Source organism: Micromonospora antibiotica, from assembly GCF_017599305.1.
Lineage (GTDB): Bacteria > Actinomycetota > Actinomycetes > Mycobacteriales > Micromonosporaceae > Micromonospora > Micromonospora antibiotica.
Window position 1 is genome coordinate 57,672 of the sequence record NZ_JAGFWR010000014.1, and the last position, 57,671, is coordinate 115,342.

A 57,671-nucleotide genomic window follows, 5' to 3' on the forward strand; every position below is an offset into this window, starting at 1 on the left:
TCGTCGACCGCCCTCGTACTCAAGCTGCTGCGCGCCCCGGTCGCCTTCACCGACGGCATCCGGCGCACCATGTCCTCGGCGGAGCGGGCCCGGGTGGCCACCAAGGCGGGCTGGTTCGTCGACGCCCGGCACGAGGCCGGTGTGGTCTTCGACACCACCGGGGCGGCCGTGCTGACCTACGTCCTCTTCGCCGACGGCCAGGCCGACCGGGACAACTTCGGCGCCACCCACCCGGTGGTGCAGGCCCGGGCCCGGCTCGGCCGGTTCCTCCTGGACGCCACCGCGCAGCTGAGGGGCACCGCGGACGCGCCCCGGCACCGGGTGGCCCGGCAACGACCCAGCAACGGCGGCTGACCGGCCCTGCCGTCCGTCCCACCACCCGGACCTCCCACGGCCCGGCGTCCGGGCCGCCCCCGGCCCCGACCCCCACCGGCCGGCCCGGGGAAGCGGGGGCGGTCCGAGGGTCGGCGTGGGCGGGAGCCGCCGGTGGTGACTACCGTGTAGTGCGGGACACCGGCGAGGGGGACGACACATGGGGCAACCAGCGCAACGCGCGGTCGAGCGGAGGCTCGGCGGTCGGCTGTGGCAGGTGGCGGGGCTGGCGGCGGTCGCCGGCCTGGCCTGGACGGCGCGGGACGTGCCGGCGGCGCTGGGCGGCCGGCTGACCGGCGCACGCGCGCAACGGGCCGCCCGGTCGGCGCAGTTCCGCGACGGGACCTTCCACAACCGGGTGGCCACCCGCACCATGCCCGGCGGTGACCCCGGTCGCAACCTGCTGCGGGAGCTGCTCTTCGGCCAGCAGCGTCGCCGCCCCACCGCCCCGGTCCCGCTGGTGCGGCCCGCCCCGGCCCCGACCACCGACGTCGACCGTGAGCTGGGCATCGTCTGGTACGGCCACGCCTCGACCCTGGTCGAGATCGAGGGGCACCGGGTGCTGATCGACCCGGTGTGGAGCGACCGGTGCTCGCCGTCGGCCGCGGTGGGGCCGAAGCGGCTGCACGAGCCCCCGGTACGCCTCGACGAGGTGCCCACCGTCGACGCGATCCTCATCTCCCACGACCATTACGACCACCTCGACATGGCCACCGTCCGGGAGCTGGTGCGCCGGCAGTCGGCGCCGTTCCTGGTGCCGCTGGGCGTCGGCGCGCACCTCGACCGGTGGGGGGTGCCGGAGGACCGGATCGTCGAGCTGGACTGGTCGCAGGGGCACCGGGTCGGCGGCCTGGAGATCACCGCGACCGCCGCCCAGCACTTCTCCGGCCGGGGGCTGCGGCGGGACGGCACGCTGTGGAGTTCGTGGGTGGTCGCCGGGGCGCACCGGAAGGTCTTCTACACCGGCGACTCGGGCTACTTCGACGGGTACGCCGAGATCGGCGCGGAGCACGGGCCGTTCGACGTGACGCTGATGCAGATCGGCGCGTACGACCGGGCCTGGCCGGGCATCCACATGTTCCCCGAGGAGGCCGTCACCGCCCACCTCGACCTGCGCGGCGACCTGCTCGTCCCGGTGCACTGGGCCACCTTCAACCTGGCCCTGCACGACTGGTCCGAGCCGGTGGACCGGCTCTGGGCCGAGGCCAAGGCGCACGGCGTGCGGCTGGCGGTGCCCCGACCCGGCGAGCGGGTGGTGGTGGCCGACCCGCCGCCGGTCGACGGCTGGTGGCAGACCATCGCCTGACCGCGCGCCCACCGCCCGCCGCTCAGAGCACGAAGGCGTCGGTCCACAGCGCCCCGGAGCGACCCGACAGGACGTCCAGCATCGCTACGGCCTGACCGTCGGTGAGTTGGGCGACGAAGTCGACGATGGCCCGGCCGCGGGCCCGGCCGATCCGGTCGGGGGTACGCGGGTGCAGCTCCGCCTCGGCCAGCTCGACCAGGTCGGGCAGCCGGCGGGGCAGCCGGGACTCCTCCTCGGGGTCGAGCAGCCACTGCCAGAGCGCGTCGACCAGGGTGTCCAGCAGGCGGGCCTGGCCCCGCTGGTGCAGGGCCAGGTCGGGGCGGGCCAGCACGAAGCGGTGGTGGACGAACTTGAGCACCTGCACCTCGTGCCACTGCGCCGGGGCCAGCTGCACGTGGCCGGAGCGCACGTCCGGGGTGGCGGTCACCGTGATCGCGTCGACCAGCCGGGTGGTCCACCGGGCGGAGAACCTGGCCACGTACTGTTCCGCCTCGATCGACCCGTCGAAGGGCAACGCCAGCAGCCCGTCCACCAGTTCCTCGCGGACGTGCTCGACGGCGGCGGCGAATGCGTCGTCGTCAGCGATCCAGCCGTCCTTGCGGTGCAGTTGCCGGCGGAGCGCCTCGATCGCCGCGCCGGGCCGGCGGGCGGCACCGGTCAGCACCGGGTCGGTGACCGCGCGCAGGTGCCCGCCCTCGCGCTGCCAGGCCATCAGCTCGGCGGCGACGGTGCCCTGCTGGAGCACCCCCACCCGGTAGAAGTCCTCCACGTCGTGGATGGCGTACGCGATGTCGTCGGCGGTGTCCATCACCGACGCCTCGACGGTCTGCTGCCACTGCGCGATCCGCCCGGTGAACGGGGCGCGGGCCTGTCGCAGGTCGGCCAGTTCCGTGCCGTACGCGCCGAACTTCGCCGAGCCGCTGTCCGGGTCGTCCGGTGGGGCGGCGGCGCCCCGGGGGGCGGGACGCAGGTGCCGGGGGTGCGGGTCGGGGTGGTCCAGCCGGGTCCACGGGTACTTCAGCATCGCCGCCCGCACGGCGGCGGTCAGGTCGAGACCGGTGGTGGCGGCCCCCCGGATCTCGGTGCTGGTGACGATCCGGTACGACTGCGCGTTGCCCTCGAATCCGTCGGCCAGCCCGAGCCGCTGCCGGGCCAACCGGTCCAGCACCCGCTCCCCCAGGTGCCCGAACGGCGGGTGACCGAGGTCGTGGGCGAGGGCGGCGGCCTCCACCACGTCCGGGTCGCAGCCGCCCAGTTTCTCCAGCAGGCCCCGCTGGGTCGGGTCGGCGGTCAACCGCTCGGCGATCGCCCGGGCCACCTGTGCCACCTTGAGACTGTGGGTGAGCCGGTTGTGCACCAGCAGTCCGGAGCCGACCGGGCTGATCACCTGGGTCACCCCACCGAGGCGGGCGAAGAAGGGCGAGGCCACGATCCGGTCCCGGTCGGCCCGGAACGGGCTCGCGGCGAGGTCACCGAGGGCTCGGGCACTGCCGCCGAAGAGGCGGCGGGCACGCGGATCCGCAGGTTGCTCCATGATCGCCACGCTAGCGCAGCCGACCGCCCGGCCGCGCCGGCTCGCACCGGGCCGCCGACGGGCGGGACCCGGCGGCGCACGCCGGCCGGCAGACGGCGCCCGGCGGCCGGGCAGGTCGCGGCCGGGCAGGCGGCTGCCGGATAGGTCGCGGCCGGGCAGGCGGCGACCGACGGCACCGTCCCGGCGGGGGTGGCGCACGGCGTCGGGGGTGGGCGGCAGAATGCAGCAGGGAACCCGAAACGAAGGCGGATCAACATCGTGACCCAGTCAGTCCATCAGCGGATCGCCGACGAGCTCGGCGTCGCCGAGCGCCAGGTGCGGGCGGCCGTGGAGCTGCTCGACGGCGGCGCGACCGTGCCGTTCATCGCCCGCTACCGCAAGGAGGCCACCGGCCTGCTCGACGACGCCCAGCTGCGCACCCTGGAGGAGCGGCTGCGCTACCTGCGGGAGCTGGACGAGCGGCGGGCCGCGGTCCTGGAGTCGATCCGCAGCCAGGGCAAGCTGGACGAGGCGCTGGAAGCGCAGATCATGGCGGCCGACTCCAAGTCCCGCCTGGAGGACATCTACCTGCCCTACAAGCCGAAACGGCGGACCCGGGCGCAGATCGCCCGGGAGGCCGGGCTGGAGCCGCTGGCCGACACGCTGCTCGGCGACCCCACCCGGGACCCGAAGGAGACGGCCGCCGGGTTCGTCGACGCCGGGCGTGGGGTGGCCGACGTCGCCGCCGCGTTGGACGGGGCGCGGGCCATCCTCATCGAGCGGTTCGCCGAGGACGCCGACCTGATCGGCACCCTGCGTGAGCAGATGTGGTCGCGGGGCCGGCTGGTCTCCCGGGTACGCGACGGGCAGCAGGCCGTCGGCGCGAAGTTCGCCGACTACTTCGACTTCGCCGAGCCGTACCCGAAGCTGCCCTCGCACCGCATCCTGGCGATGTTCCGGGGGGAGAAGGAGGGCGTGCTCGACCTCACCATGGCCCCCGACGCCGAGGAGGACCCGGACGCCCCGCCGACCGGCCCGACCCGCTACGAGGCGGCCATCGCCGGCCGGTTCGGTGTCACCGACGCTGGTCGGCCCGCCGACCGGTGGCTGGCCGACACGGTGCGCTGGGCGTGGCGTACCCGGATCCTGATCCACCTCGGGGCCGACCTGCGCACCCGGCTGTGGCAGGCGGCCGAGGAGGAGGCCGTCCGGGTCTTCGCCACCAACCTGCGCGACCTGCTGCTCGCCGCCCCCGCCGGCAGCCGGGCCACCATGGGTCTCGACCCGGGCCTGCGCACCGGGGTGAAGGTGGCGGTGGTGGACGCCACCGGCAAGGTGGTCGCCACCGACACGATCTATCCGCACGAGCCGCGCCGGCAGTGGGACGCCTCGATCGAGACGCTGGCGAAGCTGGCCGGGGCGCACCAGGTGGAGCTGGTCGCGATCGGCAACGGCACCGCCAGCCGGGAGACCGACAAGCTCGCCGCCGACCTGATCACGCGGCATCCGCAGCTCGGCCTGACCAGGGTGATGGTCTCCGAGGCCGGCGCGTCGGTCTACTCGGCCTCCGCGTACGCCTCGCAGGAGCTGCCCACCCTGGACGTGTCGCTGCGTGGCGCGGTCTCCATCGCCCGGCGGCTCCAGGACCCGCTGGCCGAACTGGTCAAGATCGACCCGCGCTCGATCGGCGTCGGCCAGTACCAGCACGACCTGTCCGAGGTGAAGCTGTCCCGCTCGCTGGACGCGGTGGTGGAGGACTGCGTCAACGGGGTCGGGGTGGACGTCAACACCGCCTCCGCTCCCCTGCTGACCCGGGTCTCCGGCATCGGCGCGGGTCTGGCGGAGAACATCGTGCTGCACCGGGACGCCAACGGGCCGTTCCGCACCCGCGCCGAGCTGAAGAAGGTGGCCCGGCTCGGCCCGAAGGCCTTCGAGCAGTGCGCCGGCTTCCTGCGCATCCCCGGCGGCACCGACCCGCTCGACTCGTCCAGCGTGCACCCGGAGGCGTACCCGGTGGTGCGCCGCATCCTGGCCAGCACCGGGCAGGACCTGCGCTCGCTGATCGGGAAGTCGGCCATCCTGCGCGGGCTGCGGGCCACCGACTTCGTCGACGACACCTTCGGCCTGCCCACCGTCACCGACATCCTCGCCGAGCTGGAGAAGCCCGGCCGGGACCCGCGACCGGAGTTCCGCACCGCCACCTTCGTCGAGGGGGTGGAGAAGATCGGCGACCTGACCCCCGGGATGCTGCTGGAGGGTGTGGTCACCAACGTGGCCGCGTTCGGCGCGTTCGTCGACGTGGGCGTGCACCAGGACGGCCTGGTGCACGTCTCGGCGATGTCGCACACCTTCGTCAAGGACCCGCGCGACGTGGTGAAGTCCGGTGACGTGGTGCGGGTCAAGGTGCTCGACGTGGACGTGCCGCGCAAGCGGATCTCGTTGACGCTGCGGTTGGACGACGAGGTGCCGACCGGCGGTGACCGACCGGCGGCCGACGGGCAGCGTCGCGAACGCGGTGCCCCCCAGGGCGGGCGCGGTGACGCGCCGGGCGGCCGGCGGAGCGGCACGGGCGGGTCCGGCGGCGCGGGCAGGTCCGGCGGGTCCGGCGGGTCCGGCGGGGCAGGCGGCCAGCGGGAGCAACGGGGCGGGTCCCGGGGCGGGTCGCCGCAACGGCAGGGTCGGGGCGGCTCCGCACCGGCACCCGCCAACGACGCGATGGCCGAAGCGTTGCGCCGGGCGGGCCTGGCCTGAGCGGTCGAGGGGGTGGGCGTACCGTCGCGGCATGGGTGGTGACGGCGGTTCGGGGTGGCGGGAGCAGCAGCAGCGGGCGGCGCGGGCGCACGCGGCGGCCGACGCCCGCCAACGCGACGGTGAGCACGCGCAGGCCGAGGCACTGGTCGCCCGGTTCACGGCCGAGGCGACCCGGCGGGGGCTGCGGACCACCCGGCTGGTGGCTCAGGGCTACGACGGACGGGGCCGCTACCGGACCGGCCTGACCGGCTGGTACGTCGACCGGGCCGGCCTGCGCGCGGTCGCCGTCGACGGCCGGTTCTTCCTGCTCACCGTGCCGCCGGGCGTACGCGCCAGACTGTTCGGCGTGGACGTGCCACCGGCCCGGCCGCCCCTGGTCGTCGGCCGGGGCGGACGCGACGGTGAGTCGGTCCCGCTGGCCGACCTGCTCACCCGTCGGCTGGCCGCCGGCGACGACTGGCCCTGACCGGCCCGGCGGCCACCATCTCGTGCAGGGTCCGCTCGACCCGGTCGGCACCCGTCGCGACGGAGAACATCCGGTCGTAGTGCGCCCGGCCGGCCTGCCCGAGCAGGTCCAGTTTCTCCCGGCCCAGGTCGCAGACCTCCCGCAGGGCGTCGGCGATCGAGTCGGGGTCACCGGGGCGGGCGGTGATGCCCGCGCCGCTGTCCCGGGCCACCGCGGCGGCGTCGCCTTCCGCAGCGACCAGCAGCGCCCGCCCGGCGGCGAGGGTCGACTGCACCTTGCTCGGCATCGTGTACGCGGACATGCCACCGGGCCGCAGGCTCACGTAGTGGACGTCACCGGTGGCCATCAACGCGGGCATCCGGTCCCGGGGCAGCTGCCCGAGGAAGCGGACGTTCGCCGCCCCCACCGCCTCGGCCCGCCGACGCAGTCGCTCCTCGGTGGTGCCGGAACCGGCGATCAGGCAGACCAGGCGGGGGTCGCCGCTGCGGGCGCAGGCGTCGATCAGCGAGTCGAGCCCCTGCGCCTCGCCGAGCGCGCCCGCGTACACCAGCACCACCTGGTCGGGGTGGAGTCCGAGGTCGGCGCGCAGGTCGGTGGCGCGGACGCCCAGGGTCTCGTCCGCCCACATCGGGATGTGCACCAGCTTCTCCCGGGGCACCCCCCGGCCGGCGAGCAGCTCGGCGGCGCCCGGGGAGACGTGGGCGACCCGGGCGGCGCTGCGGTACATCGCACCGCACCAGGCGGCCATCCCCCGCTCGACGGTCCGTGACACCCGACCGGCGCCGAGGAAGCCGCTGGCCAGCACACTGTCGGGCCACAGGTCCAGCACGTGCAGCAGCACCGGCACCCGGTGCACGTAGCGGGTGAACCACATCGGCAGGGCGACGCTGATCGGCGAGTTGCCGACCCAGAGGGCATCCAGACCCCGCAGCACCGGGGTGCCGGAGACCAGCGCGGAGACGGCGAAGGACCCGTAGTTGGCCAACCGACGTGGCGCGGAACGGTCGTGGCTGGGATAGAGGGCGACCCGGCGGACCCGGGCCGGGCCGTCGGTCTCGTCGACCCGGCGGGCCAGCCGGTAGCCGGGGGCCAGCCGGCCGCTCGGATAGTTCGGGAAACCGGTCAGCACCTGGACCTCGTGCCCCCGGTCGGCGAGAGCGCGGGCGAGCATCCCGGGCAGGGCCGCCGGGCCCGGTTCCGGGTCGAACCACTGGGTGAGCAGGCCGATCCGCATCGTTGTCACCCCGCCGCCACGCCGGCCACCGGGCGGGTCTGCCGCACGCCGTCGGTCGCCGGGCCGGTCGGCCGCACGCCGTCAGCTGCCGGGCCGGTCGGCCGCACGCCGTCGGCCGCCCACAGGGCGCGCAGTGATTCGGTCAGGTCGTGGACCGGGGCCCAGCCGAGCACCCGGCGGGCGCGGTCCAGGTCGGCGCACATCCACGGCACCGCGGCCGAGCGGGTGGCGTCGGGCGGGAAGCCGCCCGGCCGGATCTCCCCGGGGAAACCGGCCACGTCGGCCAGCAGCCGCACGACGTCGCGCGTCGCGACCGCACGTCCGCTGCCCACGTTGACGACCCGCTGCGTGGGCGCGGCGCACCGCGTCGCGGCCAGCACCGCCGCCGCCACGTCCCGCACGTCGACGAGATCCCGGTAGGTGTCGTGCAGCCCCAGAGCGAGGTCGCCCGCCCCGTCGGCCGCCGCCGCGCGGACCATCGCGGTCACCCGGGCCAGCATGTTTCCCGCCGGCATCCCCGGCCCGACCGGGTTGAAGACCCGCAGCACGATCGTGTCGAGGCGGCCGGTGTCGCCTGCCAGCTCGGCCAGGCGGGTCGCGGCCAGGTGGCTGAGCCCGTACTCGCTCACGGGGGCGGCCGGGTGGTCCTCCGCGACGGCGAGGCCGTGCGGCACGACGCCGTACTCGGCGGCCGAGCCGATCCGGACCAGCCGGGCCCGGGGTGCGGCGACGGCCACCGCCTCGACCAGTTTCGCCGTGGTCACGACGTGCGCCCGCACGAAGTCGAGCCCGGAACCGACGATCCGGCCGGCCGCGCTCACCACCACGTCCGGTCGTTCCCGGGCGACCAGCGCGGTCAGCTCCGGCAGGTCCATCCGGACCAGGTCGCACTGCGCCCGGGTGGGCGACTGCAGGTCGGTGTGCCCGGCCAGTGCGGCACCGATGTGCCGGCCCAGGAAACCACCCGCGCCCAGCAGCAGCACCCGGCTCATCGGCGGTACGCGGCGTCCCGGTCGTCGACCGGCGACGACACGGGCCCCGGGCCGTCGACCGGCTGAACGTAGACCGGCGACGACGCGTCCGTCCGGGTGTCGGCCGGGGATGACGCGTCCGGCCGGGCGTAGGTCGGTGCCGACGCGTCCGTGCGGGCGTCGGCCGGTGCCGACGCGTTCGCCCGGTCATCGGTCGGTGCCGAGGCGGGCGCAGGGGCGTTGCCGGTGAACTCGTGCCAGGTGGCGGCGCCGGGAGCCGAGATACCTTCCCGGGTGAGCACCACCCGGACGGTGGTCAGCAGGATCTTCAGGTCCAGCAGGAAGGAGCGTCGGTCGACGTACTCGACGTCGTAGCCGAACTTCGCCTCCCAGCTCAGGGCGTTGCGCCCGCGCACCTGGGCGAGCCCGGTGATGCCGGGCCGCACCTCGTGCCGGCGGGCCTGCTCGGCGTTGTAGAGGTCGAGGTAGCGCACCAGGTGTGGACGGGGACCGACCACACTCATCTCGCCGCGCAGCACGTTCCAGAACTCGGGCAACTCGTCGAGGCTGCTCGCCCGCAGCCAACGACCCACCCGGGTGAGGCGTTGGGCGTCGGTCACCAGCCCCCGGTCCGGGTCGGGGTGGAGCATGGTGCGGAACTTCACCACGTCGAACAGTTCGCCGTGCAGGCCGGGCCGGGTGTGCCGGAACAGCACCGGCCGCCCGTGCGTCACGAGCACCACCAGGGCGACGAGGGCCAGCAGGGGTGCGCCGACGGTCAGCACGACGAGCGCGCCGAGCACGTCGAACAACCGCTTCCAGCGGTCGTACGGCCGCCGGTGTGTCGGGGTGGCTCCCCGCCCGTCGGCCCCGGCTCGCGGTGGTGCCGTATGGACAGCAACTTTGGGCATGAAACACACCTACCACCTTTACGAAGGACGATCCGCGCTTTCACATTCGCCACCCCGGACAGGTCGACAATGGAGTGCGCAGCATCCCCGGCAAAGATGAAACATGATTGTTCCTCCCTTTACCGGAAGCCCGCCCGGTCTCGTTATTGCAACAGTATGGTCACCTTTGACGAGATCGCGATTCCCGAGGATGGTCCGCCGGGAAACAGGCAGGAGGAGATATGCTTCCCTCGCTTTCGGACAGGCGTTTCCTGATCACCGGGGGCACGGGGTCGTTCGGCCAGACAATGGTCTCCCGACTGCTCGACGCCGGTGCCGCCGAGGTGCGGGTGCTCAGCCGGGACGAGTCGAAACAGGACGCGATGCGGCACCGCCTCGGCAACGACCGGGTGCGCTACTACGTCGGCGACGTCCGCGACTACGACAGCGTGCTCAAGGCCGCCCGGGGGATGGAGTTCGTCTTCCACGCCGCAGCTCTCAAGCAGGTGCCCTCCTGCGAGTTCTTCCCCCTCGAGGCGGTCCGCACCAACGTGCTCGGCAGCGCCAACGTGGTGGACGCCTGTGAGCGGGTCGGGGTGGAGACGCTGGTCCTGTTGAGCACCGACAAGGCCGTCTATCCGGTCAACGCGATGGGCATGACCAAGGCGCTGATGGAGAAGGTCGCCCAGGCCCACTCCCGCAACAACGCGGCGGCCCGGACCCGGGTCTGCTGCGTGCGGTACGGCAATGTCATGTACTCGCGCGGATCGGTGATTCCACTGTTCATCGACCAGATCCTGCGCGGCGGCCTGCCGACGGTCACCGACCCGACGATGACCCGTTTCCTGATGTCGTTGCCCGAATCGGTCGATCTGGTGGAGCACGCGTTCACCTTCGGCCAGCCGGGGGACGTCTTCATCCGCAAGGCCGACGCCTGCACCATCGGCGACCTCGCCACCGCCCTGTGCAACCTGTTCGGGGTGCCGGCGAAGTTCACCGTGCTCGGCATCCGGCACGGGGAGAAGCTCTACGAGACCCTGGCCAGCCGGGAGGAACTCGCGTTCGCCGAGGACCTCGGCGACTTCCTCCGGGTGCCGGTGGACAGCCGCGACCTCAACTACTCCCTCTATTTCGAGGAGGGTGACGTCGAGCACGGTGGCCTGGCCGACTTCCACTCGCACAACGCCCGCCGGCTGTCCGTACCGGAGATCGAGTCGTTGTTGATGACGTTGCCCGAGGTGCGCGCGCAGGTGCAGGCCCACGCAGCGGCCATGGTGACGACATGAGCGCGGCCGCCGACACCGGTCGGCCCGACCGGGTGCCCCGGCGGCGCAGCGACCACCAGGCCGACCGCCCGGCCCGCCGGGTCCTCGTCGTCGGCGTCACCGGCATGCTCGGCCACGCCGTGCTGCGCGAACTCGCCGACGACCCGGATCTCGACGTCCACGGCCTCGCCCGCACCATCGACGACAGGGCGGGGTGGTTCCCCGCGCACCTGCTCGCCCGCATCGTCGCGGCCGTGGACGTGACCCGGTTCGACGACGTCCGGCGGCTCGTGGACGAGCTGCGACCGGACGTCGTCGTCAATTGCGTCGGCGTCATCAAGCAGCGACCGGACGTGCAGGACGCGGTGCCCACGGTCACCCTCAACGCTCTCCTGCCCCACCTGCTGGCCGACGCCTGCGCACAGCTCGGCAGCCGGCTCGTGCACGTCAGCACCGACTGCGTCTTCTCCGGCCGCCGGGGCGGCTACCGTGAGGACGACCTGCCCGACCCGCCCGACCTCTACGGCCGGTCCAAACTGCTGGGCGAGGCGTCGGGAGCGTCGGCCCTCACCCTGCGTACCTCGATCGTCGGGCACGAGCTGGGCACGAACCGTTCCCTGGTCGACTGGTTCCTCTCCCGACGCAGCCAGGTACGGGGGTTCACCCGGGCCATCTACAGCGGGGTGACGACCGTGGAGTTCGCCCGGCTGCTGCGCACCGTGGTCCTGCCCCGGGCGGAGCTGACCGGCCTCTACCACGTCGCCGCCGCACCGATCGCCAAGTACGACCTGCTCCGCCTGGTCGCCGAGGTGTACGGATGGCCCGGCGAACTGGTGCCGGACGACGAGTTCGTCTGCGACCGGTCGATGTGCGCGGACGCCCTCGCCCAGGTCACCGGCTACCGTCCGCCGAGCTGGCCGGACATGATCGCGGCGATGCACGCCGCCCGGTCCCGCTGGGCGCTCGACCGGGCCCGGCCGGGCCTGGCGGGCGTCCCGCGCTGACGGACCAAACGACCACCGCCGGCACCGCCGGCCTGCCGGAGTCAGAGGACATCACGTGGGGAACCGAGTCGGTCAACTGTGCCTGATCGTCGGGGCGTTCGTCGTCGCGGTGGTCACCACCGTCGCCAGTGTCAACGTCCCGATGGTGGCGGTCGGGGCGGTGGCTCTGCTGCTGCTCGCGCTGTTCGCCCTCGCGCAGCAGATGGACGGCTGGCGGTGGCTGCTGGGTCTGACCATGGTGCTCCTGGTCTGCGCCTCGTCCAAGCTGCCGTCCCTGGTGGAGGCCAGCTTCTATCCCCGGTACGCGGCGGTCGCCGCGCTGACCTTCTGGGGTCTGCGCACCCCCGGCGCGGCGGCGACCCGGCTCGACCCGTGGACCCGCCTGCTCATCGGCGCGCTCTGGGCGATGGCGGGACTCGCCACGCTGAGCTTCACCTGGTCGGTGGTGCCGCTGGAGACTCTCCAACGCGGGGTGGCGCTGCTCCTGCTGGCCGCGCTGGTGCACGTCCTGATCCGCTGCCGGTGGGCGGACCGGGCGGTCATGCTGGCCGACCTGCGCGTGGTCTACCTGGTCCTCAGCGGTTCCGCCCTGCTCAGCCTCGGCCTCGGGCTCGCCGACGGCACCCTCGTCGCCGCGCTGTCGCAGACCGACCGCTTCGAGGGCCTCTACAACAACCCCAACATGCTCAGCATCGTCTGTGCCCTGACCACCCCGCTGGGCTGGGCGGTCTACCGGGCGTCCCGGCGACGGGCGGAACTGCTCGGCATGGTGCCGGCCGTCGCCTGTCTGCTGCTCTCCCAGTCCCGCACCGGGCTGATCGCCGTGCTCGTCGGCGCCCTCTGGGTCGTGCTGCGGCACGGGCTGGGCCGGATGGTCCGCATCGCCGCCGGGCTGGCCGCCGGGCTGTTGGTGGCGTACCTGTTCAACCTGCTGCCGATTCTGTTCGCCGGCCCCTGGATGCGGCAGCTCGTGCTCCGCTTCACCGACCCCACCGGCGGCGACCTGTCCAACGGCCGCACCGAGATGTGGCAGGCGACGCTCGACCTGTGGTGGCAGAACCGCCCCACCCTGGGCTTCGGGTACGCGTCCCGCAACCACCTGTTCGCCCTCGCCAGCCTCGACGAGTCCCTCGGGACCGGGGTGAGCGTGGTGCACAACAGCTACCTGCAACTGCTGCTGGAGCTGGGGCTCGCCGCCGTGGCGCCGCTGGCGCTGCTGCTGCTGGCCGTCGGGCGGGTCGCGCTGCGGGCACCGGTGCGCCGGGCCGACTCGGGTCTGGTCTGGCTCGTCGTCACCGGGGTGCTGATCCAGATCACCGAGTCGGCCATCTTCGGCACCGGGCAGACCTACCCGTACGTGTTCTGGCTGGTGGCCGCCGGTGTGCTGCGGCACCTGCCCGACCGCCGGGCCGATGCGGACGACGGCGTCGAGCCCTCCCCCGCGCCGGCACACCCGCACCAGGTCCACGCCCCGGTGGACGCCGTGCCACGCCGGCCGGTGCCGGTGCTGCGCTGACATCGACCCGACGGCGTTGCGCCGAGCTCACCTCACCCGACGGCGCTGCGCAGGGATCACCCGACCGTGCTGCGCTGAGCTCACCCGACGGCGCCGCACTGAGCTCACCCGACGGCGCCGCGCAACGATCACCCGACGGCGGAGAAACTGAGACCCGGCTTCGGTACCGGGCCTGGGATCGCACGACGGTGGGCGTCCGGTCGGGACGCCCACCGCCTCGTCGGAACGCCCGGGTCAGCTCCGGTCGTCGGCCGCCAGGAAGGCGCTGACCCGGTCCCGCCAGGCCCGGTGGTCGAACGACTCACGGGCCCTCGACCGGGCGGCCCGGCTCATCGCCGTCCAGTCGTCGTCGGTCAGCCGCAACGCACGCTCGACCGCCCACCGCACGTCGTCCGGCCCGTTGCCGTCGAGCACCAGCCCCTCGATACCGTCGTGCACGTAGGTGGCCAGGTCGCTGGTGTGGTTGAGCAGCACCGGGCAGCCGGCGGCGAGACTCTCCGGCACCTTGGACGGGAAGCCGTTGGCGGCGTATCCCCCGGTGGGGCGGACCAGCATCGAGAAGTGCGACTCCGCGAGCAGCGTCAGCACGGTGGCGCGGGGCACCCGACCCAGGAACCGCACCTCGGCGTGGAGCCCGTCGAGGACCGAGACGTCCAGGTCGGAGTGGGCGGCGGCAGCCTCCCGGGTGACCCCGGCGATGGTGAGGCTGACCCGTCGCTGCTGTTCCGGCGTGAGTCGGCCGATGCCGCGCAGGATCACGTCCAGCATGTCCTTGCGGGCGGGGGTGCCGGCGTAGAGCAGCCGCAGGCCGGTGGAGAGGGCGGGCGGCCGGCCGGTCGGGAAGTCGTCGCAGTCCACCTGCGGCGGCACCACCAGCACCGTCAGCCCGTGCGCCGCGAGGTAGCCGGCCAACGTGGTGGACACCGCCGTGGCCCGGCCGACGAGCCGGGTGGCCAGGAACGTCGACCAGCGGTGCCGGACGAAGTACGGGGTCAGCCAGCCGTGCCGGAACTGCCGCCGGTCGTGCCGCTCGCTGGCGTCGACCACGATCGGACAGCGCAGCACCAGACGCAGCACCGTCCAGTTGCCGAGGGTCATCAACGCCATCGGGAGCAGCACCACGTTCACGTCGCCACGGCGTACCCCCTGCCGGCGGGCGGCCCGCAGCACCCGGACCGGGCGGGCCAGCCGGGCCGGCAGCCGGGTGAGCCGGTGCCGGCCACGCACGCGCAGGGTGACCAGGTCGACGCCGGCCGCCTCGGGTGGTCGGGCCGGGAAGGCCAGCTCGCAGGGCCAGTCGTTGACGACGAGCGTGCGGCTGCCCTCGGGGGCGGCGGACCGGGCGAGTTGCAGCAGGCGGTTGGAGGTGGCGTCGCCGTGCGGGAAGGCGTAGGCGCCGACGAGCAGCGGGCGGGGCTGGTCGGCCCGTGCATTCGATCCGCCGGCCGGCCGTGGCTCCCGGCCGACGAGCATGCTCTGATCGGTCATCTCTCTCACCGTCCCGAGCCGACCGGGGGTCGGCTGCTCTCTCGTGGCACCCGGTCCCGCCCGGGGTGGGCCGAGGCCCGCCGTCGGTAGATCTCCAGGTGGATGCTGGCCGCCGTGTCGATGGCGAAGATGCTGTGCTCGAACCGGTCGGCGGCCACCGCCGGGGCGGTCGACGCGGTGTACGCCGCCGCCCGGCCCACCGCCCGCGCCCACACGTGCGGCGGGGCGTCGACACCGACGATGTTCACCCCGGGTAGCCGGTCGCCGATGAAGCGCACGCCCGGCAGGTCGGCGGCGACCGTGCCCACGCCCACCGCGACGGGTTCCAGCACTCCCCCGGGCAACCCCTCCAGGCAGGACGGGTGGACGACGACGTCGGCCTGCCGCAGCAGCCCGCCCACGTCGTCGCGGGGGCCCAGCAGGTGCACCCGGTCGCCGAGCCCGACGGCGTGTGCCGCCGCCCGGACCTGGTCGTCGTCGGCCGGGTCACCCGGCCCGACGAGCACCGCGTGCGCGGACACGCCCAGTTCCCGCAGCGCGGCCAGGATCGGCGGCAACAGCCAGCGGCGTTTCTCGGGCGAGGCCCGGCCCACGGTCACGCAGACCAGGTCGGCCGGCCCCGCGCCGATCAGGGCCCGCAGGTCGTCGGGGCTGGGGCGGCGGAGCCGGTCGAGGTCGAGCCCGTTGAGCACCACCCGGCAGCGGGGGTCGGCACGCCAACCCGGGTGGTAGCCGAACGTCAGCGAACTGGGTGAGACACCCAGGATGTCGGTGGCGCAGCTGCCCAGCAGCCGACCGCAGATCCACCGGTAGACCCGGCGGCGCAGGGTACGCGGCCGGTTGTCGTCCCCCCGGAAGTGCGCGACCCGTCCGGGTACGCCCCGCAGCGCGCCGAGCGCGAGCGGCACCCCGGAGAAGTTGGCGCAGTCGGCGTGCACCACGTCCGGGCGCAGCCTCCCGACCAGGCGCAGGAACCGGGCGGGGAAGCGCAGGTCGAGCGGGATCGCCGTGACGGTGCCGCCGTGCCGGGTGACCATGTCGGCCAGGGGTCCGGGCCCCACCGTGTCGCTGAGGGTCACCAGGTGCAGTTCGGTGCCGGCGGCGGCGAGTCGGGGCAGCAGTTCGGCCGTACGCATCTCGGTGCCGCCGAAGTTCAGCTCACCGACGACCCGCAGCACCCGGACCCGGCCGGTCACGACGGTCCGCACCGGGTGAGGGCCCGCCGGTATCCCACCAGCGCCGCCGGAACCATGGTGAGCAGGTACGCGGCGCAGGCTGCCGCGGGCAGCCCGGCCAGGCCGAACTGTCGCAGTCCCCAGACCTTGAGCCCGGTCGCCAGCACCAGGAACGACGCCCAGCCGACGAACTGCGGCCGGAGCAGCCCGATGCTGTTCTGCACCAGGATCAGCGGGGAGGTGACCGCGACCAGCAGGGACCAGCCGGCCAGCCCGACGAGGACGGGGAGCCGGATCGTCGACCGGTCGACCTGGCCGACCCAGAGTTCGATCAGCCGGTGGCCGTAGCCGACCAGCAGCAGTCCGACCGCCCCGACGATCACGCCGTAGAGCACCATCATGCGTCGGGTGTTGCGGCGTACCCAGGCCACCTCGCCGCGCGCCAGGGCGGCGCCGTTGACCGGCCAGACCGTCATGCCCACCAGCCCGACGAAGATCCACAGGACCCCGAACAGCTTTCCGACGACCGCGTAGTGCGCCGCCACCGTCAGCCCCAGGACGTTCGCGACCAGGGGGTTGTCCACGTTGAGCGCGATCGACGACATCGTGGTGAGCGCGAAGAACTGCAGACCCAGCCGGAGCAGGCCGACGACGGTGGCCCGGTGCACGAGCCGGGGTCCCGGCCGGCCGGCGGGGTCGGCGGACCAGAAGTAGGTGACCGTGTTGAGCAGGTTCGTCACCGGCACGGCCAGCACCGCGCCGCCGACGACCACCAGCGGTCCCCAGTCGGCGGCGATGGCGACCAGCACGACGGCCAGGGCGGCCAGGGCCCCGGCCGACTGCCAGGCGTTGCTCTGCACCATCTGGCCGCGGGCGTACTGGATCCGCTGGATCACCGACAGCGGGATGTTGACCGCGAACGCGCCGAAGCAGATCAGGACCATGGTGGTGGTCTGCGCGGCGACGGCCGGGTCGCGGACGGCGAACAGGTCCACCCAGGGGACCACCGGGGTGACCACCGCGAGTGCCGCCAGCAGCAGCACCGCGACCACACCGAGGGTGGCGAAGGCCCCGGAGATCTCCCGGGCCTGTTGCCGGGGGTCGTCGGCCAGCTGACCGAGCCGGGTGAGCAGCCCGTTGCCCAGCCCCAGATCGGCGAACCAGGCCATCCCGGTGAGCGCGGTGATCGCCATCCAGAGGCCGTACCGCTGGTCGCCGAGATACCGGAAGCAGGCGGGCGTGATGACCAGCGGAGCGGCCAGGCCGATCCCCTTGGCCACCATCGCGGTGGCGATGCCGACCGTGACGGCGCGGTCGCGACCGGGCCCCGACGGTGGGCCGGACGTCGCCACCGGGGTGACGACCGCCGTGCCGGTCCGCGCCGCAGCCGACGTCGGCGCGGGGGCCGGCGGCGGCGCGGAAGCCGGCGGTCCGGCTGCGACCGCCTCGGCGGCGGGCCGGCCCACGGCCCGGGTCACCGGAGGAGGGCGGGGGCGACCCCCAGCCGCGCGGCCAGCCACGCGCCGGTCGCCCGCAACCCCTGAGCCCGGGGGACCGGCGTGACGTCCGGGAACAGTTGCCGCAGGGTGCTGTCGTCCGCCAGCGAGTGGGGGACGTCGCCGGTACGCGGCGGCGCGTGCTCCCGGGCGATCGGCCGTCCGAGCAGCTCCTCCAACTCGTCGAGCACCTGGAGCAGGCTGGCCCGCGCCCCGAAGGCGAGGTTGACCGGATGCGGGTGGTGCACCCGGCGGCGCAGCGCGTCGAGGATGACGTCGCAGACCGTACCGACGTAGGTGAAGTCACGGGACTGGGTGCCGTCGCCGTGCACCACTACCGGTTCGCCGCGCAGGGCGGCGTGGGTGAACCGGGGAATGACGGCCGCGTACGCGTGGTCGTGCCGCTGCCCGGGGCCGTAGACGTTGAAGAACCGGAAGGCCAGGGTGGGCAGCCCGAACGACGCCTGGTGCGCCAGGGCGTACGCCTCGGTGGCGAGCTTGCTGGCCGCGTAGGGGCTCATCGGGCGGGTCCAGGTCTGCTCCGCCTTGGGCAACGCCGGGTTCATGCCGTACACCGACGAGGAGGAGGCGACGAGCACGTGTCCCACGTCGTGCCGGCGGGCCGCCTCCAGCACCATCAATGTGCCGGTGGCGTTCGCGTGGTGGGAGGCCAGCGGGTCGCGTAGCGAGCGGGGCACGCTGGGCAGGGCGGCCAGGTGGACCACCGCCTCCCTACCCGCCATCGCCGCGTCCAGGGCGGCCGGGTCCAGGATCGACCCCTCGACGAATTCGACGTCCAGCCCGTCGAGGTTGCCCCGGAGCCCGACCGAGAGATCATCGAGGACGCTGACCTCCTTGACGGCCGGCTCGTCGAGGGCGGCGCGGGCCAGGTTGGCACCGATGAAGCCGGCCCCACCGGTGATCAGAATGCGCATGGACAACCCCCCGGTACACACCTCACCTGTTCGTCGAAGCAGGCATGCAGCACATTACGGCACAGACGGAATCTTCATCACAATTAGGACAAATTTGTCGGTCGTCAGCCTGCAGCAGCCCGGCCGGGGTCAACCGAACGGCCGGTGGTGCTGTCCGGGAGCCGACCGACACCAACCGCCAGCTGGGCAAACGCGCACAGTGACAGCATCGTCGCAGTTCAACGGTGGAGGTGTGGAGGATGGCCGAGCTGATCGTCTACCGGTCCAACGCCCTGATGTCCGTCAGGTCGCGGATCGACGCCACCCGAGACGTGATCATGCCCGTCAACCTGGCGTACGCGGAGAGCATGGTCGGCATGTGGCACTCCGGCCTGCCCCAGGTGAGCCTGGTGCCCTCGACCGCCACCGACGCCCAGGTGTGGCCGGTCCTGTCCGCCGTCGGCACCCGCATCCACGACACCTCGGACGACAACTGCCCGATCAACACCGGCTGGTCGTACGTCGGCGGCAACCACGGCTACAACGTCGGCAACCAGATCGCGGTGGCCAACCACGGCAAGACGACCGCCGACGTGGGTTCGCAGTGGAGCGACGGCAGCCGCATCTTCACCCTGCTCGCCATCACCAGCGCCAGCAGCCTGCTGTTCGGCAACCCGTACACGATCGTGGACGGCATCGCCCAGGGTGCCCGGGTCAAGCCGACCGCGCCGCTCACCCACGTCTCCGGGGCGACCAACCGGGCCACCGTGCCGATCACCGGCCTCACCCCCGACGTGCAGATCCGCCCGGCCACCCACTCCCACACGGTGGCCGTCGAACTCGACGGCCGGCCGGTGCCCGACGGCCGGTCGACGGGCCAGGAACTGGTGATCCGGGAGTCGTACGTCATCCCCTCCTACCAGGGGATGATCGACACGGCGCGGGCGAACATCGGCACCCCGATCGCCACGATCATGCCGAGGATCCCGTCGCTGTGCCGGATCTCCAACGTCTACCGCTGGTCGCCCGGTGGTGACCTGCTCGTCGCGCAGCAGGTGACCGCCCTGACGCGGTTCACCCTGAACGCGGGGGTGACCCAGTGCGCGCCGTTGACCCCGGTGGCCGGCGGCAGCCGCCGGCAGTTCATGCCCAACGTCGGCGCGGCCGGCGGCCTGAACTGGTCCGCCTGGGCGAACATCGACACCCTCGCCGCGCTGACCGACTTCACCCCGGCGACCCTCACCGACCGGTCGATGCCGGCGAGCAGCATGACCCAGTGGGTGGTCAACGGCGGCGGCGTGCAGCAGTGGGGCATCGCCGTCGGGTTGCTGCCGGTCGCGGACGGGGTGCCCGGCATCCGGACCCGCTACACCACGGCCAAGGGCTGGTTCATCAGTTCCAGTCTCAAGAAGAACTACCCGCAGCTGGTCTGGGGCCGCACCCTGGCCGCCGGGGAGTCGGTGGCCGGCACCGCCTACCGCCGCTACCTGATGCCTCCCTCGACCGCCACCGAGATCGTGGTCTCCACCGGCAGCCAGGACTTCGTGCTGATCGAACGGGTCGGCGCGGCCGCCCAGGCCGAGCTGGACGCGCCGCAACTGTTCCACCGGCTGCTGGTCCCGGTGGGCCCGACGAACCTCACCGTGCCCGACCGGGTCACCGTCGCCGGGGTGCCGTACGCCGTGCCGGTCTCCCCCGGCTACGGGATGTGGCGTGCGGACCCCGACGAGGCCCTGCCGGAGCCGCCGCCGGGGGTGACCCGGGCCCGGGGAGGGTACTTCCTCGTCCGGTCCGGCCCGACGGTGGAGAGCACCTGCACCGGCGCCTACCAGCGGTTGCTGCTGCACCCGTTCTTCCTGGCCGAGCCGACCCCGGTCGACCGGGCCGGTGTGGAGGTCACCAAGGTCGGCACCGGCGTACTACGGCACGGCGTGTACGCCCACGACCCGACCACCGGCCGGCCGGCCCTGCTCGGCCCGCTCGCCGACTTCGGCACCGTCGCCGTCACCACGGTCGGGGTGAAGGAGTCCGTGCTGGGCGCCCCGGTGCCGCTACCCGCCGGCTGGCACTGGTACGGGCAGGTCTGGCAGGTCAGCGGCGTCACCCCGCCCACGGTGCGGGCCAGCAGCGTCGGCTGTGCCGTGCCGCTGCAACTCGGGTCCACCGCTGCGGCGATGACCGGTGACCGGTTCGGCTACGAGGTGACCGGGGTGACCGGGGCGTTGGGGGCGATCACGATCAGCGGGGTGCACCAGTTCCGTCCGCCGCAGGTCGCCTACCGGCGGGCCTGAGCCTGCGGCCGGCGGGCCTGAGCCTGCGGCCGGCGGGCCCCGTGGGCGTCAACCGGTGGGGACGCCGTAGATCCGCTTCATCGCCTCGTGTTTGGCCGGGACGGGCAGGTGTCCGATGCCCAGCGACTTGGCCCGCAGCCGTTCGAGGTACTCGTCGGTGGTGCGCACCGGCCGCGCCGGCACCCCCGCCGCCACGGTGTTGTCCGGGATGTCCCGGGTGACGATCGAACCCGCCCCGATGACGCACCGGTTGCCGATGGTGACCCCGGCCAGGATCATCGCCCGCATGCCGATGTAGACGTCGTCGCCGATCCTGATCGGCGCGGTCCAGTCGAGGTCGGGATAGTCCTTGCGCAGGATCAGGGTGCCACCGTCGTGGGTGACGAACTGCACCTCGGAGGTGACGTAGACGTTGTCCCCGATGGTGATCAGCCAGGGCTCCGAGCCGAACATCGCCCGGTTGACCCCGTAGAACCTGACCCGGCCGGTCAGGTTGACCCCCAGGGACCGGACGAACGCCTCGGGGTCGCGGGACGCGGCCAGATGGTCCCGCACCCGCCGGACCATCGTACGAACACGACTGGGCACTGACTGTCCTCGATCGCAGGGTACGGCTGGGAGAGCACCGGACCGGGGCAGGTGGTCCCGGTCACTGGGGTGAACGAGCCGGGCCCGGCCCTGGTGACGCCGGGCGCGGCTCGGACGGGCTCAGCGGCAGAACTGGCGGGCGTGCTCCAGCACGTTCGGTTCCCGGCGGTGCTGCCGCCAACGCCGGTACCGCTGGCCGGCCGTCGCCTTCGCCTCGGCCCGTTCCTCGGGTGACCGGTCGGCGAGCAGGTCGAGCACCCGGCTGAGGCCGTCCGCCGTCGCCGGCCGCACCACCGTCCCGCCGGTGTCGGCGATCAGCTCGCTGAACGGCGTGTTGTCCGAGCAGATGACCGGGCAGCCCGACGCCAGGCTCTCCAGGATCACATGGCCGAAGTTCTCACCGAGGGTGGGGAAGAGGAAGGCGTCGTACCGGCCGAACGTCGGCATGACGTCCGCCGCCGGGAGTTCGCCGAGGTAGCGCACCCGGGCGTGGCTCGGCATGGCCGCGATGACCCGCTGGCAGCGCGCCCAGTAGTGGGGGTCCTCCGCTGGACCGAAGATGTCGAACTCGACCGGCCGGGTGGTGCCGGCCACCGCCTCCAGGGCGGTGGCGAGGTTCTTCATCGGCGAGATCCGGCCGACGAAGACCAACCGCAGCGGCCCGTCGTGCGGTCGGGCCGGCGGGGCCGGGTGCGCCGGGATCGGGCTCTCGTTGCCGTTCACCATCACCTGCGCCCACGGCATGGTCGCCCGGATCTGTTGTTCCTCCAGCCAGCTGCACGCCTGCCAGCGCACCCCCAGCCGGCGCAGCAGCGGCGCCCACACCGCCAGGAAGAGCCGCTTCTTGGCGGACCGGATCGCGAGGGCGCCGGGCGACAGCTCACCGCGCGGGGCGACCAGGACCGCCCCCACGCGCACCAGGCGCAGCGCCGCCGCCAGGATCGCCACCACCGAGAACAGCGACCAGATGCTGTTGACATAGAGCAGGTCGACCGGGCGGGCGCGGACGTGGCGGATCAGCCGGGCCCAGTGTCGCGGCGCCCACGGGTCCAGGTAGAAAACGGCGGACCGCTCGTCGCGCCGCAGCAGCCGCCCGGACAGACCGGGGTACGGTGCAGACGAGCCGAGATCCCGGTCCCGGGTGACCAGGGTGACGTCGAGATGCCCCGGCAGGGTGTCCAGGATGAACCGCAGCGAGCGGATCGGGCCGCCACCCCGGAAGCCCGGCTCGAACACCCCTGCGGTCGCGACCACCCGGTAGCTGCCCACCGTGTCACCGGTCCGGCGCACGACGGCGGCGTCGTCCAGGGAGGGCAGCCTTGTCAACTTGTCCACCATCGGCCCACCTTCACCGTGCCGTCCGCAGATCGGCATCCCGCAGGGGTGTCTGGCTTGCACAGGCAACGACCGTGGCCGCCGGGGGGCGTAGCCCGTACCGGATGCCGCAGTCGTGGAGGGGGACGCGTCCGCGGGCCGGGAACTCGACCCTTGCCGGTGCCCGCGCCGGGCGGACCCCGGCGGTGCCGCCCGGGGGCGGATGGCGGAGCGCGACCGGTGCTCTGCGTGGCCGAGGGGGCAACGGTTGACCACCGACCTAGTGATCGTAGGTGTGGGCGGGATGGGCCGGGAGATATTCGGGGTAATTCGGCTGTTGAACGCCTACCCGGTCGACGACGCCCGGTGGCGGGTCCTCGGCTTCGTCGATGACTATCCGACCGCGCCGAACGTGGAGCGGGTGCGGCGGCTCGGGGTGCCCTTCCTCGGCCCCACCCGGTGGCTCGCCGGAGCACCGGCGGGCCTGCAGGTGGCGCTGGGCGTCGGGCACCCCCGGCTGCGCCGCGAGACCGACCGGGCCCTGGCCCGCTACGGGTTGCCCGCCGCCACGGTGGTGCACCCGGCCGCCGAGATCGGCCCGGACTGCGTCTTCCAGGAAGGGCTGTTCGCGGCCGGTGGCGCCCGGGTCACGACGAACGTGGTGCTGGGCCGTCAGGTGCACCTCAACCAGAACTGCACGGTGGGGCACGACAGCGTGCTCGGCGACCACGTCTCGGTCAATCCGCTCGCCGCGGTCTCCGGCTACTGCCGGCTCGACGACGGGGTCATGGTGGGCACCACCGCCGCCGTCCTGCCGGGGCTACGGGTCGGTCGGGACGCCGTGGTGGGTGCGGGCGCGTGTGTGACCCGGGACGTCCCGGCCGGCGCGGTGGTCACCGGGGTGCCCGCCCGGCCGGTGGACCGGTCAGCGGCGGATGCCCGCCCAGGCGTGGTGCCGGCGCACGGTCGACAGGATGAAGTCGACCACCCGGCGTGACGTGTCCGGCACCTGGTAGTCGAGCGGGCAGGCGACCGGACCGGCGGCCACCTGGGCCACCACGACCCGTACCGCCTCCACCACCCCGGCCGGGTCCAGCCCGGTCATCACGATCGCCCCGCAGTCCAGTGCCTCGGGGCGCTCGATGGACTCCCGCAGGGTCACCGCCGGGAACCCGAGGATCGCCGCCTCCTCGCTGACGGTGCCGCTGTCGGACAGCGTGCACCGGGCGTGCCGTTGCAGGGTCACGTAGTCGAAGAACCCGAACGGCTCGTGGAAGGTGATGCCGTCCAGCAGCGTGCCGTCGACGGCGAGGGACTCCAGGCGCTTGCGGGTACGCGGGTGGGTGGAGACCAGCAACGGCAGCCGCCACTCGTCGCGTACGGCGCAGAGGCAGTCCAGCAGCCGCCGGAGCCGGTCCGGGTGGTCGACGTTCTCCTCGCGGTGGGCGCTGACGACGAAGTAGCCGCCCGGTTCGAGGGCGAGCTGCGCCAGGATGGTGGACCGGTCGATCTGCGGCCGGTAGTGGTCGAGCACCTCCCGCATGGGTGAGCCGGTGTGCAGGATCCGGCGGGGGTGCAGGCCCTCGGCGAGCAGGTTGCGCCGGGCGTGTTCGGAATAGACGAGGTTGAAGTCGGCGACGTGGTCGACCAGCCTGCGGTTGGTCTCCTCCGGCACGTTGAGGTCGAAGCAGCGGTTGCCGGCCTCCATGTGGTAGACGGGGACCTTCATCCGCCGGGCCATCAACGCGGCGATGGCGCTGTTGGTGTCGCCGAGCACCAGCAGCGCGTCCGGGCGCAGCTCACCGATCGCCTGTTCGGTGCCGACCAGCACGGCCCCGAGCAGGCTACCCAGCGACCGGGTGTCGGCCCGCAGGAAGCGGTCCGGGGACCGGACACCCAGCTCGGTGAAGAAGATGTCCGACAGCGCGGGGTCCCAGTTCTGGCCCGTGTGCACCACCGTGTGCTCCACGGTCCGATCCAGCGTGTCGATCACGCGGGCCAGCCGGATGATCTCCGGTCTGGTCCCGACGACGGTCATCACCCGGGTCATGGACGTCTCCTCATGGTCGGTCGCGGTGTGGCGGGGACCGCCCGGCACCGGTGGGCGCGGTCCGCCCGGCGGTGCGGTGCGGGGTCCGGGTCGGCGGTACGCGGGTCGGCCGGTGTCACGACGGCCGTCCCTGTGGGGGGACCCGGCACGCCGGGGCGCTGACCGCCTGCCATGCCTGGTCGAGGACGCTGATCCGGGGCCGGTCGAGCCACCAGCGGCGGTAGGCCTCCCCCGCCGCCGCCCGGGCCGCCTGCCGCTGCTCGGGCGAGGTGGCGGCGAGCCGGGTGACCAGCGCGCCCAACGCCACCGGGGTCAGCTCGGTGAGCACCTGCCCGCCGCCGTCACGCAGCACGGCCGTCCACGGTGTCCGGTCCGAACAGATCACCGGGCAGCACGCCGCCAGGCTCTCCGCGATCGCGTTGCCGAAGTTCTCCCCCCGGGTCGGCTGGACGGAGGCGTCGTACCGGGCGAAGGTCTCGCCGACCTGGTCGGGGCGCAACTCTCCCCGGTAGCTGACGACGGACGGGTCCGGCAGGGCGGACCACAACTGCTCGCAGCGCTGCCAGTACCGGGCGTCCTCCACCGGGCCGTAGATGTCGAGCCGCACCCGGGCCCGGACGTGGGCGAGCGCGGCGAGCACCAGGTCGAGGTTCTTCATCGGTGAGATCCGACCGATGAAGACCAGCCGGGGCGGGTCGGCCGGCGGCGGGTCGGCCGGTGCGGGGCGCGGTTCGGGGCCGACGCCGATCGCGACGACGCCGATCCGGGCCCGGGGCAGCACCCCCCGGATGTCGGCGACCTCCTGCGGCCCGGTGGCGTGCCACAGCACCCGGGGCCCCCGCAGCATCCACCGCCAGCCGGCCAGGAACATCCGTTTGCGGGCCCGGTGCAGGGCGAGGGCGGCCGAGCCGAATTCACCCCTCGGGGCCACCAGAATGCGATCCGCCCGCAGCAGGCCGAGCCGGGTGGCGGCGATCGGAAGAATGGAGAAGACCGACCAGACGCTGTTGACGTAGAGCAGATCGAAACGTGCCGACCGCAACGAACGCCAGAGCGTCAGCCAGTGCGCCGGGTGCCGTACGCCGAGATAGAAGACCTTCGTCCGGCCGCGTCGCACCCAGGTGCCGGAGAGCCCGGGATAGGCCGCCCGGGAACCGAGGTCGCGATCCCGGGTGAGCAGGGTGGCGGAAACCGCGCCGCTGGCCGTGTCGAGCACGTGCGAAATGGAACGGACCGGCCCTCCGGCACGCCACCCGGGGCTGAAGTAGCCCGCCGTGACGAGGACCCGGAATGTGGTCCCCCCGGCACCCGCCAACCGTTCGTCAACGTTCGTTGCGGGGCTGGTGTCACCGGCCATCCTCGCTCCTCGCTGAAATCTGGGAACTGGGTGGAACAACGAGCGAGTGTCACTTCGGTGACTGCGTACCGCGCTTGGCGCAAATTCGTCGAACGCCACCCGAAAAATCATGATCACCGGTCCGGCAAACGGTATAAGGGAGTCGCGCAACAAATCCCAACCGGCACGAGAGGACCCCCATGTCGCGAGTGGCACTCATATCCGGCACCACCGGTCAGGACGGTAGCTATCTGTCCGAGTTCCTCCTCGACCGGGGATACACGGTGCACGGGATAAAGCGAAGGTCGTCCTCGTTCAACACCGAACGGATAGACCGCGTCGACGTCCATCCCCGCAACGGCGAGGCGCGTCTGTTCCTCCACTACAGCGACCTTTCCGACCCGGCCTCACTGACCGCGCTGATCCGCGACATCCGGCCGGACGAGATCTACAACCTCGGCGCGCAGAGCCACGTCCGCGTATCCTTCGACGTTCCCGGCTACACCGCCGACATCACCGGGCTCGGTGCCCTGCGGATGCTGGAGGCGGCGCGGGCGGCCGACATCGACTGCCGCTTCTACCAGGCGTCGTCCTCGGAGATGTTCGGCTCCGCCCCGCCTCCGCAACGGGAGGAGACCCCGTTCCACCCGCGCAGCCCGTACGCGTGCGCCAAGGTCTACGCCTACTGGTCGACGGTCAACTACCGCGAGTCGTGGGACATGTTCTGCGTCAACGGCATCCTGTTCAACCACGAGAGCCCCCGGCGCGGCGAGAACTTCGTCACCCGCAAGATCACCCGCGCGGTGGCCCGGATCGAGGCCGGCATCCAGGACAAGCTCTACCTGGGCAACCTCGACGCGGTCCGGGACTGGGGCTACGCCCCGGAGTACGTCGAGGCGATGTGGCTGGCCCTTCAGCAGGACACCCCACAGGACTACGTGGTGGCCACCGGCGAGGGGCACTCCGTACGCGAGTTCGTCCAGGCCGCCTTCGACCGGGTCGGTCTTGACTGGCAGCGGTACGTGGAGATCGACCCCGCCTACTTCCGGCCCGCCGAGGTCGACGCGCTCATCGGCGACTACAGCAAGGCCCGGCGGCACCTGGGCTGGGCGCCGAAGACCCTGTTCGGCGACCTGGTACGGGTGATGGTGGACGCCGACCGACAACTCCTGGAAGACGAGCGGATGGGACGTCTCGTGCGGGTGGACCGATGAGGATCGCCGTCGACGCCACCCCGATCCGCCCCGGACACGCCGCCGGGGTCGAGGCCTTCACCTACGGCCTGCTGACCGGCATGGCCGCCGACACCTCCCACGACCTGCGGGTGAACATCCTGCGGGGCACCCTCGACCAGTGGCGTGACCAGGTGCCCGCCGATCAGCTCGGTTGGACCGAGATCGCCCAGCCGCTGCGCTCGGACACTCCTCCCGGGCAGCTGTTGCGCCGCTGGACGCCGACCCGGGTCCGCGACTCGCTCGCCGTCCGCAGGGCGGTCAACGCGGTCCGGCAGCGCTCGGTCCCTCGGCAGCGGGGATCGGACGTGACGTTGTACCCGTTCCACAGCGCCCCGATCGGGCCCGGCCCCTCGGTCGTCGTCGTGCACGACCTGCGGCACCTGCGGGCCGCCTTCCACTCCCCCGGCTTCGCCGCGGTGGTCCGGGAGAACGTGGCCCGTGCGTCCGCCCTCGTGGTCACCTGGCCGCACCCGTACCGGGAGACCCTGCGGTTGTTTCCCGAGGCTGCCGAGCGGACCGCGCTCATCCCGACCCCCACGTTCCAGCCCGCACCCGAACGGGCTGCCGCCCGGCCCGAACCGGGCCTGCTGGTCTACCCGTCCTCCACCGCGACCCACAAGAACCACGCGACCCTGCTGGAGGCGATGGCGTTGCTGCCGCAGTGCCGGCTGGTCTGCCCCGGCCCGCTGGTCGAGCCCGACGCCAGCCGCCTGCTCGCCCGCGCCGCGCAGCCCGACCTGCGGGGCCGGGTGTCCTTCCCCGGGTTCGTCACCCTCGACGAGCTGAACGCCCTCTACGCCCGGGCCGACGCGGTGGTGATCCCGTCGCTCTGGGAGGCGGCCAGCGGTGCCATGCTGGAGGCGTTCAGCTGGGGGCTGCCCGTCGCCTGCGCGGACGCCGAGCCGCTGCTGGCCCAACTGGAGTTCACCGGTGCCGAGGCGACGGTCTTCCGGGCCACCGACCCGGCGTCCCTCGCCGAGGCGGTCCAGCGGCTGCTGGCCGACCGGGCGTACTACGCCGCCGCCGCCCGGCACGCCAACGGCCGGTTGGCCGCCCGCACCTGGGCGGCGACCGGTGCCGACTACCTCGACGTGCTGCGCTGGGTGGCGCAGGGACGACCGGGACCGATACCGAGATCCGCGTTCGCCGCCGAACTCAGCGGGGAGGAAGCGTCGTGAGCATGACGGACGACCGCTATCCGGTGGCCCGACCGAGCCTGTCCGACCTGGAGGAGCGGTACGTGGTCGACGCCCTGAGGAGCGGCTGGGTCTCCTCCCAGGGCCCCTACCTCAACGCCTTCGAGGACCGGTTCGCCCGGCGGTGTGCCGCCGGCACGGCGGTGGCCACCGCCAACGGCACGGTCGCCCTGCACCTGGTCCTCGCCGCCGCCGGTATCGGTCCGGGCGACGAGGTCATCGTTCCCGCGCTCACCTACGTGGCGACCGCGAACGCCGTGGCGTACTGCGGGGCGCGCGCCGTCTGTGTGGACGTGCTGCCGCAGAGCTGGTGCGTCGACCCCGCCGCCGTCCGGGCCGCGATCGGGCCACGCACCCGGGCGGTCGTCGCCGTCGACCTGTACGGCCACCCCGCCGACTATCCCGCCCTGCGCGCGCTGTGCCAGCGGCACGGACTGCTCCTGGTGGCCGACGCGGCGGAGTCCTTCGGGGCCACGGTCGACGGGCACCCGACCGGTTCCCTGGCCGACGCCACCACCTTCTCCTTCTTCGGCAACAAGGTGATCACCGCGGGTGAGGGCGGTTGCGTGACCACCTCCGACGAGGCGCTGGCCGCCCGGATGCGGCTGCTGCGTAACCAGGGCATGGATCCGCAGCGGCGGTACTACTTCCCGGTGCTGGGCTACAACTACCGGATGACCAACCTGGCCGCCGCGCTGCTCTGCGCCCAACTGGAGCGGGCCGACGACATCATCGCCCGGCGGGACGCGGTGATCGCCGGCTACGAGACGCAGCTGGCCGACGAGCCGGCGCTGGCGGCGCAGCACGTGGTCGCCGGTGTCCGGCGGGCACCGTGGATGGCCGCCTTCCTGGTCGGGCCGGCGGGGGACGCCACCTCCCGGGACACGGTGGCCCTGGCACTCGACCGGCTCGGCGTGGAGACCCGGCCCTTCTTCGTGCCGATCCCCGAACTGCCCGCGCACCACGATCCGCAGGCGTACTGCCCGGTGACCGTGGACCTGAGCCGGCGCGGCATCAACCTGCCGACCTATCCGGAGCTGACCGACGCGGGGGTCAAGACGGTGGTGGAGCGCGTCCGCGCCGCCCTGTCGACCGTCGCCTGACGCGGGTGCCGCCCCCGCCCGGTGCCGCGGGGCGGGGGCAGCTCACGTCGGGCGGACAACGTCGGCCAGTTCGTCGGTGGGGTCTCGCCGGACACCCCGCGCGCGGTCCGCCTCGCGTCTGCGCAGCAGCAGGAGATAGCTGCCGCCCCAGGCGACCGCGCTGGCCAGGGCCAGCACCGCGAGTGCGCCGGCCGCACCGGTCGCACCGCACAGGACCGCTGCGGCAACGACCACGGGCACCCGGATTCCGCCGAGCAGGACGCCGAGCAGGATCGCCAGCCGGCTCGCCTGCTCCACCCGCAGCCCGGCGAAGCCGACGGCAGCCGGCGCCGCGAACAGGCTCTCCAGCGCGAGTAACACCAACAGGCTGCGGGCCAGGTCCCAGTTGGCGCCGAGCAGCGTCGTCCCGACCGCGTCGGGCAGCAGGGCGACCGCCGTCGTCATCGGCAGGACACCGGCGGACACCAGCATCGCGAGTCGTACGGCCACCCGGGTCCGCACCGCGCGGGACTCGGCACGGCTGCGGGCCAGGTGCGGCAGGATCAGCGTGGCGGCGGTGGACAGGACCAGGTTCACCGGCCCCAGCAGCGTCCTGCCGGCGCTCAACGCGCCGACCACCGCGGTGCCCGCGAAGGCGGCCAGGGCGGTCAGCGCCAACTGCGCCGATCCGGTGGTCAGCAGGAACTGCGTGCCGAACCCCAACGCGACGCGGCTCTCCGCCCGACCGATGCGCCAGCCGGGTCGCAACGCGTACCGGCGGCGGAGCGCGACGACCACGCCGATGAGCCCGCCACCGAACGCCCAGAGGGCGAACACGTACGGCGCGTCGAGCAGCCGGAACAGGCCGGCAAGCGCGGCGCAGCCGGTGACCGCCGCCCAGGCGGTCTCCTGGGCCAGGGCCCCGGACGGTGTCCCGACGCCGACGGCGATCGCCTTGGTGTAGTCGTAGAGCACCAGACCGGGCAGGGCGAGGCCCACGAACACCAGATAGGACGAGCCAAACGCGATCCCCGCCGCGCCGAGCGCCACGCCGCTGACCGTGCCGAGCAGGATGGCCCGCCGGGCGGCGGACGCGGCCCCCGTACCGGCCGCCAGGGTCGAGTCGGTCACCATGCTGCGTACCAGCCCGGAGCCGAGGATGTAGAACGAGAAGGCCAGCGCGAACTGACCCACCCCACCGATCGGCTCCAGCCTGGTGACGGTGATCGCCACCAGCAGGTTGCCGCCGCTGGACAGACCCCCGACGACCAGGGCGAGCAGGGCACGGCGACCGGTCCGGGGCGGGCCCGGAACGGCCCGGTGCCGGGCCGCGCGAGCACGGACCCGGACGGTCACCGGGCGGCACCCCGCAACAGCGGCACCCGGTCGTCCCGCCCGACGGAGGAGCGACGGGTCAGCCACAGCAGGAGAAAGACCGGTACCGCCGACATCAGGTGTTGCAGGAAGCCGATGGTGGAGTCGGGGTAGGTTCCGGACCAGAGCAGCACATCGGAGAAGACCAGACAGCACAACGTCAAGCGGGCCGGCCCCGGTCGACCCCGCCAGCGCAGCAGCAGCGCCACGAACCCGGCCCAGAAGGCGTGCACGGCCACCACTCCGACGGGGCCGTCGAACAACCATATGTTGCCCAGCAACAGGAAGTTGAAGGCCGACGTCGGCCCGCCGCCGAGGAACTGGTTGATCCGTTGCCCGGTGGACAGCGCCGGCCGGTCCGGGTCGATCACCCGGGGCACCAGCCCGTACCGGAAGTAGTCCACGACACCGGGCTGGCCGATCTCGACCGGCACCTCGAAGCCCGCCACCGCCGTGAGTTGACTGTCCAGACGGAGCCGGTCGGCGGCGGTGACCTGAGTGTCCACCATGACCCCGGACTCCTCCCGGATGGCGTTGCGCTGGGCGAACATGGTGGGCCAGGCGAGGAGGAGCACCACCGTCCAGAGCAGGAGATGACGCAGCCGGAAGACGCCGCAGACGGCTCCGGCGGCAGCCACGAAGAACACCAGTGCGACCAGTGGCGCGGAACGGGCGGTCAGCGCTGCGACGTACGCCTCCACGCCGACGAGAGCGGTCAGCCAGCAGTACAGCTTCGGCCGCGAGAGCCGACCGCTGAGTTGGCTGCCGACCAGCAGTGCGAAGCCCAGCGTGCCCCACCCGGAGAAGAGCGCGCACACCATTCCCAGAGGTGTGTCGACCAGTTCGCCGGACACCTGGGCGACGACGGTTCCCCGACCGAGGTGGGCACCGACGATGTTCGCCGCGATGCCGGTCAGGGTCACCAGCCGGGCCACCGGATAGATCTGGGGGAACCGGGCGGTCGCCTGCCGCATGCCCTGCCGCCACTGCGGATCGGGACGCCCGAAGGACAGGCTGGCCGTCTCCACACTGGCGCTGCCCAGCAACGCCAGGCCCACCAGGAACACGAGGAAGCCGGTACGCGGGTTGTGGTGGAGCACCGCCATCGGAACGATGAACACCGCGTACGGGGCGAGCACCAGGAAGCTGACGGGATAGCACCGCAGCAGCCCGCCGACCAACTCCCGCTGACGTTTCACCCGGATCCCCGCCCCGCTCGGGTCATGCGGGCGCCCGGCCCGGGAATCTGCGGGCCAACCACAGCAGAAAGAAGACCGCCATCGCCGACACCGCGTGTTGCAGGAACCCGATCATCGAGTCGGGGTAGGTGCCGGACCACAGCAACGCATCGGAGAACACCAGACAGACCAGACTCAACCGGGCCGGGCCGGGCCGGCCCCGCCAGCGCAGCAACAGCGCCACGAACCCGGCCCAGAAGGCGTGCACGGCCACCACCCCGACGGGACCGTCGAAGAACCACATGTTGCCCAGCAGCAGGAAGTTGGAGGCCGACGTCCGGCTACCGCCGAGGTACTGGTTGATCCGTTGCCCGGTCGTCAGAGCCGGCCGGCCGGGGTCCAGGAGCCGCGGTACCAGCCCGTACCTGAGGTAGTCGACGCCCTCGGGCTGACCGAGGTCGACGGGGACCTCCGTGGGGGCGACGACCGTCAGCTGCCGGTCCAGGCGCATCCGGTCCGTCGCGGTCACCGCGTCGTCCACCGCGACGCCCTGGTCCTCCCGTATCCCGTTGCGGTAGTCGAACATGGCCGGCCACAACAGGACCAGCACCAGTGTGCCGAACACCAGGTACCGCAACCGGAACACGCCGCAGACCACCCCGGCGGTGACCGCGAAGAAGACGAAGGCGATCAGGGGCGCCGTGAGGGCGGTCAGCACGGTGACGAAGGCCTTGGTGACGACGAGCGCGCCCAACCAGCCGTACAGCTTCGCCTTGGACAGGTGGCCGCCGAGGTGGCTGGCGACCAGCAGCGCGAACCCGAGCGCCGCCCAACCGGAGAACAACTTGGTCAGCGCCACCATCGGCGTGTCGGACGTCTCCCCGGAGATCTGCGCGACGAGGCTCCCCTCCCCGAGGTGCGCCCCCAGCAGTGCGGCCGCGATGCTGATCAGCACGACCAGGCGGGCCACCGGATAGATCCCCGGGTACCGGGCGGTCGCCTGGCGCATGCCGCGCCGCCACTGCGGATCGGGTCGCCCGAGGAGCAGACAGAACGTCTCCACGGAGACACTGCCCAGCAACGCCAGGCCCACCAGGAACACGATGAAACCGGTACGCGGGTTGTCATTGACCAACGCCATCGGCAAGATCAACAGCGCATACGGGGCGAGCACCAGGAAGCTCACGGGATAGCAGCGCAGCAGCCGACCGACCAGTTCCCGATGGCGTCCCGACGACGCTGCCCGGGATTCGACGACATCGATTTCGGAACCAGGGTCGGAGACCGCCCTGGAACAGGTCATCGTCCGCCCCCTCACCCCGTTTTCGGTCGCCTCATGCGCAACGAGCGAGTCGAGGTCCACGAAACGCTCCGGAGCGGAAACTCCGGGCACCGGGGGCAGCACGGCGTGCGCCCCGTCCGATAGCCGGACGGGGCGCAGGGCAGCCGCCGGAACTACTCCAGCACGGCGTCGACCAGGGCCTTCGCCTCCTGCTGGAGCTGGGCCAGGTGCGCCGGCCCGTGGAACGACTCGGCGTAGATCTTGTAGACGTCCTCGGTGCCCGACGGCCGGGCCGCGAACCAACCCGACTCGGTGGTCACCTTCAGCCCGCCGATGGCCGCCCCGTTGCCCGGGGCACTGGTCAGGGTGGCGGTGATCGGCTCACCGGCCAGCTCGGTGGCGGTGACCTGCTCCGGGGAGAGCCGACCGAGCACCGCCTTCTGCTCCCGGCTGGCCGGGGCGTCGATCCGGGCGTACGCGGGTGCGCCGAAGCGTTCGGTCAGTGCGGCGTAGTGCTCGCTCGGGGTCCGGCCGGTGCTGGCGATGATCTCGGCGGCGAGCAGGCAGAGCAGGATGCCGTCCTTGTCGGTGGTCCAGGTGCTGCCGTCGCGGCGCAGGAACGACGCCCCGGCGCTCTCCTCGCCGCCGAAGCCGACCGTGCCGTCGAGCAGCCCGGGGACGAACCACTTGAAGCCGACCGGCACCTCCAGCAGCGGTCGACCCAGGTCGGCGGCGATCCGGTCGATCATCGAGGAGGAGACCAGGGTCTTGCCGACGGCCGCCGCCGGACCCCACTGCGACCGGGTACGGAACAGGTGGCCGATCGCCACCGCCAGGTAGTGGTTGGGGTTCATCAGGCCCCCGTCGGGGGTGACGATCCCGTGCCGGTCGGCGTCGGCGTCGTTGCCGGTGGAGACCTGGAACCGGTCCCGGGCGGCGATCAGCGACGCCATCGCGTTGGGCGACGAGCAGTCCATCCGGATCTTGCCGTCGCCGTCGAGGGTCATGAACCGCCAGGTCGGGTCGACCAGCGGGTTGATCACGGTGAGGTCGAGCCGGTGCCGCTCGGCGATCTCACCCCAGTAGGCGACGCTGGCCCCGCCGAGCGGGTCCGCCCCGATCCGCACCCCGGCGTCGCGGATCGCGTCGATGTCGAGCACCGACGGCAGGTCGTCGACGTAGCCGGCGAGGAAGTCGTACGTGCCGGTGGTGTCGGCGGCGCGCGCCCGCGCGTACGGGATGCGTCTAACCTCCTTGAGCCCGGCGGCCAGGATCGCGTTCGCCCGGTCCTGGATCCACCTCGTGACGTCGGTGTCGGCGGGCCCGCCGTTGGTCGGGTTGTACTTGAAGCCGCCGTCGTCGGGCGGGTTGTGCGACGGGGTGATCACGATGCCGTCGGCGAGCCCGTCGGTGCGCCCCCGGTTGTGGGTGAGCACGGCGTGCGACAGCGCCGGGGTGGGGGTGTAGCCGTCGCGGCTGTCCCGCAGCACGGTCACCCCGTTGGCGGCGAGCACCTCCAACGCGCTGACCTCGGCGGGGGCGGAGAGCGCGTGGCTGTCCCGGGCGAGGAAGAGCGGGCCGGTGAGGTGCTGTTCCCGGCGGTAGTCGCAGAGCGCCTGGGTGACCGCGAGGATGTGATCCTCGTTGAAGGCGTTGCGCAGGCTGGACCCCCGGTGGCCGGAGGTGCCGAAGGAGACCTGCTGCGCCGGGTCGTCCGGGTCCGGGTGCTCGGCGTAGTAGGCGGTCACCAGCCGGGGCACGTCGACCAGGTCGGCGGGCTCGGCGGGCTGTCCGGCACGGGGGTGGGCCACTGCGGAAACCTCCTTGGGGTACGGGTCGGTGCGCTGTCTTCCCCGGCGTCGGCCGGGTCACACCCGGCTCAGGGCTCGACGCGCTGACCCTTGCCGATGACGACGACGCCGTTGTCGGAGACCGTGTAGCGCTGCCGGTCCTTCTCCAGGTCGACGCCGATCTCGGCGCCCTCGGGCACGAAGACGTTCTTGTCGAGGATGGCCCGGCGGATCACGGCGTGCCGGCCCACCTCGACGCCCTCCATCAGCACCGCGCCGTCGACCTGCGCCCAGGAGTGCACCTTGACCTTGGGCGAGACGACCGAGTTCTCCACCAGCGAGCCGGAGATCACCGCGCCGGGCGAGATCATCGAGCCGACGGCCCGGCCGACCCGCTCACCCCACTGGTGGACGAACTTCGCCGGCGGGTACGGCGGCTGGTCGGTGTAGATGGGCCAGTCGAAGTTGTAGAGGTTGAACACCGGGTGCACGTTGATCAGATCCATGTGCGCGTCGTAGAACGAGTCGAGCGTCCCCACGTCCCGCCAGTAGCCCCGGTCCCGGTCGGTGCTGCCGGGCACCTCGTTGTCCTTGAAGTCGTAGACGTTCGCCTCGCCCCGCTCGACCAGCATCGGGATGATGCTGCCGCCCATGTCGTGCTTGCTGGTCTTGTCGGCGGCGTCCCGTTCGACGGCCTCGCAGAGCGCCCGGGTGGAGAAGACGTAGTTGCCCATCGAGGCGTAGATCTGGTCGGGGGCGTCGGGCAGGCCGACCGCGTCGGTGGGCTTCTCCCGGAACGCCCGGATCCGCTTGCCGTCCTCGCCGACCTCGATCACACCGAACTGGTCGGCCATCGACAGCGGTTGGCGGATGCCGGCGACGGTGACCGCCGCGCCGGAGGCGATGTGGTCGTCGACCATCTGCCGGGGGTCCATCCGGTAGATGTGGTCGGCGCCGAAGACGATCACGTAGTCCGGCTGCTCGTCGTTGATCAGGTTGAAGCTCTGGTAAATCGCGTCGGCGGAACCGGCGAACCACCACGGGCCCCGACGCTGCTGGGCCGGCACGGGCGTGACGTAGTTGCCGAGCAGTGTCGACATCCGCCACGTCTTGGTGATGTGCCGGTCCAGAGAGTGGGACTTGTACTGGGTCAAAACGACGATCTTGAGAAAGCCGGCGTTCGCCAGATTGGACAGGACGAAATCGACCATGCGGTACATCCCGCCGAACGGGACGGCCGGCTTGGCCCGGTCCGCGGTGAGCGGCATGAGGCGCTTGCCCTCTCCGCCGGCCAGGACGATCGCGAGCACCTTGGCAGCCATGACCAGACGCTATCCATACCGCTGCGACTTCACCACTCGTACGGGCACAGTTCCGTGACCGGTGCGCGGCGGGTTTCTGCACTAGGGTGCCGGGCATGACCGACTCCGCCCCGCTGCGCGTGGACCTGCTCACCCGCGAGTACCCGCCGGAGGTCTACGGCGGGGCCGGGGTGCACGTCGAGTACCTGGCCCGGGAGCTGCGCCGGCTCGCCGACGTCCGGGTGCACTGCTTCGGCGCGGAGCGCGTCGAGCCGGGCGTCACCGCGTACCCCGAGCCGGCTGGCCTGGGCGGCGCGAACGCGGCGCTGCGGACCATGGGCGTCGACCTGGCGATGGCCGCCGGGTGCGCCGGCACCGACGTGGTGCACAGCCACACCTGGTACGCCAACCTGGCCGGGCACACCGCCAAGCTGCTGTACGGGGTGCCGCACGTGGTGACCGCGCACAGCCTGGAGCCGCTGCGCCCGTGGAAGGCCGAGCAGCTCGGCGGCGGTTACGCGCTCTCCTCCTGGTGCGAGCGGACGGCGATGGAGTCCGCCGACGCGATCGTCGCGGTGAGTGCGGGGATGCGGCGGGACGTGCTGACCGCCTACCCGGCGGTGAACCCGGACCGGGTCCGGGTGGTCTACAACGGCATCGACACCGCCCAGTACGCCCCCGACCACGGCACCGACGTACTGGACCGGCTCGGCATCGACCCCGCCCGCCCCAGCGTGGTGTACGTCGGGCGGATCACCAGGCAGAAGGGCCTGCCCTACCTGCTGCGTGCCGCCCGGGAGCTGCCCGCCGACACCCAACTGGTGCTGCTCGCCGGTGCCCCGGACACCCCGGAGATCGCCGCCGAGGTGCAGGGGCTGGTCACCGAGCTGCGGGCCAACCGGTCCGGGGTGGTCTGGGTGGCCGAGATGCTGCCCAAGCCCGAGGTGATCCAGGTGCTCACCCACGCCACCGTCTTCGTCTGCCCGTCGGTCTACGAGCCGATGGGCATCGTCAACCTGGAGGCGATGGCCTGCGAAACGGCGGTGGTGGCGACCGCCACCGGGGGCATCCCCGAGGTGGTCGCCGACGGCGAGACCGGGTTGCTGGTGCCGATCGAGCAGGCCGGCGACGGTTCCGGCAACCCGCTGGACCCGGACCGCTTCGTCGCCGACCTCGGCGCGACGATCAACGAGTTGCTGGCCGACCCGAAGCGCACCGAGGCGTTGGGTCTCGCCGGCCGGCGGCGGGCCGTGGAGCACTTCTCCTGGGACGCCATCGCCGTCCAGACCCTGGAGCTGTACCGCTCACTCCTGGAATAACCAGGTCAGGTACAGTTTTCTGTACCTACCTCGGAGGTGGTCATGCGGACCGTGAACTTCACCCAGCTGCGGCAGAACCTGGCCGCCGAACTCGACAGCGTCATCAACGACGCGGAGGAAGTGGTGGTGACCCGGTCGGGTCACGAGCCGGTGGTCATCGTGCCGCTGGCGGAGTACGAGTCGATGAAGGAGACCGAGTACCTGCTACGCAGTCCGGGCAACGCGGCGGCCCTGCGCCGATCGATCGCGGAACTCGACGAGGGTGACGCCACCGAGCGGGAACTGGTCGACCCGACGACCGTACGGGACGTCGCGTGAGGCTGGTCTTCACCGCGACGGCGTGGAACCAGTACCTCAGCCACACGGACCGCAAGCTGGTCAAACGCATCAACGATCTCATCGCCGACGTCATGCGCAACGAATACGAGGGCATCGGCAAGCCGGAGCCCCTGCGGGGTGAGCTGTCCGGCTTCTGGTCCCGCCGGATCGATCGCGAACATCGGCTGGTGTACCGCATCACGAAGGACGACGTCGAGATCATCGCCTGCCGGTACCACTACGGCGACAGGTAGCCACCCCGCCCTACGCCAACGACGGACGGGCCAGGCGACGGACGGCCGTCACTCGCCGGGCGCGATCAACTTCAGCGTCGGGAAGTACGAGCGGCAGCGGCTGCTGTCGCGGGTGAGCAGGCGGTAGCGGCAGACCGCCGCGTGTGCGCCGATGTAGAAGTCGGCGATCGGCGAACGTTTGGAGCCGCCCTGCCGGCGGTACCGCGCGTACGCCTTGCCGGCCAGGAAGCCCGCCGGGTGCGGCAGGTCCTCGCGGAGGAAATCCGTGGCGGGCAGCGCATCGTCGAGTTCCTCGACACCGTCGAACCGCACTGACACCTCGGCGTACACGATCGGATTGATCACCAGAATGCCCTCGTCGCGGGCGCTGGCCAGGGCCTCAGCCGACCAGTCGGCCCATTGCGGGTCCTCGGTGAAGACGTCCAGCAGGACGTTGGTGTCGACCAGCGTGGCAACCGTCTCCGGCACCCGAGCGGCGACAGCCCGGATCCGTTCACTCCCCACGGAGCAGGTCCATCAGGTCCTCGGTCGACATGCCCTGCACCTCCGGGGCGCTGCCCCTGCCGCGCATGTGCCGGACCAGACGCTGACCACGGGTCTCAGCGTCACTGACGCGCACGATGCGCAGTGCGCCGCCTTCCTCGATCACGTCGACCTCGTCACCCTCGTGCAGGTTGTACCGGACCCGCAGTTCCGCCGGGATCGTCACCTGACCCTTGCTGTTCAACTTCACGGCAGCCCCCTAGATACGTAATACACATGATACGTGTCGCAGGTCTCTGTCTGGGGCTGTCAGGTGACGTGGAGGGTGGCGGCGAGACGGGTCAGGGCGGGCGGGGCGGCGGGGGAACGGGCCACCACGGCGACCAGGGGGCGTACCGCCGGGCGGTGGTGCACCTCGCCGTGGGCGGTGCGCTCCGCTTCGAGCACCGCCCGGCCGGCGCAGAGCAGGTTGCCGTCGAGCACGTAGGCACGGGCGGCATCGAGCAGGTACGCGGCCCGGTGCTCAGGGGGCAGCCACCGCCACTCGTCGCCGGCCACCAGCCGCTCGTGGCGTACCGTCGCCGCCGTGACCTCGCCGAGGGCGGCCTCGGCGACCACCCGCGCGGCCTCGACCGCCGCGCCGCCGCCCTCGGCCCCGGCCTCCCGGGCGGCCCGACCGGCCCGGTCGAGCAGATCCCGGGCGGCCCGGCCGTCACCCCGCCCGGCGGCGGCCAGGCCGGCCTGGAGCAGCAGCGTGGCGAGCAGCGCGGGGTCGGCCGACCGGTCGTCACCGGGCGTCGACGAGGTCGCCAGGGGCGTGCCCGGGGAACGCCCCGGCAGGAGGCGGTGGGCGGCGACGGCGGCGGCCTCCATCGCGGCCCGCCGCCGGCCGCCGTGGCGCAGGGCCTGGGCCAGCGGCACCGTGGCGGCGGCGGCCACCCACGGGTCCTTCGTGACCTGCGCGGCGGCCACCGCCCGGTCGGCGGCCAGCCAGGCCACCTCCGGCCGGTCGACCTTGAGCAGCACCAGCGCGACCAGGCCGTACCCCCGGGCGAGCAGCCCGTCGGTGGCCCGACCGGGCCGGAGTGCCCGCGCCGCGCGGACGGCATCGACCAGGCCGGGCAGCAGGACGAGCAGTTCCGGGTAGCGGGCGTGCCGGTAGCTCTGCTCCGCGTGGGCCAGGCGGGTGCGCACCTCCGCGACGTCGGGCGGCCGGGCCGGCGGCTCGACGTGGTAGCGGGCGAGCGCGGCCAGCACCGCGTCGACACCGGTGGTGGCGGTCTCCGGTCGCGCCGACTCCCCCGCCGACCCGGCGAGCAGCACCTCCAGGTCGATGCGGAGAGTCTCGGCGACCATCCGGAGGTTGGACACCTGTTCCAGCCGGCGCACCCCGCGCTCAACCTTGTCGACCCAGCTCTTCGACTTGCCGAGATGGTCGGCGAACTGCTGTTGCGTCATGTTGCGCCGCACCCGCCACTGGGCGACCCGGCGGCCCACCGGCAGCTCGTTCACCGCCGCCCCGTCCCGCTCACCGGACGATCCCCACCACGAGCAGCACGAGTACGCACACCGCGACCGCCACCCCGTAGGCGAACCGCCGCCGACGCACCGCCGGGCGGCGTGGCGGGACCGGCACCGGCACCCGGTCGCCGTCGGGCAGCGGAGCAGGGCCACCCGGCACCGGATACGCCCCCCGCCCGAGCCCTTGATGTGGACGGTCATCCATCCCGGCCTCCTCACCGACACGCCAAAGATGCAGTTCGCGCGGCCCGAGCAGGGAACCCGCTTTGCCGAAACGGCAGGGCGGAGTGGCCTGGCATGGAAGCCACCCCGCCCCGGTCAGAGGCACCCCGTTTGCTGACGAGAGAGCCGCTGTCGTCACTCAACATAGAAGGCAATGCCGTCAGAGTCAACTGAGCAGGCACGGTAAGTCACTGTGGGTGCGAAGATCGGGGTGCTGACGAGAGGTGGCTCCACGATGCCGCAAGCACCGCTGTATGAGCAGATCATCGCTGATGTCTCAGCTTCGATCCGGGCAGGCACGCTTCACCCCGATGACAAGTTGCCGTCTATCGCGGAGTTGCGCCAGCAGTATCAGTCGAGCGCCTGGCCGGTCCGCTACGCCCTCCGCATCCTGGAGGAGCGCGGCTGGATCGTCACCCGACAGGGCAAGGGATCGTTCGTGGCATCGAAGCCCCCCGCGTAGCGCGGGAACCGCTGCCGGGCGCCCGACAGCCCGGAGTAGATCGCCCGCCCGCACAATGCGTAACCGCGACGGGGGTACCACTCTCCAGAAGGTCGTATGACTGTCAGGCATAAAAATGCCCGACAGTCATACGGGTCTCCGACGAAAGTACTGCCGGACGGAGGCAGGCTCCATGACCATCCCGACGGGCTACCGGAAGATCGCCGCCGACCTGCACGCCCGCATCCAGCAGGGCGAGTACCCGCCGGAAAGCCGGCTGCCCACCTACGCCGAGCTGGCCCGACTGTACTCGGCAAGCGTCTCGACCGTGCAGCGAGCGGTGATGCTCCTCCAGGCCCACGGGATCGTCGTCGGCGTCCAAGGGGCCGGCCTGTACGTGGCCGAGGCTCCACCCACCTGAGTCACGCAGGGTCCACACCAGGTCGCATTCGGTGAGATCATGTTCAGTCTCCCGAAAGGCGGTCCCCGTGCCACGCAAGCCCGTGTACGAGCAGGTTATTGACGACATCGTCGCATCGGTCCGCAGCGGCATGCTCAAGCCCGGCGACAGGCTCCCCACGATCGCTCAGTTCGCCCAGCAGTACAGCTCTTCCGACAACCCGATCAGGCGAGCCCTCTGGATTCTGGATGAGCGGGGCTGGATCGAGGTGCACCAGGGCAAGGGTTCGTTCGTGGCACCGGAGCCGCCCGCCTAGCGCGGCGCACGCCCGGACCAGCTGAGCGAACGCAACGGTCACGTACGAAGGGTGGCTCGCGTCGAGAGGAAGCGGAAGGAGGGTTGGCGTGGGGCACAGCGCGCTCCACCTTGCCGAGGACCGGAAGCGCCCTGCCGACGGGGAGGCGCGCAACGGGGTGCGGGAGAAGGGGACGCTTGATTGAGCGCGAAGGGATCTCGCACAGTAGGTTGAGCGGGTGAGCGGACGGTTCCCGATCGAAGACGTCTCCCCTGTCGTCGCCTGCGGTCGCTACCCGGCCAAGGCGGTGGTCGACGAGCTGGTGCCGGTGTCGGCGCGCGCCTACCGGGAGGGGCACGACGCCCTCGGCTGCAACGTGGTCTGGCACGGCCCCGACGGCGTGACCCGGCCGTTCACCCGGATGCGGCCCGGCGAGCCGGGGCAGGACCGCTGGCACGCCATCATCCGGCCGGACGCCGTCGGCGAGTGGACCTTCACCGTCGAGGCGTTCCAGGACCCGTACCTGACCTGGCAGAACGCGGTGACCAAGAAGGTCGCCGCCGGGCAGGGCGCGGCCGAGCTGGCCAACGACCTGGCCGAGGGCGTGCGGGTGCTGACCGCCGCCCTGGAGCTCGTACCGGCCGGCGACGTCGGGCGGGTCGAGGCGGCGGTGGCCGCGCTGGGCGACAAGGAGGCCGAGCTGGCCCGCCGGGTCGCCCCGGCCCTCGACCTGGCCGACCTGCTCTGGGCGCACCCGGTGCGGGAGCTGGTCACCACCGGCACGCCGCACCGGCTCTGGGTGGACCGCCCCCGGGCGCTCTTCTCCGCCTGGTACGAGTTCTTCCCCCGTTCCGAGGGCGCGGTCCCGGCCACCGTCGACGCCCCGGCCCGCTCGGGCACCTTCGTCACCGCGACGGACCGGCTGCCCGGGGTCGCGGCGATGGGCTTCGACGTGCTCTACCTGCCGCCGATCCACCCGATCGGCCGGGTCAACCGCAAGGGCCGCAACAACGCGCTGACCGCCGGCCCCGACGACGTCGGCTCGCCGTGGGCGATCGGTGCGGCCGAGGGCGGCCACGACGCCATCCACCCCGACCTGGGTACGCCGGCTGACTTCCGCGACTTCGTCGCCGCCGCCGCCGAGCAGGGCCTGGAAGTGGCGATGGACCTGGCGTTGCAGTGCGCCCCCGACCACCCCTGGGTGACCGAGCACCCGGAGTGGTTCACCACCCGGGCCGACGGCAGCATCGCGTACGCGGAGAACCCGCCGAAGAAGTACCAGGACATCTACCCGGTCAACTTCGACAACGACCCCGAGGGCATCCGGGCCGAGGTGCTGCGGGTGGTGCGGCACTGGATCGGCGAGGGCGTGCGGATCTTCCGGGTGGACAACCCGCACACCAAGCCGTTCGACTTCTGGCACTGGCTGATCGCCGAGGTCAAGCGCACCGACCCGGACGTGCTCTTCCTGGCCGAGGCGTTCACCCGGCCGGCGATCATGCACGGGCTCGGCAAGGTCGGCTTCACCCAGTCGTACACCTACTTCACCTGGCGCACGACGGCTGCCGAGATGCGCGAATACTGCGAGGAGCTGGTCGCCTCAGCCGACTGGATGCGGCCGAACTTCTGGCCCAACACCCCGGACATCCTGCACGAGTCCCTGCAACACGGCGGACCGCCGATGTTCAAGATCCGCGCGGTGCTGGCCGCCCTGCTCAGCCCCTCCTGGGGCATCTACGCGGGGTTCGAACTGTTCGAGCACGTCGCCCGCCCCGGCGCGGAGGAGTACCTCGACAACGAGAAGTACGAGCTGCGCCCCCGGGACTGGGCCGGCGCGCAGGCACACGGCCGCTCGCTCGCCCCGTTCGTCGCCACCCTCAACCGGGTACGCCGCGAACACCCGGCCCTGCACCGGCTGCGCAACCTGGTCTTCCACGACATCGACAACCCGACGCTGCTGTGCTGGTCCAAGCACGACCCGGACACCGGCGACACGGTCATCGTGGTCTGCTCGTTCGACTCCCAGACCGTCCAGTGGGGCAACACCACCCTGGACATGCCGGCACTGGGCTTCGACTGGCACGAACGGTTCACCGTGCACGACGAGCTGACCGGGGCCAGCTACGAGTGGGGGCAGCGCAACGCGGTCCGGCTCGACCCGTACCTGCAACCGGCGCACGTGCTGACGGTCCGCCGCCCGCCGACCCCGCCGGCCGAGATCCCGGCCGGCGCGGAACCGGCCGAGTTGCCGGCCGGCGCGGAACCAGCCGAGTTGACCGTGACGGAGGTGCCCGCCGAACTCTCCGGCGGCACCGCGCCCACCACCCCCGCCCCGGAGGCCGGCCAGCCGACCGGCCCCGCCGCGCCCCGCCCCGCCAAGGCCCGCCGCGCCCGGACCGGTGGCTCCAGGACCGGCCGTGCCCCGCACGGCAGCACCCCGACCGACCCCGCCCCGAAGGACGACCGATGGACCAGCTGATCGCCGGCGCGACGCACGACCCGCACGCCCTGCTCGGCGCGCACCCCGCCGACGGGTGGACCACGATCCGCACCCTGCGGCGGGGCGCCGGCGACGTGACGCTGCTCGTCGGCGACGACCGGCACCCGATGAAGCGGGTGCACGACGTCGGCGTCTTCGAGGCCCGCGTCGAAGGCAGCGTGCTCGACTACCGGGTCGACGTCGACGGCTGGGTCACCGACGATCCCTACCGCCACCCGCCGACCCTCGGTGAGCTGGACCTGCACCTGATCGGCGAGGGCCGGCACGAACGGCTCTGGGAGGCGCTCGGCGCGCAGGTCCGCGACGGCGGCGTCGCCTTCGCGGTGTGGGCCCCGAACGCCGGTGGGGTGCGCGTGGTCGGCGACTTCACCGGCTGGGGTCCCGACGACGGCTGGCCGATGCGCAGCCTCGGCTCCAGCGGCGTCTGGGAGATCTTCGTGCCCGGCGCGCCGGAGGGGGCCCGCTACAAGTACCGCGTCCTCGGTGCCGACGGGCGGTGGCGGGACAAGGCCGACCCGATGGCCGCGTACGCGGAGGTGCCGCCGGCCACCGCCTCGGTGGTGCACCGGTCCCGCTACGAGTGGACCGACGCGCGGTGGCTGGAGCAGCGGGCCCGCCGGCAGCCGCACCGGGAACCGATGAGCGTGTACGAGGTGCACCTCGGCTCGTGGCGGCCCGGCCTCAGCTACCGGGAGCTGGCCGACCAGCTCACCACGTACGTCACCGAGATGGGCTTCACGCACGTGGAGTTCCTGCCGGTGATGGAGCACCCGTTCGGCGGTTCCTGGGGTTACCAGGTCACCGGCTACTTCGCGCCCACCTCCCGGTTCGGTGACCCGGACGACTTCCGGCACCTGGTCGACCGGCTGCACGCCGCCGGCATCGGGGTGCTGCTCGACTGGGTGCCCGCGCACTTCCCCAAGGACGAGTGGGCGCTAGCGCGTTTCGACGGCACCCCGCTCTACGAACACCCCGACCCGCGCCGCGGCGAGCACCCCGACTGGGGCACGTACGTCTTCGACTTCGGTCGCCGCGAGGTCCGCAACTTCCTGGTCGCCAACGCCCTCTACTGGTGCGACGAGTTCCACATCGACGGCCTGCGGGTCGACGCGGTCGCCTCGATGCTCTACCTGGACTACTCCCGCCCCGAGGGGCAGTGGCTGCCCAACCAGCACGGCGGCCGGGAGAACCTGGAGGCGATCGCCTTCATGCAGGAGGTCAACGCCACCGTCTACAAGCACCACGCCGGGGTGGTGATGATCGCCGAGGAGTCCACCGCCTGGCCCGGGGTCACCCGGTCCACCGCCGACGGGGGGCTCGGCTTCGGCTTCAAGTGGAACATGGGCTGGATGCACGACACCCTGCTCTACACCGCCAAGGACCCGATCTACCGGCAGCACCACCACCACCAGCTCACCTTCTCCCTGGCGTACGCCTGGAGCGAGAACTACGTGCTGCCGATCAGCCACGACGAGGTGGTGCACGGCAAGGGTTCGCTGGCCGGCAAGATGCCCGGCGACACCTGGCAACGGCTGGCCAACGTACGGGCGCTGCTGGCGTACATGTGGGCGCACCCGGGCAAGCAACTGCTCTTCATGGGCTGTGAGCTGGGCGACGACCGGGAGTGGAGCGAGGAACGCGGCCTCGACTGGTACCTCCTGCACGATCCGGCGCGGGCCGGGGTGCAGCGGCTGGTCGCCGACCTCAACGCCGCCTACCGGGACACCCCGGCGCTGTGGGCGCAGGACACCGACCCGGCCGGGTTCCGCTGGATCGCCGGGGACGACGTCGCCAACAACGCGGTCTCCTTCGTCCGGATCGCCCCGGACGGCGCGACCCTGGTCTGCGTGGCGAACTTCTCCGCGGGTCCGCTGGAGGACTACCGGGTCGGCCTACCGGCCGGCGGCACCTGGACCGAGGTGATCAATACCGACGCCCAGCACTACGGCGGCTCCGGCGTGGGCAACCTCGGTGCGGTGCACGCCCAGGACGTCCCCTGGCACGGCCTGCCCGCCTCGGTGGCACTGCGGGTCCCCCCACTCGGCGTACTCTGGCTCCGCCGCGACTGACCCACCCGCACCGGGCGTCGGTCGGGCCGGGGATCAGACCAGGCCGGCGTCGCGGAGCAGCTTCCACAGCCCGGCGCCGTCGGGGGCGGAGAGCCACTTCTGCCCCACCGGCCCCGCCGACGACGGCCGGTCGTTCGGCACGGGCAGGCTGCCGGCGAGCACCGACTGGGTCGGGGAGAGCCGGCGGATCGCCACCCCGGCGACGTTCTCCGGGTGGGCGGCGGCGAACTCCCGGTAGATCTCCGGGTCGTGCTGCCCGTCGTCGCCGATCAGCAGCCAGCGCACGTCGGGGAACTCGGCGGCCAACCGGGCCAGGGTGGCCCGCTTGTGCTCCCGGCCGCTGCGGAACCAGCGGTCGGCCGTCGGCCCCCAGTCGGTGAGCAGCAGCGGGCCGGCCGGGTAGAGGTGCCGGGACAGGAACCGGGTCAGCGTCGGCGCGACGTTCCACGCGCCGGTGGACAGGTAGAACACCGGGCTGCCGGGGTGGGCGGTGACCAGGCGTTCATAGAGCACCGCCATGCCCGGCACCGCCGTGCGGGCGTGCTCGTCGAGGACGAAGGTGTTCCAGGCGGCCAGCATGGGTCGGGGCAGCGCGGTGACCATGACCGTGTCGTCGATGTCGGAGAGGATGCCGAGGCGCACCTCCGGGTCGATCACCCGGACCAGGGCCTCGACCGGTTCGGCGTCGGCGACCCGCAGCCGCACCGAGGCCCAGCCGGGGGCGAAGTTGGCCTTGACCATGGTGTCGACGAAGCCGCTGCGGTCGGCGCGGGCGGTGTGTACGCCGTCGCCGGCCTCGATGGTGACCTCGACGTGTTTGGCGGGCAGGGTGGCGAAGCTGCGCCAGCCGCGTACCTTCTCCAGCCGGCCCTGCCGCCGGTCGGGGCGGCTGAGCAGCACCCGGCACAGCACCCGGGCCCAACCGGGTGCGCCGTAACCGGCGTACGCGACGATGTTGGGCTGCCAGCCGGTGCGGCGCAACCGGCGCTCGACCAGTTGGTGCAGGGCGTCCTCGATCCGCGCGGCCCGGTGCAGGGTGGGTACGGCCAGCTGGCTCGCGGTGGTGGAGGGCACGGTGCAACCCTGCCACAGGAGTCCGGCAGCGGCCAGGCGAGCGACCAGGAGCACAGCGGGTCGAGCGCCCAGGTGGACGGCGGGGCACGCACCAGACGTCCGACGCCCCGGCCGGGCGGAAACGAGTCGGGCCGAGCCGGACGGGAAGCGAGTCGGACGGGAGACGAGTCGGGCGGGCGCGGACCGGCATCGGGTCGGCTGGACCGATCCGGCCCGGGAGGCCCGGCCGGCGTGACACACTCCGGTCGGGACGACGACGGGGGCGTTGGTCGTGTCGACACCTGTTCCATCCGACCGCGCACGGCTGGACCGTCCGGCGCGGGTCGCGCTGCTGCTCGGGGTGGCCGGGGTGGGTTACCGGCTGGTTCTGACCCTGCTGACGGTGCCCGCCGCGAACAGCGACGAGGCGACCTTCGGGCTGGCCGCGCTGCACATCGCCGCCGGCCGGGAACACCCGGTCTTCCTCTACGGGCAGCATTACATGGGCATGATCGAGTCCTACCTGGCCGCCCCGCTGGTGGCGCTGGCCGGACCGTCCTGGCCGGTGCTACGGCTGCCGCTCGTCGCGTTGTACGCGCTCTTCCTCTGGTTGTCGTACCGGCTGAGCCGGCGGCTCTACCGGCCGTGGTTCGCCACCTTCACCGTCGGGTTGCTGGCGCTCGGCACCGAACGGGTGGTCCGCGACCAGCTCACCGTGGTCGGCGGGCGGCCCGAGGGTAAACCGATGGTGCTGGCGATCCTGCTGATCGCGGTGGGGCTGGCGGGGCGACGGGGCCGGTGGCGGCGGCCCGGGTGGCGACGGGCGGCGGCGGGGTTGGCCGGGGTGTGCGCCGGGGCGGCGCTCTGGTCCGACTGGCTGCTCGCCCCCTACCTGGCGGTCGCCGGGGTGCTGCTGGTCTACGCCACCCGCCGGGAGTTGCTCGGCTGGTCGGGGCTGCTGCTGGTGGCCGGGTTCGCGGTCGGGGTGGCCCCGCTGGTCTGGGACAACCTGGTCGCCCCGCCGGGCGCGGACTCGTGGTCGGTGCTGCGCCAGCTCAGCGCCGGCACCGGGCCGACGCCGCCGCTGGTCGACCGGGTGCGCGGTGGGCTACTGACCGGGGTGCCGCTGGCCACCGGCCTCTGCCCGGTCACCGGGTGCGCCCGCCGGCAGGAGTGGTTCGGGGCGCTCTACCCGGTGCTGCTGGTCGCCGCCGCCGGGCTCGCCCTGGTCGGCTACCGCCGGACCACGGGCCGGCCGACCGCCGTGCGGGTCCGGCCCGTCGCCCAGCTCGCCCTGATCGCCGGTGCCGCCCTGACCCTGCTGTCGTACGTCCGCAGTCCGCCCGCCGCGACCGACCCGCTGGCCAACGCCCGCTACCTGGCGGTGGTGCAGATCTCCCTGCCGGCGGTGCTGTGGCCGCTGTGGCTGGCGGCGGTGGCCTGCTGGCGGGGCACCGTCGGGGTGGTCGGTCGGCTGGTCGGGGCGAGCGCCACGGCGGTGCTGGCCGGGTTGACCACCACCGCCGTGGTGGCGACCGGGCTGTTCCTGACGGCGCTGGACGCGCCCCGGGCCGACCAGCGGCGGGCCCGGGAGCTGGCCGACGCGGTGCGCCGGACCGGCCTGCGGGAGGTCTACGGCGACTACTGGACCTGCAACCGGTTGACCTTCGACACCGGTGAGCGGGTGGTCTGCGCGGTGCTCGACGGGCAACTCACCCCCGGGCAGAACCGCTACCGACCGTACTGGCGGCGGGTGGAGGGGGCGCAACGACCCGGGTACGTGCTGCCGGTGGACTCCCCGGCGGAGCGCCGGCTGCGGGGGCTGCTCGGGGACGCGGCCGACCCCGCCCGGCTGGTCGAGGTCGCCGGATACCGGGTGTACCACCCGGCGAGTGCCGTCCGGCCGTGGCGCTGACCTCGGCCCGTACGCTTTCCGGGTGCTCATCCTGCTGCCGCCCTCCGAGGGCAAGGCCGACGCCGGCACCGGTCGTCGGCTCGACCTGACCCGGCTCTCCCTGCCCGAGTTGACCCCGGCCCGCGTGGAGGTGCTGACCGCGCTGATGGCCCTCGGTGCCGCCGGCCGGTCGGACGGGCCCGGTGCCGCCGACGCCGCCCTGACCGCCCTGGGGTTGACCGCCGGTCAGCGGGGCGAGCTGGCCCGCAACGCCCGGCTGGACCGGGCCGCCACCGCACCGGCCGGGCAGGTCTACACCGGGGTGCTCTACGAGGCGCTCGGCCTGGCCACCCTGCCGCCCGGGGCGCTGCGGGCGGCCCGCCGTTCGGTGCTGGTCAGCTCGGGCCTGTGGGGCGCGGTACGCCTCACCGACCGGATCCCGCCGTACCGGTGCCCGATCGGGGCGCGGCTGCCGGGGGTGGGGGCGCTGTCGGCGTACTGGCGGCGGGTGTTGTCGCCGGTGCTGACGGCGGCGGCCGGCGGCGGCCCGGTGCTGGACCTGCGGTCCGCCGCCTATGCGGCGACCTGGACGCCGCCGGCGGAGCTGGCCGCCCGGACGGTCACCGTGCGGGTGCTGCACGAACGCCGGCCGGGGGAACGCACGGTGGTGAGCCACTTCAACAAGGCCACCAAGGGCCGGCTGGTCCGCGACCTGCTGGTGGCGGGGGCCCGGCCGCGCACCGCGACCGCCCTGATCGGCGCGTTGCGTGACCTGAAGTACCCGGTCGAGGAGCAGCCGGTGACGGCGGGCCGCCCCCGTCAGGTCGACGTGGTGGTGACCGAACTCTAGGAACGCAAGATTTCCTCAAATCCGGTGCCGATGGCTGGAGGCGGGCGGACCGGCAGGCGACCGTAGGGGAACCCCCGTCGAGAAGGAGCGGTCCGATGACCTCCGAACCCCGCCTGCTCGACCGGCCGCGCCCCCCGGCGTCCCCACCACCGCTGGACTGGTTGACCCTGGCCGACGCGTTCGAGGTGGCCTGCCTGGTGCGCTGCACGCCGACGCCGGCCGTCGCCACGCACCGCCCGACGCCACCCCCACCGCGGGCGGTGGTGGAGTTCAACCGGGAGGACGCCGCGCTGCGGATGCGGCAACTGCTCGTCCGGCTCGGCGTCCCCGTCGAGCACGAGGTGGCCACCGGTGGCCTGCGTCGCCGCTACGAGCTGCACCGGTTGCACGTGCCGACGGCGCAGGTGCCCGGGTACACGGCGTTACGCGAGGCCGGCTGGCGGCAGGGACGGCGGGAACTGCTCGGCCCCGCCGTCGGCTCGTCCACCCCCCGGGCCGCCTGGCGGACCCGGCTCGCCTCGGCGGCCTGGCGCTCGGCGTTGCTGGCCGGCGGCCGGCACGTCCGGCGGCACATCCTCGGTATCCGGCTGGCCGACCGGGAACTGGCCGCCGTGCTGGTCCGGTCGGCGGCCCAGTTGGAGGTGCCGGCGCTGCTGCGACCGGGAACCGGCTGCCTGGTGGTCAGCGTCGCCGACGGGCCGGACCGGCTGCGGATCATGGAGCGGGCCGCGTTGGCCCCCGCCCGGCAGCCCACCCCGGCCTGAGCGCGGCGGACGTCGAGGCGTCCACCCCGCAGCGGGCTGACCCGGCGGTCAGGCCCGGCACCGGCCGTCTGAGCTTGCGCCGACGGCGGTGACGGCGCAGAGTGCACCGCGTGAGCCGTCGCCGGACCGGGCGCGGCCGGCGGTCCGCCTCCGCCGGCACAGCGCTGCTGATGCTGCTGGTCGTGGTGCTCGGCGGGCTGGTCGCCTGCCAGGACTCCCCCGACGAACCGGTCCGGATCCGGATCGCCACCGGCAGCCCGACCGCCGTCTACCACGCCTTCGGCCAGTCGCTGGCCACCGTCCTCAACCGCGAGATGCCCGGTGTCCGGGCCAGCGTGGTGGTCACCGCCGCCTCCGCCGAGAACGTCCGGCTGGTCGGTTCCGGTGCCGCCGAGCTGGGCTTCACCCAGGCCGACGTGCTCGACACCCACCCGAACGGCCCACCGAAGGTGCTCGCCGTGGCGCGCGTCTACGACGACCTGCTGCACCTGGTCACCACTGCCGGCGGACCGATCCGCGACCTCGCCGACCTGCGCGGACGGCGGGTCTCGGTGGGCGCGGCCGGGTCCGGCACCGAGGTCACGGTGACCCGGCTGTTGGAGGTGGCCCGGCTCGGCGGCGACCAGGTCCGGCAGGAACACCTCGGGTTGGACGACTCGGTGGCAGCGCTGCGGTCCGGCCGGATCGACGCCTTCTTCTTCTCCGGTGGCCTGCCGGTACGCGGGGTGAAGGCGCTCGCCGACGCCACCTCGATCCGGCTGGTCAACCTGGGCGAGTGGACCGAGCCGCTACGTCGCGCCTACCGCGAGGTGTACGTCTCCCGGGACATCCCCCGCTCGGTGTACGGCGTGGACCCGGTCACCACGGTCGCCAACCCCAACTACCTGATCGTCCGGGCGGACCTGCCGGAGCCCCTGGTGCGCGAGGTGACCCGGCTGCTGATGGAACGTCGGTCGGAGCTGGCCGCCGCCCACCCGGCAGCCGGCCGGATGAGTCCCCGCTCGGCGATCGCCACCACCCCGCTGCCGCTGCACCCGGGCGCAGCCGCCTGGTACCGGTCCGCCAAACCCTGACTCAGCCCGCCCCGCCGGGCAGGGCGGGGACGACGGCGTCCGACGGGGAGTCGGCGTCGGACGGGGATTCGGTGTCCGACGGGGGGTCGATGTCGGACGGGCCGGGGAACCACAGCTCGGCGACCAGACCGCGCGGTTGACCCGGATGCATGGTGAGCCGACCGTCGGAGGCGTCCACCAGCACCGCCACGATGGTCAGGCCGAGGCCGGCACCCTCGATGTTCTGCGCGTCCGGGGCCCGCCAGAACCGCTCGGTGGCCTGGTGGAGCTGCTCCGAGGTCATCCCCGGGCCGGTGTCGCGTACCTCCAGCGCGGTGCCCCCGTCGACGTGCCGGACCGCCACCGTCACCTCGCCGCCCTCCCCGCTGAACTTGATCGCGTTGTCGATCAGCGCGTCCAGCGCCTGGTCGACGGCGGTCGGCACGGTCCGCGCGTACGCCGGGCCGGACGCCGCCAGGAGCAGGGTGACCGACCGGTGCCGGGCCAGCGGCTCCCACGCGGCGACCCGGGACGCGGCCACCGCCGCCGCGTCCACGGTGACCCGTTCGTTCTGCTCCCGCTCCGCGCGGGCCAGCGTGAGCAGCCCGTCGAGGACCAGCGCCAACCGGTCGGTCTCCTCCAGGGCCAACCGGTGCTCGACCTGGCCGGCCTGGTCGGTCACGCTGGGCCCCAGCTCCTCCACCCGCAGCCGCAGCGCGGTCAGCGGGTTGCGCAGCTGGTGGCTGGCGTGCGCGACGAAGGCCCGTTGCCGGTCCATCACGTCGGACACCACCACCGCCATGTGGTTGAAGCTGGCTGCCAACCGGCGCAGCTCGGGCGGCCCCCACCGGTCCTGCACCCGGGCACCCCGGTCCCCCTCGGCGATCTCGTGGGTCACCGCATCCAGCTCGGTCACCGGGCGCAACACCCAACCGGCCAGCCCGAACGCGGTGGAGACACAGGCCAGCACGGCGAGCAGGCCGATCCCGGCGAGCAGCAGCCACCAGGCGGTGACCGTGCGCCGGACCTTCTCCACCGGGGTGCTGGTGACCACCGCGCCGAGCACCTCACCACCGTCGTTGATCGGCACCGCCACCACCAGCGGGCCGTCCACCCACGGCCAGACCGAGTCCGGCCCGTTGAACTGCTGCCCGGCCAGCGCGGTGTCCAGCGCCGCCCGGGTGTCCCGGCCCGTACGCCAACTCGTCGACACCACCAGCGCCCGGCCGTCCCGGTCGACGACCGCGGCTCCGATGCCGTACAGCTGGTCGTAGCTGACGAGTTCGCCGGTCAACGGCCCGGCACCGCCGCCCCGCAGCGCCGGCCCGGCCAGCGAGGCGAACCGGGTCGCGTCCGCGAGCCGGTCGGAGCGGACCCGGTCGGTCTCCCGGGACGCCAGCGTCGCCGCGAGGGGCGTCTCCAACGCCAGGAGCACCAGCACCATCAGCAGCAGGTAGCTGATCACCAGTCGACGCCGCACCGGCTGCCCCTCACTCGCCCCGGAGCCGGTAGCCGACCCCGCGTACGGTCTCCACCAGCCGGGGGTCGCCGAGCTTGCCCCGCAGCGAACCGACGTGCACCTCGACGGTGTGCCGGTCGGCCCAGGTGGTACCCCAGACGTCGAGCAGGATCCGGTCCCGGGACACCGCCGTCCCGGGCTGGCGGGCCAGCGAGAGCAGAATGTCGAACTCCTTGCGGGTCAACGCCACCTGCCGACCGTCGACGGCGACCGTCCGGGCGGCGACGTCGATACGGACCGACCCGACCTCGATCAGGTCCCGGGCCGGCGCGGCGTGGGCCGCCCGCCGCAGCACCGCCTCGATCCGGGCCTGCAACTCCACCATGGAGAACGGCTTCACCACGTAGTCGTCGGCACCGAGCCGCAACCCGAGCACCCGGTCCCGTTCCTCACCACGGGCGGTCACCGCGATGATGCCGAGCTGGCTGCTGCGCCGCCGCAACTCCCGACACACCTCGGTGCCGTCCCCGTCGGGCAGGGTGAGGTCGAGCAGCACCAGGTCACAGGGGGCGGCCGAGAGCGCGGCGGCGACGGTGGCCGCGTGCTCCACCTCGTAGCCGCGGCGGGTCAGCGCCGACGCGAGGGCGGCGGCCACCCGTCGGTCGTCCTCGACCAGCAGGATGCGCACCGGTGACCCCCATTCGTCGTACGGATGACGAGCGAATGGTGGCAGAAGCACCGGCTCGCCGGAAACCACGGGGAACACGGGTCGGCCGGTGCCGGGCCGGCCGACGAACGGGACGGGGCCCGGGACGGGTGTTCGCCCCGGGCCCCGTACCCCGTCCGGTCAGCGGCAGAGCCGGCCGATCTCCTCCTGGAACCGGTCCATCGGGTTGGCCTCGGCCGGGCCGAGCAGATAGGTCTTCAGTTCCCGCCGGGCGTCGGTCATCGGGTCGTCGCCGGCCCGGGTCAGCGCCAGGATCTTCGGCAGCTCACCACAGTCGCGGGAGAGCAGGTACGCCCCCCGGGAGGTGGGGAACTCGCGCCGGAACTCGTCCTCCGGCAGCCCGCTCGGGTTGGCCACCACGTACGGCCGCTGGCTCTGCACGAAGTCGGAGACCACGCTGGAGATGTCACTGACCAGCAGGTCGGTCTGGTTGAAGCAGTCGAACAGCGCGGGGACCCGGCCGGTGACCACCCGGTGCCCGGGGCCGTCCAGCGAACCGGCGTCCGGGTCACCACCGGCGGCCCGGATCAGCGACACCAGGCGCTCGTGCACCGCCTTGGCCTCCTTGGAGCGGGAACCGGTCAGCGGGTGCGGCTTGTAGACCAGGCGCACCTGCGGCGAGGCGAGCACCCCCCGGACGATCCGCTCCCCCATCAGCACCAGCGAGGTGTGGTAGGGGTCGTCGTCGAGCCAGCCCTCCCAGGTGGGGGCGTAGAGGACGGTGAACGGCCGGTCGGGGGCCGTCGAGCCGAAGGTGTGCACCCCGGCGAGCTGCGGCCGGCCGATCTCCACGATGTCGTCGTCCCGGACGCCCACCGCGGCCCGCGCGTACCGCTCCCGGCCGGCCAGGCCGGCGACCCACACCTCGTCGTACACCTTGCTGTACGGGTTGACGCTGGCCTGCTTGTCGCTGTCGCCGTGACCGACGAAGACGTGCTTCATGCCCGGCTCGCGCAACATGTGGATGTTGGCGCCGACGTTCGCCGCGTAGAGGGCGGCCCGGACGGTGCCCAGTTCGAGGTTCATGAAGTCGGGCCCGGTGGGCACGCAGATCACCGGGAGCCGGGTGTCGGCCAGCTCGAAGAACGCTTCCTTGCTGCGCATCAGCACGACCGCCCGCTGGTGCAGCGCCTCGGTCGGGGCCAGCCACATGTTGGCCTGGTAGACGTCCTTGGCGGGGCCGGCGAAGTAGAGCGCGACCTCGGGCCGGTGGTTGTCGAGCCAGCGCTGCAACACCGGCAGCACCGGGCTCTTGCCGGTGCCCCGACCGCGCAGCCAGGTCACCGCGACCACCGCGCCGATCAGCGCGGCGAGCCCGGCGGCCACCGCGGCGACCGTCAGCACGGGGGTGGCGTCGACGCGGACCGCGGTGACCACGGCGGCCGGGATCAGCAGCACGTTGAGCACCGCGAGCGGCACACCGGCCAGGTTGGCGATCCAGTCCGGCGGGCGGGGCGCCGAGCGGATCGGGCCCAGCTCGATGTTGCGGACCAGGGCGGAGACGGGGTTGCGCCGGTCGATCATCGTGTTCAGGGCACCCGCGAAGACGGCGATCACCCAGACCGCCGCCGGGAGCACCAGCAGCCAGGTCAGCTCGACCCCGGTGAGCGGGACCGTGGCGGCGACCAGCAGCACGGACGCCAGGTCCCGGCTCAGTTGCCGGTAGCCCCGGTTGAGACCGACCTTTTCCAGCAGCGTGTCCGAGGGCGGCGACCAGCGGGTGACGGCGAACTCACCGACCACCGCGGCCAGCCCGGCCACGGCGAACAGGACCACCCATCCAAAGACGCCCGCGACGAGCATGACCAGGTAGAACAGCACCAGCAGTGCGCCTCGGGCGGCGGTGCCGGTGCGTTCCAGTAACGTGCCGAACAAAGGAGGACGCTCCCTACGAGGTCGTTGACGGGCGGGGCCCGGCGGTCGACGGCCTCGTCGTGCGACGGGCGTGACCGCAGCACCGCGACCGAACGTGCCGGTCTGCGGGTGATTGCGACTTTAACGCGAGAGGGCGTCCCGGTGTCGCTCGGGTATCCAGGTCCATTTCGGTCAGACGCGACGATACCCCTCGGGCGACACCTGACGTCCGCCGCTCAGCCCGCCCGGCCGTAGCAGGTCGTCGCGCCCGGTCCCGGTCGGGTCGCGAACTCCTTGAAGCCCAGCTCGACGGCCATGTCCCGGGCGTACCGGTTGCCGTTGTAGACGCAGATGGTGCCCACCCCGAGCCGGTCGACGGCGGCGTCGACCTGGTCCCGGGCGGGTTTTTCCCGCCCGTCGGCGAAGTGCGCCAGCAACAGCCGGTCCTTGGCGAAGTCGGAGTTGAGGTCGTACTCCACCAGGTAGAAGTCGCGGGGCAGGACGACCCGGACCCGGCTGGTGACGATCAGTGAGGTCCGCATGATCGTCGACGGGGCGAGGACCAGCCCCGCCGGCCGGTCCTGCCGGGAGATCCAGAAGGCGATCTCCTGCCGCTGCTGGGGCAGCTTCCAGGTGGGGCGGGTGTGCGTCTCGACCCAACTGTCCTTCGACCACATCGGGGTGGCCCAGACGGCGAACGAGGTGACCATCGCGGCGGCGACCAGCCCGCCGACCGCACCGCGCAGCAGCCGCGACGGCGACGGGACGCGCACCGTGCAGAGCAGGCCGATCAGGGTCGGCAGGGCGAGCAGCCACGGCACCCGCCAGAGCACCACGGAGATGCCGGTCAGCGCGCCGAGCGTCTCCAGCACGCCGGGCACCAGCAGCACGCTCATCACCAGGGCGGCACCGGCGGCCAGCAGGGCCGGGGTGCGCCGACGGGCCAGCAGCGGCCCGCACCACAGCGCCAGGCCACTGATCACGCCGACGATCCCGACCAGCAGCGTCCGCCGGTAGGTGTACTCGGCGTCGAAGAAGGCGTCGTCCGCGCCGGCCGCGTCCATACCGCCCAGCACCAGCCGGGACACCACGATCGCCCCCACCGGGTACGCCACGGCGGCCAGCCCGCCGACCACCGCGTCCTTCCAGCGGCCGACCAGCAGCATCGCCAGCCCGGCCGCGCCGACCAGCATCGGCAGGATGATCGCCGAGGTGGTGGTGAGGCCGGCAGCGGTGACGGAGAGGGCGAAGACGAGCAGCAGCGAGCGGCGCGACCGGGTGTCGAACCACTCGGTGAGGTAGAGCCACATCAGCGGGATGACCGCCGAGACGAACATCCCCTTGCCCTCGTAGAGGCGGGGCAGGTGGAAGGTGCCGAGCGCGGCGTCCGAGCCGGCCACCAGGTAGAGGTAGGTGACCGCGACGCTGAACGCGAGCACCGGCCGGCGTGGGGCCCACCGGTGGGTGAGCCGCCACAGCGCCAGGACGGCCAGCACCGCCATCACGGGCAGCGCCAGGTACCAGGTGGCGGACGCGCCGTGGATGCCGAGCACGTGCGCGAGCGCGCCGTCGAACACCTCGATCGACGGGGTCGGCGGCAGCGAACCCATCGCCGGGGCGACGTTCTCGGTGAACAGGAAGTCGTTGGTGGGCACCAGGTCACGGTCGGCCACCCAGACGGTCTTGCCGACGTAGTAGACGTCGTCCGGGGTGTTGCGGGCCAGGTAGAGCGAGGAGATCGCCACCCCGACCGAGATCAGCAGCGCGTACCCGGACTGGAGGGCGGTGGGGACCGGTGACGCGGGCGGCGCCGCGTC

50 protein-coding genes (2 of these 50 cut by a window edge) are annotated in these 57,671 nt (G+C 72.9%); 24 read left to right on the top strand and 26 right to left on the bottom strand.

Annotation, left to right across the window (positions count from 1 at the left end; translation table 11 throughout):
* Positions 1 to 354 carry the 3' end of a serine hydrolase gene (locus tag JQN83_RS21800; protein WP_208568992.1) on the top strand. It extends 666 nt beyond the left edge of the window, so the window shows 354 of its 1,020 coding nt (coding positions 667–1,020); its start codon lies beyond the left edge, outside the window; the stop codon is at positions 352 to 354.
* 178 nt (positions 355 to 532) lie between these two features.
* Positions 533 to 1,678 (top strand): MBL fold metallo-hydrolase, encoded by a 1,146-nt coding sequence (locus JQN83_RS21805; protein WP_208568993.1) that lies wholly within the window; start codon positions 533 to 535, stop codon positions 1,676 to 1,678.
* A gap of 22 nt (positions 1,679 to 1,700) precedes the next feature.
* Here JQN83_RS21805 and JQN83_RS21810 read toward each other — a convergent pair whose 3' ends face one another.
* On the bottom strand, positions 1,701 to 3,212 hold the full coding sequence (locus tag JQN83_RS21810) for a deoxyguanosinetriphosphate triphosphohydrolase family protein (RefSeq protein ID WP_208568994.1): 1,512 nt from the start codon (positions 3,210 to 3,212) through the stop codon (positions 1,701 to 1,703).
* A gap of 258 nt (positions 3,213 to 3,470) precedes the next feature.
* Here JQN83_RS21810 and JQN83_RS21815 point away from each other — a divergent pair, with 258 nt between their 5' ends.
* Together JQN83_RS21815 and JQN83_RS21820 are read left to right on the top strand one after the other, a co-directional pair.
* Positions 3,471 to 5,942 (top strand): Tex family protein, encoded by a 2,472-nt coding sequence (locus tag JQN83_RS21815; protein ID WP_208568995.1) that lies wholly within the window; start codon positions 3,471 to 3,473, stop codon positions 5,940 to 5,942.
* Between the two features lie 31 nt (positions 5,943 to 5,973).
* Positions 5,974 to 6,408, top strand: coding sequence for a hypothetical protein (locus tag JQN83_RS21820; protein WP_208568996.1), 435 nt, complete (start codon positions 5,974 to 5,976; stop codon positions 6,406 to 6,408).
* Here JQN83_RS21820 and JQN83_RS21825 read toward each other — a convergent pair.
* Genes JQN83_RS21825 through JQN83_RS33860 form a run of 3 tightly spaced genes read right to left on the bottom strand, consistent with a single transcriptional unit; the run spans position 6,371 to position 9,524 of the window.
* The gene (locus tag JQN83_RS21825) at positions 6,371 to 7,642 is read right to left on the bottom strand and encodes a glycosyltransferase family 4 protein (RefSeq protein WP_208568997.1); all 1,272 of its coding nucleotides are present in this window, start codon (positions 7,640 to 7,642) and stop codon (positions 6,371 to 6,373) included. The two genes, JQN83_RS21820 and JQN83_RS21825, sit on opposite strands and share 38 nt — an antisense overlap.
* 5 nt (positions 7,643 to 7,647) lie before the next feature.
* Complete coding sequence (locus JQN83_RS21830; RefSeq protein WP_208568998.1) at positions 7,648 to 8,634, bottom strand: NAD-dependent epimerase/dehydratase family protein; 987 nt, start codon at positions 8,632 to 8,634, stop codon at positions 7,648 to 7,650.
* Positions 8,631 to 9,524: a sugar transferase gene (locus tag JQN83_RS33860; protein WP_208568999.1), complete on the bottom strand. Its 894-nt coding sequence runs from the start codon at positions 9,522 to 9,524 to the stop codon at positions 8,631 to 8,633. Before JQN83_RS33860 ends, JQN83_RS21830 begins: the two co-directional genes overlap by 4 nt.
* Positions 9,525 to 9,745: 221 nt before the next feature.
* Here JQN83_RS33860 and JQN83_RS21840 point away from each other — a divergent pair, with 221 nt between their 5' ends.
* Genes JQN83_RS21840 through JQN83_RS34175 form a run of 3 tightly spaced genes read left to right on the top strand, consistent with a single transcriptional unit; the run spans position 9,746 to position 13,288 of the window.
* Positions 9,746 to 10,789: a polysaccharide biosynthesis protein gene (locus JQN83_RS21840; RefSeq protein WP_208569000.1), complete on the top strand. Its 1,044-nt coding sequence runs from the start codon at positions 9,746 to 9,748 to the stop codon at positions 10,787 to 10,789.
* Complete coding sequence (locus tag JQN83_RS21845; protein ID WP_208569001.1) at positions 10,786 to 11,772, top strand: dTDP-4-dehydrorhamnose reductase family protein; 987 nt, start codon at positions 10,786 to 10,788, stop codon at positions 11,770 to 11,772. The genes JQN83_RS21840 and JQN83_RS21845 overlap by 4 nt, the downstream gene beginning before the upstream one ends.
* 55 nt (positions 11,773 to 11,827) lie before the next feature.
* Complete coding sequence (locus JQN83_RS34175) at positions 11,828 to 13,288, top strand: O-antigen ligase family protein (protein ID WP_208569002.1); 1,461 nt, start codon at positions 11,828 to 11,830, stop codon at positions 13,286 to 13,288.
* Between the two features lie 234 nt (positions 13,289 to 13,522).
* Here JQN83_RS34175 and JQN83_RS21855 read toward each other — a convergent pair whose 3' ends face one another.
* Genes JQN83_RS21855 through JQN83_RS21870 form a run of 4 tightly spaced genes read right to left on the bottom strand, consistent with a single transcriptional unit; the run spans position 13,523 to position 18,382 of the window.
* Positions 13,523 to 14,776, bottom strand: a complete 1,254-nt coding sequence (locus JQN83_RS21855) for a glycosyltransferase family 4 protein (protein WP_208569003.1) — start codon at positions 14,774 to 14,776, stop codon at positions 13,523 to 13,525.
* 5 nt (positions 14,777 to 14,781) lie between these two features.
* Positions 14,782 to 15,984 carry a glycosyltransferase gene (locus tag JQN83_RS21860; protein WP_208569004.1) on the bottom strand — a complete coding sequence of 401 codons (1,203 nt, stop codon included), beginning with the start codon at positions 15,982 to 15,984 and terminating at the stop codon, positions 14,782 to 14,784.
* Positions 15,969 to 17,429: a lipopolysaccharide biosynthesis protein gene (locus JQN83_RS21865; RefSeq protein ID WP_208569005.1), complete on the bottom strand. Its 1,461-nt coding sequence runs from the start codon at positions 17,427 to 17,429 to the stop codon at positions 15,969 to 15,971. The genes JQN83_RS21860 and JQN83_RS21865 overlap by 16 nt, the downstream gene beginning before the upstream one ends.
* Positions 17,426 to 18,382: an NAD-dependent epimerase/dehydratase family protein gene (locus JQN83_RS21870; protein WP_208569006.1), complete on the bottom strand. Its 957-nt coding sequence runs from the start codon at positions 18,380 to 18,382 to the stop codon at positions 17,426 to 17,428. Before JQN83_RS21870 ends, JQN83_RS21865 begins: the two co-directional genes overlap by 4 nt.
* A gap of 239 nt (positions 18,383 to 18,621) precedes the next feature.
* On the opposite strand from JQN83_RS21870, the gene JQN83_RS21875 reads away from it, so the two are divergent.
* Entirely contained in the window at positions 18,622 to 20,652 is a 2,031-nt protein-coding gene (locus JQN83_RS21875; RefSeq protein WP_208569007.1) for a hypothetical protein, read from the top strand.
* Positions 20,653 to 20,700: 48 nt separating this feature from the next.
* On the opposite strand, the gene JQN83_RS33865 is transcribed toward JQN83_RS21875, so the two are convergent.
* Both JQN83_RS33865 and JQN83_RS21885 read right to left on the bottom strand, forming a co-directional pair.
* Positions 20,701 to 21,207, bottom strand: coding sequence for an acyltransferase (locus tag JQN83_RS33865; protein ID WP_307799550.1), 507 nt, complete (start codon positions 21,205 to 21,207; stop codon positions 20,701 to 20,703).
* 153 nt (positions 21,208 to 21,360) lie between these two features.
* Positions 21,361 to 22,578, bottom strand: a complete 1,218-nt coding sequence (locus tag JQN83_RS21885) for a glycosyltransferase family 4 protein (protein WP_208569008.1) — start codon at positions 22,576 to 22,578, stop codon at positions 21,361 to 21,363.
* A 199-nt stretch (positions 22,579 to 22,777) separates the two neighbouring features.
* Here JQN83_RS21885 and JQN83_RS21890 point away from each other — a divergent pair, with 199 nt between their 5' ends.
* Positions 22,778 to 23,551: an acetyltransferase gene (locus tag JQN83_RS21890; protein WP_208569009.1), complete on the top strand. Its 774-nt coding sequence runs from the start codon at positions 22,778 to 22,780 to the stop codon at positions 23,549 to 23,551.
* Here the strand turns inward: JQN83_RS21890 and wecB are convergent.
* Together wecB and JQN83_RS33265 are read right to left on the bottom strand one after the other, a co-directional pair.
* Positions 23,480 to 24,604, bottom strand: a complete 1,125-nt coding sequence (wecB, locus tag JQN83_RS21895) for a non-hydrolyzing UDP-N-acetylglucosamine 2-epimerase (protein ID WP_208569010.1) — start codon at positions 24,602 to 24,604, stop codon at positions 23,480 to 23,482. The two genes, JQN83_RS21890 and wecB, sit on opposite strands and share 72 nt — an antisense overlap.
* A 115-nt stretch (positions 24,605 to 24,719) precedes the next feature.
* On the bottom strand, positions 24,720 to 25,820 hold the full coding sequence (locus tag JQN83_RS33265) for a glycosyltransferase (protein WP_208569011.1): 1,101 nt from the start codon (positions 25,818 to 25,820) through the stop codon (positions 24,720 to 24,722).
* Between the two features lie 320 nt (positions 25,821 to 26,140).
* Between JQN83_RS33265 and gmd the strand changes: the two genes are divergently transcribed.
* From gmd to JQN83_RS21915, 3 genes are read left to right on the top strand one after another with little or no spacing between them, the layout of a single operon-like run.
* Complete coding sequence (gene gmd, locus JQN83_RS21905; protein WP_208569012.1) at positions 26,141 to 27,154, top strand: GDP-mannose 4,6-dehydratase; 1,014 nt, start codon at positions 26,141 to 26,143, stop codon at positions 27,152 to 27,154.
* Complete coding sequence (locus JQN83_RS21910; protein ID WP_208569013.1) at positions 27,151 to 28,353, top strand: glycosyltransferase; 1,203 nt, start codon at positions 27,151 to 27,153, stop codon at positions 28,351 to 28,353. Before gmd ends, JQN83_RS21910 begins: the two co-directional genes overlap by 4 nt.
* A 2-nt stretch (positions 28,354 to 28,355) precedes the next feature.
* Positions 28,356 to 29,474: a DegT/DnrJ/EryC1/StrS family aminotransferase gene (locus JQN83_RS21915; protein ID WP_244252966.1), complete on the top strand. Its 1,119-nt coding sequence runs from the start codon at positions 28,356 to 28,358 to the stop codon at positions 29,472 to 29,474.
* Positions 29,475 to 29,516: 42 nt separating this feature from the next.
* Here JQN83_RS21915 and JQN83_RS21920 read toward each other — a convergent pair whose 3' ends face one another.
* The 5 genes from JQN83_RS21920 to glgC all read right to left on the bottom strand — a co-directional run bounded on the left by JQN83_RS21920 (position 29,517) and on the right by glgC (position 36,399).
* A complete protein-coding gene (locus JQN83_RS21920; RefSeq protein WP_208569015.1) occupies positions 29,517 to 30,809 on the bottom strand; it encodes an MATE family efflux transporter in 1,293 nt (430 codons plus the stop codon).
* Positions 30,806 to 32,026 (bottom strand): hypothetical protein, encoded by a 1,221-nt coding sequence (locus JQN83_RS21925; RefSeq protein WP_208569016.1) that lies wholly within the window; start codon positions 32,024 to 32,026, stop codon positions 30,806 to 30,808. Before JQN83_RS21925 ends, JQN83_RS21920 begins: the two co-directional genes overlap by 4 nt.
* 22 nt (positions 32,027 to 32,048) lie before the next feature.
* Entirely contained in the window at positions 32,049 to 33,308 is a 1,260-nt protein-coding gene (locus tag JQN83_RS21930; RefSeq protein ID WP_208569017.1) for a hypothetical protein, read from the bottom strand.
* Positions 33,309 to 33,460: 152 nt separating this feature from the next.
* Complete coding sequence (gene pgm / locus JQN83_RS21935) at positions 33,461 to 35,098, bottom strand: phosphoglucomutase (alpha-D-glucose-1,6-bisphosphate-dependent) (RefSeq protein WP_208569018.1); 1,638 nt, start codon at positions 35,096 to 35,098, stop codon at positions 33,461 to 33,463.
* A gap of 68 nt (positions 35,099 to 35,166) precedes the next feature.
* Positions 35,167 to 36,399, bottom strand: a complete 1,233-nt coding sequence (glgC, locus tag JQN83_RS21940) for a glucose-1-phosphate adenylyltransferase (protein WP_208569019.1) — start codon at positions 36,397 to 36,399, stop codon at positions 35,167 to 35,169.
* 95 nt (positions 36,400 to 36,494) lie between these two features.
* Here glgC and glgA point away from each other — a divergent pair, with 95 nt between their 5' ends.
* Genes glgA through JQN83_RS21955 form a run of 3 tightly spaced genes read left to right on the top strand, consistent with a single transcriptional unit; the run spans position 36,495 to position 38,269 of the window.
* The gene (gene glgA / locus JQN83_RS21945; RefSeq protein ID WP_244252942.1) at positions 36,495 to 37,697 is read left to right on the top strand and encodes a glycogen synthase; all 1,203 of its coding nucleotides are present in this window, start codon (positions 36,495 to 36,497) and stop codon (positions 37,695 to 37,697) included.
* 42 nt (positions 37,698 to 37,739) lie between these two features.
* A complete protein-coding gene (locus tag JQN83_RS21950; protein WP_067303547.1) occupies positions 37,740 to 38,015 on the top strand; it encodes a type II toxin-antitoxin system Phd/YefM family antitoxin in 276 nt (91 codons plus the stop codon).
* Positions 38,012 to 38,269 carry a Txe/YoeB family addiction module toxin gene (locus JQN83_RS21955; protein WP_208569020.1) on the top strand — a complete coding sequence of 86 codons (258 nt, stop codon included), beginning with the start codon at positions 38,012 to 38,014 and terminating at the stop codon, positions 38,267 to 38,269. Before JQN83_RS21950 ends, JQN83_RS21955 begins: the two co-directional genes overlap by 4 nt.
* A 48-nt stretch (positions 38,270 to 38,317) precedes the next feature.
* Here the strand turns inward: JQN83_RS21955 and JQN83_RS21960 are convergent, their stop codons facing one another.
* Genes JQN83_RS21960 through JQN83_RS21975 form a run of 4 tightly spaced genes read right to left on the bottom strand, consistent with a single transcriptional unit; the run spans position 38,318 to position 40,478 of the window.
* Entirely contained in the window at positions 38,318 to 38,773 is a 456-nt protein-coding gene (locus tag JQN83_RS21960; RefSeq protein ID WP_208569021.1) for a type II toxin-antitoxin system VapC family toxin, read from the bottom strand.
* Positions 38,763 to 39,002 carry an AbrB/MazE/SpoVT family DNA-binding domain-containing protein gene (locus tag JQN83_RS21965; RefSeq protein WP_208569022.1) on the bottom strand — a complete coding sequence of 80 codons (240 nt, stop codon included), beginning with the start codon at positions 39,000 to 39,002 and terminating at the stop codon, positions 38,763 to 38,765. Before JQN83_RS21965 ends, JQN83_RS21960 begins: the two co-directional genes overlap by 11 nt.
* 59 nt (positions 39,003 to 39,061) lie before the next feature.
* On the bottom strand, positions 39,062 to 40,264 hold the full coding sequence (locus JQN83_RS21970) for a helix-turn-helix domain-containing protein (protein ID WP_208569023.1): 1,203 nt from the start codon (positions 40,262 to 40,264) through the stop codon (positions 39,062 to 39,064).
* A gap of 16 nt (positions 40,265 to 40,280) precedes the next feature.
* Positions 40,281 to 40,478, bottom strand: a complete 198-nt coding sequence (locus JQN83_RS21975; protein ID WP_208569024.1) for a hypothetical protein — start codon at positions 40,476 to 40,478, stop codon at positions 40,281 to 40,283.
* A 210-nt stretch (positions 40,479 to 40,688) separates the two neighbouring features.
* On the opposite strand from JQN83_RS21975, the gene JQN83_RS21980 reads away from it, so the two are divergent.
* The 5 genes from JQN83_RS21980 to glgB all read left to right on the top strand — a co-directional run bounded on the left by JQN83_RS21980 (position 40,689) and on the right by glgB (position 46,201).
* Positions 40,689 to 40,958 carry a winged helix-turn-helix domain-containing protein gene (locus JQN83_RS21980; protein WP_307799552.1) on the top strand — a complete coding sequence of 90 codons (270 nt, stop codon included), beginning with the start codon at positions 40,689 to 40,691 and terminating at the stop codon, positions 40,956 to 40,958.
* Positions 40,959 to 41,130: 172 nt separating this feature from the next.
* Positions 41,131 to 41,358, top strand: a complete 228-nt coding sequence (locus tag JQN83_RS21985; RefSeq protein ID WP_208569025.1) for a GntR family transcriptional regulator — start codon at positions 41,131 to 41,133, stop codon at positions 41,356 to 41,358.
* Positions 41,359 to 41,425: 67 nt separating this feature from the next.
* Entirely contained in the window at positions 41,426 to 41,653 is a 228-nt protein-coding gene (locus JQN83_RS21990; RefSeq protein WP_208569026.1) for a winged helix-turn-helix domain-containing protein, read from the top strand.
* A 217-nt stretch (positions 41,654 to 41,870) separates the two neighbouring features.
* Positions 41,871 to 44,111 (top strand): alpha-1,4-glucan--maltose-1-phosphate maltosyltransferase, encoded by a 2,241-nt coding sequence (locus JQN83_RS21995; RefSeq protein WP_208569027.1) that lies wholly within the window; start codon positions 41,871 to 41,873, stop codon positions 44,109 to 44,111.
* Complete coding sequence (gene glgB / locus JQN83_RS22000) at positions 44,099 to 46,201, top strand: 1,4-alpha-glucan branching protein GlgB (protein ID WP_208569028.1); 2,103 nt, start codon at positions 44,099 to 44,101, stop codon at positions 46,199 to 46,201. Before JQN83_RS21995 ends, glgB begins: the two co-directional genes overlap by 13 nt.
* A 33-nt stretch (positions 46,202 to 46,234) precedes the next feature.
* Here the strand turns inward: glgB and JQN83_RS22005 are convergent, their stop codons facing one another.
* Positions 46,235 to 47,218 carry an App1 family protein phosphatidate phosphatase gene (locus JQN83_RS22005; protein ID WP_372444102.1) on the bottom strand — a complete coding sequence of 328 codons (984 nt, stop codon included), beginning with the start codon at positions 47,216 to 47,218 and terminating at the stop codon, positions 46,235 to 46,237.
* 328 nt (positions 47,219 to 47,546) lie between these two features.
* On the opposite strand from JQN83_RS22005, the gene JQN83_RS22010 reads away from it, so the two are divergent.
* The 4 genes from JQN83_RS22010 (at position 47,547) to JQN83_RS22025 (ending at position 51,835) form a co-directional block, all read left to right on the top strand.
* Positions 47,547 to 49,169, top strand: coding sequence for a hypothetical protein (locus JQN83_RS22010; RefSeq protein WP_372444096.1), 1,623 nt, complete (start codon positions 47,547 to 47,549; stop codon positions 49,167 to 49,169).
* Between the two features lie 22 nt (positions 49,170 to 49,191).
* Positions 49,192 to 49,998 (top strand): peroxide stress protein YaaA, encoded by an 807-nt coding sequence (gene yaaA, locus JQN83_RS22015; protein ID WP_208569030.1) that lies wholly within the window; start codon positions 49,192 to 49,194, stop codon positions 49,996 to 49,998.
* A 95-nt stretch (positions 49,999 to 50,093) separates the two neighbouring features.
* Positions 50,094 to 50,762, top strand: a complete 669-nt coding sequence (locus JQN83_RS22020; protein ID WP_208569031.1) for a hypothetical protein — start codon at positions 50,094 to 50,096, stop codon at positions 50,760 to 50,762.
* A 110-nt stretch (positions 50,763 to 50,872) separates the two neighbouring features.
* Entirely contained in the window at positions 50,873 to 51,835 is a 963-nt protein-coding gene (locus JQN83_RS22025; RefSeq protein WP_372444098.1) for a TAXI family TRAP transporter solute-binding subunit, read from the top strand.
* A gap of 1 nt (position 51,836) precedes the next feature.
* Here the strand turns inward: JQN83_RS22025 and JQN83_RS22030 are convergent, their stop codons facing one another.
* From JQN83_RS22030 to JQN83_RS22045, 4 genes are all read right to left on the bottom strand, one after another.
* Positions 51,837 to 53,294, bottom strand: coding sequence for a sensor histidine kinase (locus JQN83_RS22030; RefSeq protein ID WP_208569032.1), 1,458 nt, complete (start codon positions 53,292 to 53,294; stop codon positions 51,837 to 51,839).
* 10 nt (positions 53,295 to 53,304) lie between these two features.
* Complete coding sequence (locus JQN83_RS22035) at positions 53,305 to 53,961, bottom strand: response regulator transcription factor (RefSeq protein WP_208569033.1); 657 nt, start codon at positions 53,959 to 53,961, stop codon at positions 53,305 to 53,307.
* A gap of 159 nt (positions 53,962 to 54,120) precedes the next feature.
* Positions 54,121 to 55,875 carry a CDP-glycerol glycerophosphotransferase family protein gene (locus tag JQN83_RS22040; RefSeq protein WP_208569034.1) on the bottom strand — a complete coding sequence of 585 codons (1,755 nt, stop codon included), beginning with the start codon at positions 55,873 to 55,875 and terminating at the stop codon, positions 54,121 to 54,123.
* A 215-nt stretch (positions 55,876 to 56,090) separates the two neighbouring features.
* Positions 56,091 to 57,671 carry the 3' portion of a DUF6077 domain-containing protein gene (locus JQN83_RS22045; RefSeq protein ID WP_208569035.1) on the bottom strand. The gene runs 567 nt beyond the window's last position, so 1,581 of the gene's 2,148 nt are visible here — the last part of the coding sequence; its start codon lies beyond the right edge, outside the window — the gene reads right to left on this strand; its stop codon occupies positions 56,091 to 56,093.

Coding starts and splice junctions, on each gene's coding strand:
- JQN83_RS22020 (WP_208569031.1), top strand. CDS start 50,094: ATGACCTCCGAACCCCGCCTGCTCGACCGGCCGCGCCCCCCGGCGTCC.
- JQN83_RS21820 (WP_208568996.1), top strand. CDS start 5,974: ATGGGTGGTGACGGCGGTTCGGGGTGGCGGGAGCAGCAGCAGCGGGCG.
- JQN83_RS21855 (WP_208569003.1), bottom strand. CDS start 14,776: ATGACCGATCAGAGCATGCTCGTCGGCCGGGAGCCACGGCCGGCCGGC.
- JQN83_RS21985 (WP_208569025.1), top strand. CDS start 41,131: ATGACCATCCCGACGGGCTACCGGAAGATCGCCGCCGACCTGCACGCC.
- JQN83_RS21890 (WP_208569009.1), top strand. CDS start 22,778: ATGGCGGAGCGCGACCGGTGCTCTGCGTGGCCGAGGGGGCAACGGTTG.
- JQN83_RS21910 (WP_208569013.1), top strand. CDS start 27,151: ATGAGGATCGCCGTCGACGCCACCCCGATCCGCCCCGGACACGCCGCC.
- JQN83_RS21810 (WP_208568994.1), bottom strand. CDS start 3,212: ATGGAGCAACCTGCGGATCCGCGTGCCCGCCGCCTCTTCGGCGGCAGT.
- JQN83_RS21975 (WP_208569024.1), bottom strand. CDS start 40,478: ATGGATGACCGTCCACATCAAGGGCTCGGGCGGGGGGCGTATCCGGTG.
- glgC (WP_208569019.1), bottom strand. CDS start 36,399: ATGGCTGCCAAGGTGCTCGCGATCGTCCTGGCCGGCGGAGAGGGCAAG.
- wecB (WP_208569010.1), bottom strand. CDS start 24,604: ATGACCCGGGTGATGACCGTCGTCGGGACCAGACCGGAGATCATCCGG.
- JQN83_RS21915 (WP_244252966.1), top strand. CDS start 28,356: ATGACGGACGACCGCTATCCGGTGGCCCGACCGAGCCTGTCCGACCTG.
- JQN83_RS21830 (WP_208568998.1), bottom strand. CDS start 8,634: ATGAGCCGGGTGCTGCTGCTGGGCGCGGGTGGTTTCCTGGGCCGGCAC.
- JQN83_RS21840 (WP_208569000.1), top strand. CDS start 9,746: ATGCTTCCCTCGCTTTCGGACAGGCGTTTCCTGATCACCGGGGGCACG.
- glgA (WP_244252942.1), top strand. CDS start 36,495: ATGACCGACTCCGCCCCGCTGCGCGTGGACCTGCTCACCCGCGAGTAC.
- JQN83_RS21825 (WP_208568997.1), bottom strand. CDS start 7,642: ATGCGGATCGGCCTGCTCACCCAGTGGTTCGACCCGGAACCGGGCCCG.
- JQN83_RS21875 (WP_208569007.1), top strand. CDS start 18,622: ATGGCCGAGCTGATCGTCTACCGGTCCAACGCCCTGATGTCCGTCAGG.
- JQN83_RS21885 (WP_208569008.1), bottom strand. CDS start 22,578: ATGGTGGACAAGTTGACAAGGCTGCCCTCCCTGGACGACGCCGCCGTC.
- JQN83_RS33860 (WP_208568999.1), bottom strand. CDS start 9,524: ATGCCCAAAGTTGCTGTCCATACGGCACCACCGCGAGCCGGGGCCGAC.
- JQN83_RS21930 (WP_208569017.1), bottom strand. CDS start 33,308: ATGACCTGTTCCAGGGCGGTCTCCGACCCTGGTTCCGAAATCGATGTC.
- JQN83_RS21845 (WP_208569001.1), top strand. CDS start 10,786: ATGAGCGCGGCCGCCGACACCGGTCGGCCCGACCGGGTGCCCCGGCGG.
- JQN83_RS21805 (WP_208568993.1), top strand. CDS start 533: ATGGGGCAACCAGCGCAACGCGCGGTCGAGCGGAGGCTCGGCGGTCGG.
- JQN83_RS21870 (WP_208569006.1), bottom strand. CDS start 18,382: ATGCGCATTCTGATCACCGGTGGGGCCGGCTTCATCGGTGCCAACCTG.
- glgB (WP_208569028.1), top strand. CDS start 44,099: ATGGACCAGCTGATCGCCGGCGCGACGCACGACCCGCACGCCCTGCTC.
- gmd (WP_208569012.1), top strand. CDS start 26,141: ATGTCGCGAGTGGCACTCATATCCGGCACCACCGGTCAGGACGGTAGC.
- JQN83_RS21950 (WP_067303547.1), top strand. CDS start 37,740: ATGCGGACCGTGAACTTCACCCAGCTGCGGCAGAACCTGGCCGCCGAA.